The following is a 57,671-nucleotide window of genomic DNA, read 5'->3' as shown; positions in this document are numbered from 1 at the left end:
CTGCGCGGCGACGGCTCGCACTACGTGTCGCTCGACTCGGTGATCAAGACGATGCGCGAGACGGGCGCCGACATGAAGACGAAGTACAAGGAAACGTCGCGCGGCGGGCTTGCGGTGAATATCGTCGAGTGTTGATGCGGTAACGGCGGCGCGCGCTCGCTGCGGCGCGCCGTCAACCTGTTCGTTCCGACACTATTCAGCGCCCCGCCGACAGGCGTAAGCTGTACGTCCCGCTACCCAGGGAGACGGCAGCCCATGTCGCATTCCAAGGATCTCGAGCCGCGCGCCACCACCGGTGCGCGACTGCTCGTCGATGCGTTGCTCGCCAATCACGTCGAACGCGTGTTCTGCGTGCCGGGCGAGAGTTTCCTCGCCGTACTCGATGCGCTGGCGGACGACACCGCGCGCATCCAGACGGTCGTCTGCCGCCACGAGGCGGCCGCCGCGAACATGGCCGAGGCCGTCGGCAAGCTGACCGGCCGCCCCGGCATCGCGTTCGTCACGCGCGGGCCCGGCGCGACGCATGCGTCGATCGGCGTGCACACCGCGTTCCAGGATTCGACGCCGATGATCCTGTTCGTCGGCCAGTGCGCGCGCGAGCACCTCGACCGCGAAGCCTTCCAGGAAATCGACTACCGCCGGATGTTCGGCCAGATGGCGAAATGGGTCGCGCAGATCGACGATCCGCGCCGCATCCCCGAATACCTGAGCCACGCGTTCCACGTCGCGATGTCGGGCCGGCCGGGCCCGGTCGTGCTCGCGCTGCCGGAAGACGTGCTGTCCGAAGCGTGCGCGCCGCAGCCCGTCGTGCCGGCCGCGAAACGCGTCGCCGCCGCGCCGTCGGCCGCGCAGATCGACGAGCTGCGCGAGCGGCTCGCGCGCGCGGAACGGCCGTTCGCGATCGTCGGCGGCAGCGGCTGGACGCCCGACGCGTGCGCGAACCTGCGCACCTTCGTCGAACGCTGGCAACTGCCGGTCGCGTGCGCGTTCCGCTACCAGGACACGATCGACAACGCGCACCCGAACTACGCGGGCGACGTCGGGCTCGGGATCAATCCCGCGCTTGCGAAGCGCATCCGCGACGCCGACCTGCTGCTCGTGATCGGGCCGCGCCTCGGCGAAGCGACGACCGGCGGCTACACGCTGCTCGACATCCCGAAGACGCGCCAGACGCTGATCCACGTGCACCAGGGCGCGGACGAGCTTGGTCGCGTGTATGCGGCCGACCTGCCGATCGTGTCGGGGATGCCCGAGATCGCCGCGCCGCTCGCCGCGCTCGAACCGCCCGAGCGCCCCGCGTGGGCTGGCGCGGCCGCCGACGCGCATCGCGCGTACCGCGAATGGCACGCGCCGCTGCCGATGCCCGGCGACGTCCAGCTCGGCGACGTGATGGTGCAGTTGCGCGAGCGCCTGCCGCACGACGCGATCCTGACCAACGGCGCCGGCAACTATGCGATCTGGCTGCATCGCCACTTCGCGTACCGGCACTTCCGCTCGCAGCTCGCGCCGACGAGCGGCGCGATGGGCTACGGCATCCCGGCCGCGCTCGCCGCGAAATCGCTGTACCCGTCGCGAGCCGTCGTCGCGCTCGCCGGCGACGGCTGCTTCATGATGGCCGGCAACGAACTCGCGACCGCGATGCAGTACGGGCTGAACATCGTCGCGATCGTCGTCAACAACGGGCATTTCGGCACGATCCGCATGCATCAGGAGCGCAACTACCCGGGCCGCGTGCACGGCACGGGGCTCACGAATCCCGATTTCGCCGCGTATGCGCGCGCGTTCGGCGCGCATGGCGAGACGGTCGAGCGCACCGCCGATTTCGCCCCCGCGCTCGAGCGCGCGTTGACCTGCGGGTTGCCCGCGCTGATCGAAATCCGCATCCCGCAGGACGCCAGCACGCCGGCCGCGACGCTCGAACAGATCCGCGAGCAGGGCCGCCGCGCGCGCGGCGGATGACGATGGAAATGCGCACCGCGCCGCCCGGCGCCGCGCTGTCGCACGACGACGCGCTCGTGCTCCCCGGCACGCTGCTCGCGCCCGACGGCACGCTCGTCGCGCCGTACGACGTCGAACACGGCGATACCCGCGCCGTCGGCCACGTGCCGGCCGCGGCCGCGCTCGGCCTGCTGCACGCCGCGCACAGGCCGTTTCGGCTCGACTACGACGGTGTGCGGCATGTGCACGTGATCAACGGGATGGGCGTCACGCTCGGCGATTCGGTGATCGGGCTGACCGCGCTCGCCGCGCTGCGCGCCGCGCACGCGGGCCTGCGCTTCACGGTGTACCGGCCGGCCCGCGCGCCGCGCTATGTCGATGCGCTGTATGCGCTCGCGGCCGATATCGTCGCGCCGTCGCGCGCGCTGCCGTGCCCTGTCGACGCGCTGCCCGCGGACGCACCGTGCATCGACGTCGGCAATCACCTGTACTGGCCCGCGTTCGCGCGGTTGCCGATGATCGATTTCTTCCTCGACGCGCTCGGTGTCGACCCGGCCGCCGTGCCGGCCGCCGCGAAGCGCAACCGCTGGCTCGCGCGGCTGCCGCTGCCCGCGCTGCCGGCCGCATGGCAGCGGCCGTACGTGCTGTTCTGCCCGAGCGCGAGCACCGCGGTGCGCAGCGTGCCGCCCGCGCTGCGCGCGGCGTTCGTGGAGCAACTCGCGCAACGCTACGGGCTGCCGGTAGCCGGGTACGGGCCCGTCGCGCATCCGGCGTACACCGACGTGAGCGGCGACGCGACCGACACCGCGCGCTTCATCGCTTGGGTCAAGGGTGCAAGCCTGCTGTTCGCGCCGGACACGGCCGCGCTGCATCTCGCCGACGGCTTCGACGTGCCGACGCTCGCGTGTTTCACGACGATCGGGCCGGCGCTGCGGGTGCGCGACTATCCGCATTGCGTGCCGGTCGAACTCGACGTGCCGGCCGAATTGCGCGGGCTGCATCGCAGCGAGCGGCCGGACGATCTCGCGGCGGTCGAAGCCGCGTATCGCGCGATCGACTGGGATGCGCTCGCGTGGCCGGCGCCGCGCGAAGCGGCGGTGGCAACCGGATAAGGAAGCAAGCGCGCGGCAGCCAACCGGAAAACCGGCCGCGCCGCCGTCACCCCGCCGTGACCCTCACCGCGCGATCACGCAGCGTCTCCGACGGCCGCTTGCCGAACAGCCGCCGGTAATCGGTCGCGAACTGGCTGAGATGCCAGAAGCCCCACGCCTCCGCGACGTCCTGCACCGAGCCGGCCGCGCGGCCGCACAGATCGCGCCGCGCGCCGTTCAGCCGCAGCGTGCGCAGATAGGTCGCGGGCGCCATCCCGAGCACATCCTGGAAGCAGTACTGCAGCGTGCGCCGGCTCACGTGCAGCTGCTCGCACAGCTCGGGCACGCCGACCGGGCGCGTGCGGTGCGCGAGCACGTAGTCGCGCGCCTGTTCGACGATCCAGCGGCGCGACGACGGCGCACGGCCGGCGCCGTCGTCGCCCGGTTGCGCGCAGGCATCGAACAACGCCGCCAGCACCTCGGCCTGCAGGTCGTCGCGCTGCGCATCGGGCAGCGGGCCGGTCACGGCCACCGCGCCGTCGAGCCGGCGGCCGAGCAGCGCGCACAGGCGCGCGAGCCGCGCATCGCCGACCTGCATCACGCACTGCGCGAACACCCGCTCGTCGAGCGCGCAGCGCTCGACCTCCTCCGCGTAGCGACGCAGCACATCACCGCGCACGACGACGCCGTAGATCGAGAACTGCGCGGGCGTCAGCAATTCGAATTCGACATTGCCGGGCCGGAACGCAAGCGCGCCGGGCCCGATGCGGCATGCGTCGACACGCGCCGTGCCGTCGCACACGAGCGGAATGCCGAACCAGTACGCATCGCCGCGCACCTCGCATGCCTGGCGCAGCAGGTGGCTCGTCGATTCGCGAAACAGCTTCATCGTGTCGAGCGGCAGCTCGGTCAGCGTGCCGACGAAGCGGCCGGCCGCGAGCTGGTCGTAGGTCTGCCGCCAGCCGATCAGGTTGCGCGCCTGCTCGTCGGCGTCGTGCGCGACGCTGACGACGGCCTGCCCGGCCGGCGCGTCGTCGCCCTGCGCGTTGCGACGCGTGTCTTCGGCCGTCGGTTCTTCGATACTCGCCACGTGTTGGTCCATCGTGTTCTCCCTCACCTGCCCGGAACCGCGTCGGTCACGCAATTCCCGTGCCGAACCGCGCGGCCCGGCGAACAACCCGTCATTTCACGCTGTCCGGCCGATGTGCGCGATACGGGCGCACCCGAAGGCGGCGTGTCGCGCACGCCGCCGGTGCGATCCGCGCTGCGACCGCGCATATCTACCGCCGCCGGCTACCCGCCTACCCGACTACCCGCTACCCGGCCGGCTTCAGCCGCACGACCCGCGTGCCGCAGTTGCCATAGGCCTGCGCGACCGCCAGCTCGACGATCGCGCTGCCTGCCGGCCAGGGCGCCGCATCCGCTTCGGGCAAATCGGCACGCAGCGTCGCGCGGCCGTTGATCCGGTAGCGGATGCCGCGCACGAAATCGACGAACAGCAGCCCGACGCCGCTGCCGTCGCACGCTGCCGCATCGATCCGGCTGCCGTCGCCGTGTGCGGGCAACGCGAACCGCAGCGTCTTCGTGTCGATCACGCGGACGACGGGCAGCAGGTCGCCGTTCGCGTCGCGCAGGCTCTGCACGATGTCGCACGTCACGGATGCGCGTCCGCCGCATGCGGTGCCGACGAACATGAACGGCTGCGATTCGACGAACTGCCGCACGCCGATGCTTACGCGCGTCGTGACGACGTCGCTCATCCGCTCGGCTTCGTCGGCCACGCCGAAGCGGTGCTGCGCATCGAGTTCCCCCGCGTGGAATACGGGGTGGCGCGGAAAGGATCGGGGCGGTTCTGCCATGGCGGTTTTCGTTACACGCATCGGCGCACCGTGCTGCCGCGAACGCGCGGCTGACGGTATCGTTTCCGGCGCGGGTCGCGACGATGCGCGGCCAGCGCCGGGGGGCGGATGTCGAAGTCGAACATGGCGAAGTGCCGGGTGACCGGTAGTCGACGCATCGCAACCGCGTGTGCGCCGCTCGACGGTCGGGAAATCGTCACCCGGCCGTCGAACGTTGTGCGCAGCCCCGCGCATCACGCGTGTCATCGCCGAACACCGGCAACCGTACGGCCGGCGCTGCTTTGCCGACCGGCCGGCCCCGGCGCTCCGCCACTGCGTTGACGACCCGGTCAGAAGAACCCGAGCGCCTCGGCCTGGTAGCTGACCAGCAGGCACTTCGTCTGCTGATAGTTCGACAGCGCCATCTTGTGCGTCTCGCGGCCGATCCCCGACTGCTTGTAGCCGCCGAACGCCGCGTGCGCGGGGTACAGGTGGTAGCAGTTGGTCCACACGCGGCCGGCCTCGACCTCGCGGCCCATCCGGTACGCACGCGTGCCGTTGCGCGTCCACACGCCCGCGCCGAGCCCGTAGAACGTGTCGTTCGCGAGTTCGATCGCGTCCGCCTCGTCCTTGAACGTCATCACCGACGCGACCGGCCCGAAGATCTCTTCCTGGAACACGCGCATCTTGTTGTTGCCGAGCAGCATCGTCGGCTTCACGTAGTAGCCCGTGTCGAGGCCGGCGGCCGGCGCCGTGCGTTCGCCGCCCGTCAGGCATTGCGCGCCTTCGCCACGGCCGATGTCGATGTACGACAGGATCTTGTCGAGCTGCTGCTGCGACGCCTGCGCGCCGATCATCGTCTGCAGGTCGAGCGGGTGGCCGGACTTGATGCGCTCGACGCGCGCGACGGCCTTCTCGATGAAGCGTTCGTAGATCGATTCCTGGATCAGGATGCGCGACGGGCACGTGCACACTTCGCCCTGGTTCAGCGCGAACATCGCGAGCCCTTCGAGCGCCTTGTCGAGGAACGCGTCGTCCTGGTCGAGCACGTCGGCGAAGAAGATGTTCGGGCTCTTGCCGCCCAGTTCGACCGTCGACGGGATCAGGCTGTCGGCCGCCGCGCGCAGGATGTGCTTGCCGACAGGCGTCGAGCCCGTGAACGCGATCTTCGCGATCCGCTTGCTGGTCGCCAGTGCTTCGCCGGCTTCCTTGCCGAAGCCGTTGACGATGTTGATCGTGCCGGCCGGGAACAGGTCGCCGATCAGTTCCATCAGCACGAGCACCGACGCGGGCGTCTGCTCGGCCGGCTTCATCACGACGCAGCAGCCGGCCGCGAGCGCCGGCGCGAGCTTCCACGCGGCCATCAGCAGCGGGAAGTTCCACGGGATGATCTGGCCGACGACGCCGAGCGGCTCGTGGAAGTGGTACGCGACGGTGTTGTCGTCGATTTCGGAAATGCCGCCTTCCTGCGCGCGGATGCAGCCCGCGAAGTAGCGGAAGTGGTCGATCGCGAGCGGCAGGTCGGCCGCCATCGTCTCGCGCAGCGGCTTGCCGTTGTCGATCGTCTCGGCCACGGCCAGCAGCTTCAGGTTCTTTTCCATCCGGTCGGCGGCGGCGAGCAGCAGGTTCGCGCGCTCGGCCACGGACGTCTTGCCCCACTTGCGGCGCGCGGCATGCGCGGCGTCCAGCGCCAGCTCGATATCGTCGGCGCCCGAGCGCGGGATGCGGCAGAACGGCTGGCCATTGATCGGCGACACGTTCTCGAAATACTCGCCCTTCACCGGCGCCACCCACTTGCCGCCGATGTAGTTGTCGTACTGCTGACGGTACGGGTATTCGACGTCGAGGCCCAGTTGTTTCAGGTCAAACGGGTTCATACATGTCTCCTGTTCATCGTGCTTGTGTCAGTACAGCGCCGGTTGGATCGCGCTGCACCCGTTTACGCAACATGCGTGCCAAACGGACGGGAGCGGAACGAAAACACGACGACCACGGCCGGCCCGGGTGCGCACCGTGCCGTGTTCACGCATGCAGCACGGCGGGTGTGCCGATTCGGAACACCGCGATTGCGCAGCGGCTTGGCCGGTGTTCGGATTTTCCACAGTGGCTGTGCCGGACGGCACCGGCGTGCGGGGAGCGACGCGTGGCATGTCGCTTGCGTGCGAATCGCGCATCCACACGCAGCGGCATTCACGCCGACCGACACCATGAGCGACTCCGGCCCCCTGATCGACGATGCCGTCGCGTTCATCCGCGAGCAGGCGTTCCTGATCGTCGCGACCGCCGATGCGGCAGGCAACAGCGACTGCTCGTACCGCGGCCGCCAGCCGCGCGCCGACGGCTCGTTCGAGCCGCTCGTCGATGTCCCCGACCGCCGCACGCTCGTGCTGCCCGACTTCGCGGGCAACAACCTGTTCAACACGATCGGCAACCTGCTCGCGAATCCGGCCATCGCGCTGCTGTTCGTCGATTTCGTGAGCCAGACGACCTGGCTCGTGCAGGGCCGCGCGACGATCGACGAGGACGCGGGAAGCCGCGCGCATCTGTGGCCCGATGCGCGGCGCTATGTGGTGATCGAGGTGGAGCACGCGCAGGCGCGGGCGGATGCGGCGCTGCCGCCGCTCGTGCTGGCGTGATGTGACGCGTTTGGCGGATCGTCAGCATGCGGATGCGGTGGTGTAGCGTTGCACGGGCGCTCCGGCAGCCATCGCCAAAGTCCCATGCGCTACGACGCGACGCTCAACGCGCAGATGCGGTGATGCAGCGCGGCACGGGCACTCCGGCTGCCATCGCCAAAGCGCCCATGCGCGACGACACGACGCTCAACGCCCGTGCGTCTCCGCACAGACCGGTTCGATCCGGCTGCGCGTGGGCACGTCGGCTGGCGCATGCCCGTCCGCGTCGTCGCCCGCTTCAGCCGCCGGCCTCCCGCCGAGAAACACGAACACCACCCCCGCGCACAGCACCGTGACGACGGCCAGTCCGGTCAGCAACCGATCAAACGCGTGCGTATAGCTCGCAAGCAGCGCCGCATGACCGACGCCCGGCAACGCAGCAGCCGCGCCCGCGAGATCGCCGGTCGCGAGCCGCGCGGCCGCACGCAGTGTCGCGTCGGACGTGCCGGCGGCACCAGCCGCCTGCCGCAGCCCCGTCTGCGCGAGCGCGGCCAGCACCGCGCCGACGATCGCGAGCGCGATCCCCTCGCCGGCCACGCGCGTCGTGCTGAAGATCCCGGTCGCCATCCCCGCGCGCTCCTTCGGCACGACGCTCACCGACAACCCGTCCATCAGCCCCCACGGCATCCCGGCGCCGACGCCGATCGCAAGCATCGGCGCGATCGCCGCCGGCCCCGCGCCGCCGCGCAACGCGACGCCCAGCCACACGAGCCCGCCCGCCGCGACCACCAGCCCGAGCGCCGAGATCACGCCGGCCGACAGCCAGCGCGTGAGCGTCGCCGCGACGAACGGCACGACGAGCATCGGCGCGGAGATCGCGAGCATCAGCCAGCCGGCGTCGATCTCGCTGAAGCCGTCGATGCCGATGAAGCGCAGCGGCAGCACGACGAGCAGCACGATGTAGCAGCAGCAGGTCGACACCGGCAGCACCTGCACGCCGACGAAGCGCGCGATGCGGAACAGCGACAGGTCGAGCATCGGCCGCGCGACGCGCGTCTCGATCATCACGAACGCGCATGCGCCGAGCGCCGCGCCGGCCAGCAGCACGATCACGAGCGCGCTCGTCCAGCCGCGCGCGGGCGCCTCGATCACGCCGAACGTGAACAGCGTCAGCGCGGCGGTGAACGCGGCCGTGCCCGGCCAGTCGAGCCCCGTCGCGTGCGGGTCGCGCGACTCGCGCATGCGCGGCAGCCCGAACCCGAGCGACAGCACGCCGGCCACCGCGCTCGTGACGAAGATCGCGCGCCAGCCGTAATGCCCGATCAGGCCGCCGGCGAGCACGGGCCCGAACGCGAGCCCGATGCCGAAGGTCGTGCCGAGCAGGCTGAACGCACGCGTACGCGCCGCGCCGTCGAATTCCTGCGCGAGCGCGGCCGTGCCGCCCGCGAGCGCCGCGGCCGCCGCGAGCCCTTGCGCGGCGCGCAGCAGGTCGACCGCGAGCATCGACGGTGCGAACGCGAGTGCAACCGACATCAGCGTGAAACCGCCGACGCCGATCGCGAACAGCCGCTTGCGGCCGAACTGGTCGGCCAGCGCGCCGGCCGCCATCAGGCAACTGCCGAACGCGAGCATGAACGCGTTGGTGATCCAGTTCATCGCGACCGTGCCGCCGTGCAGGTCGCGGCCGATCGCCGGCGTCGCGACCGCGCCGCCGGAAAACGACAGCGGCAGCGCGACGGCGGCCATGCAGACGGCGGCCAGCACCCACGCGCGCCGCCGCGCCGAAACCGCCGATACGGCTGAAAACGGGTGATCCATCATCGCTCCTCGAAACGCCGGCGCGAATGCGCCGCCAGAGCGACAGAAGATAAATCCGATTCAATCCGCGAAAAACCACGCGAAGTTCCGTATATAACGGACTAAAATTCCGCAATTCACTCGGCTGCGCCCGTCGGCGCATGCATCTTGATTCGATGGAAAACCTGACCGGCATCGTCGCCTTCGTCCGCACCGCCGAAGCATTGAGCTTCGTCGCGGCCGGCCGCGCGCTCGGCATCTCGGCGTCGGCGGTCGGCAAGACGATCGCGAAACTCGAACAGTCGCTCGGCGTGCGCCTGTTCAACCGCACGACGCGGCGCGTCACGCTCACTGAAGAGGGGCGGCATTTCTACGAACGCTGCCAGCGGATCCTCGAGGATTTCCGCGATGCGGAAGCGACCGTGACGGCATCGGCGCAGCGCCCGCGCGGCAAGCTGCGCGTGAGCCTGCCGGTGATCGGCTACCGCTTCCTGCTGCCCGTGCTGCCCGAGTTCCGGCAGCGCTATCCGGACGTCGAGCTCGATCTCGATTTCAACGACCGGATGGTCGACGTCGTCGAAGGCGGCTTCGATGCGGTGATCCGCAGCGGCCCGCTGTCGGATTCGAGCCTGATGTCGCGGCGGCTCGGCCCGTTCGCGTTCGTGCTGTGCGCGACGTCCGCGTATCTCGCGCGGGCCGGCACGCCGCGCACGCCGCGCGATCTCGAAGCGCACGACTGCGTGCGCTACTGCTTTCCGACCACCGGCAGGCTGCAGGACTGGGCGCTCTCGGCCGACGACGGCACGCCGCTGAAGCTGCGCACCGCGATGACCTGCAACAACATGGAAGCGCTGCGCGGCACCGTGCTCGCGGGGCTCGGCATCGGCTACATGCCCGACTTCCTCGCGCGCGACGCGCTCGAACACGGCGCGCTCGTCACCGTGCTCGACGACTACCGGATCGCACCGGGGCAATTCTCGATCGTGTGGCCGTCGAGCCGGCAGTTGTCGCCGAAGCTGCGCGTGTTCGTCGATTTCCTGTGCGAGCGGCTGTTCAGGTAGCCGCCCCGCACGCAGTCGCACACCGCGCTGTCACGCCGCGCCGATCCGCTCCGCTTCAGCCGGCGGCAGCAGCGCATCGCTGTCGTCCTTCAGACCGACACCCGTCAGCCCGAGCCTGCGCGCATGCGTCATCAGGTAATGCAGCTTGTGCGCGGCGGCCGCGTGCGGCAGCCCTTCGGGCCGCACGTTCGAGATGCAGTTGCGCAACGCGTCGTGGCAGCCGACCTTCGGCGCCCACGTCAGGTACACGCCGAGGCTGTCCGGCGAGCTGAGCCCCGGCCGCTCGCCGATCAGCATCGCGACGACCTTCGCGCGCAGCAGCTCGCCGATCTCGTCGCCGAGCGCGACGCGCGCCTGCTTCGCGACCACCACCGGGCCGATCCGCCAGCCGTCCGCGTCGAGCCTCGGGCGCACGGCCTGCAGCAGCGGCAGCGCCTGCTTCGCGGCCGCGAATGCCGACAGCCCGTCGCCGACCACGAACACGACGTCGGGCGCCTCGTCGAGCGCCGCGCCGTAACCGGCGAGCAGCCCGCGGCTGTCGTCCGACAGCTTGCGGCCGAGATCGGGCCGGCGCAGATAGTGGTCGCGGTCCGGCGCCGCGCTCTGCACGCCGAGCGTCGGCAGCAGGCCGGCCGCCTCGATCTCGCGCCGCAGCGCGTCCGCATCGAGCGGCTGGTGCACGGCATCGCGCGCCTGCGCGTGCGACAGGTTGAAGGCCAGCAGCGGCGCGGTCGGCAGGCTGTTGCCCGCGCGGCCGAGCGCGATCCGCGCGTTCGTGAACGACTTCAGCTGGCCCCACGGATTCTTTTCGACGGCATCGCTCATGCTGACAACCCCATCCAGTCGTTCGCGCCGGCCAGAAGCGGCACGCGGGCCGACGCGGCGCGCAGCGCGCCGTGCGCATCGGCGATCTCCATCGTCTCCAGCCACTCCTCGAACTCCGGCGCGCGGCGCAGGCCGAGCACCTCGCGCACATAAAGCTGGTCGTGAAACGACGTGCTCTGGTAGTTCAGCATCACGTCGTCCGCACCCGGAATCCCCATGATGAAGTTGATGCCGGCCGCACCGAGCAGCGTCAGCAGCGTGTCCATGTCGTCCTGGTCGGCTTCCGCGTGGTTCGTGTAGCAGATGTCGCAGCCCATCGGCACGCCGAGCAGCTTGCCGCAGAAGTGATCCTCGAGCCCCGCGCGGATGATCTGCTTGCCGTCGTACAGGTATTCGGGCCCGATGAAACCGACCACCGTGTTCACGAGGAACGGCTCGAACTTGCGCGCGACCGCATACGCGCGCACTTCGCAGGTCTGCTGGTCGACGCCGTGATGCGCATTCGCCGACAACGCGCTGCCCTGGCCCGTCTCGAAGTACATGAGATTGTTGCCGACGGTGCCGCGCTTCAGCGACAACGCGGCCTCGCGCGCCTCGCCGAGCAGCGCGAGCGAGATCCCGAAGCTCGCGTTCGCCTTCTCGGTGCCCGCGATCGACTGGAACACGAGATCGACCGGCGCGCCCTTCTCGATCGCCGCGATCGTGTTGGTCACGTGCGTGAGCACGCACGACTGCGTCGGCACGCCGTAGCGTTCGCGGAACCCGTCGATCATCGCGAGCAGCTTCACGATCGCCGCGAGGCTGTCGGTCGCCGGGTTGATGCCGATCATCGCGTCGCCGCAGCCATACATCAGCCCGTCGAGCATCGACGCGGCGATCCCCTTCACGTCGTCGGTCGGGTGGTTCGGCTGCAACCGCACCGACATCCGGCCGGCCAGCCCGACCGTGTTGCGAAAGCGCGTGACCACGCGGCGCTTGCGCGCGGCCGCGATCAGGTCCTGGTTGCGCATCAGCTTCGACACGGCCGCGACCATCTCCGGCGTGAGGCCCGGTGCGATCCGTTCGAGCGCCGCGCCGTCGGCCGCGGGCGACAGCAGCCAGTTGCGGAAATCGCCGACGGTGAGATGCGAGATTTCCGCGAATGCGGCAGCGTCGTGATCGTCGACGATCAGGCGCGTGACCTCGTCGTCTTCGTACGGGATCACCGCTTCGTTCAGGAACGCCTTCAGCGGCACGCCCGCGAGCGCGATCTTCGCGGCGACGCGCTCCTCCTCGCTCGCCGCCGCGACGCCGGCGAGCTGGTCGCCGGAACGCAGCGGGCTCGCCTTCGCGAGCAGCGTCTTCAGGTCCGCGAAGCGGTACGTGCGCGGACCGATCGTCTCCGTATAGGACATCGTGCGAGTCTCCTTGCCAAAAGCCGACGGCGCGCCCGTTCGACGGGGCGCGCCGGATGCCGTCAGGAACGGCCGTTCACGTTCGCCCTGCTCATTCCTCCAGCAGCGCGTCGCCCGGCGCGCTCTCGCGCTGCGAACGGGTCGCGAGGAAGTACGCGTAGCCGATCGCGAGAAAGCCCAGGAACACCAGCGCGACCAGCCCGTTGAAGACCACCATCGTACCGAGACAGATCACCGCCGCAAGAATCGCGAATGCCGGGAAGATCGGGTACATCGGTGCGCGGAACGGCCGCGCCATGTTCGGCTGCGAGCGGCGCAGCTTGAACAGCGACGCCATGCTCACGATATACATCACGATCGCACCGAACACCGACATCGTCACGATGTTCGCGGTCAGCGTCTGCCCGCCGAACTGGATCAGCTCGTCGCTGTAGATCGCCGCGATGCCGACCACGCCGCCCGCGAGGATCGCGCGATGCGGGGTCTTGAAGCGCGGATGCACCTTACCGAGCCACTCCGGCAGGTAGCCTTCGCGGGCCAGCGCGAAGATCTGGCGCGAATAGCCGAGGATGATCCCGTGGAACGACGCGACGAGCCCGAACAGCCCCAGCCACACGAGCATGTGCATCCAGCCGCTGTTCGCGCCGACGATGTACTTCATCGCCTGCGGCAACGGATCGTTGATGTTCGCGAGCTTGGTCCAGTCGCCCGCGCCGCCGGCGAACACCATCACGCCGATCGCGAGTGCAACGAGGGTCAGGATCCCGGCCACGTAGGCGATCGGAATCGAGCGCTTCGGATTCTTCGCTTCCTCGGCGGCCATCGCGACGCCCTCGATCGCGAGGAAGAACCAGATCGCGAACGGGATCGCCGCGAACATGCCGTGGAATGCGCCGACGCTGAAATGATCGGCGCCCGACCAGCCGCCCTTCATGAAGTTGCTCCACGCGAAGCCCGGCGACACGACGCCCATGAACACCAGCAGCTCGAAGATCGCGAGCAGCGTGACGACGAGCTCGAACGTCGCGGCGATCTGCACGCCGACGATGTTCAGCGCCATGAACACGAGATACGCGCCCATCGCCGCGTGTTTCGGTTCGAGCCCCGGGAACTGCACGTGCAGGTACGCACCGATCGCGAGCGCGATCGCGGGCGGCGCGAACACGAACTCGACGAGCGTCGCCGCACCGGCGAGATAACCGCCGGTCGGGCCGAATGCGCGGCGTGCATACGCGAACGGGCCGCCCGCGTGCGGGATCGACGTCGTCAGTTCGGTGAAGCTGAAAATGAAGGTCGTGTACATCGCCGCGACGAACAGCGCGGTGACGACGAAGCCCAGCGTACCGGCGCTCGCCCAGCCGTAGCTCCAGCCGAAGTATTCGCCGGAAATCACGAGGCCGACTGCGATGCCCCACAGTTGCCAGGTCCCGAGCGTCTGCTGCAGCGCGGGCTGGCCGGACGACTTGGCGCCGGCGGCGGGCCGGCCATTCGACTCTGCTTTCATCGGACTCTCTCCTCAAAGGCGCCGGGGCCTGCCGGCCTGCGCGACTGAGAATCGATGCTAGAGAGTCATTAAACGACGTGTTATCGAAATTCGGCAAAGATCGCGGGTTACGTTTCGCTGACGGAAACGCCGGCCGCGATCATCGCAACCGCCGTCCGGCCGCACGAAGCGGCCGGATCGCCGCCGCTTACTGGCCGCCGCTGCGCTGGTTGAACCAGCGGTCGAGCAGCTTGCCGGCCGCCTCGCGGCCGCCGAGGCCGAACGACAGCGCGACGGCCACCGCGATCGCGCCGAGCACGAGGCCGAACGCGAGCTGGACGATCTCGTTCGCGATGCCCATCGCGCGCAGCCCCATCGCGAACACGAGGCCGAGGATCGCGAATTGCGCGATGCGCGCGAACAGCACACTGTGCTCGCGATCGGCCTGCTCGATCACGCGGCGCGCGAGGCCCGCGAGCCACACGCCGATCACGAGGATCACGCCGCCCATCAGCACGTGACCGCCGAATTCGATGAACAGCGTGACGACGTCGCGCACCTGCGAGAAGCCGAGCCGGTTCGCGGCTTCGACCGACGCGAACAGCATCGCGAAGAACACGATCAGCCGCGCCACCAGCACCGACGGCTGCAGGATCCCCGAGAACACGCGCTCGACCCCGAGCACGGCCGGCAGCCCGTCGGCGCCGGCGGCTTCCAGCAGCTTCTGCGCGAGCGACGCGACGAAGCGCGCGAAGTAGAACGTGACGAGCACGATCACGATCGCCGCGACGATGTCCGGCACCGCGCCGAGGAACTGGTTCAGCATGTTGGTCGCCGGGCCCGAGATCGCGTCGATCTTCAGCGCGTCGAGCGCGGAGATCAGCGTCGGCACGAACACGAACACGTAGACGATCGTGCCGATCAGGCTCGACACGCGCACGGGCGTCGGGCTGTCGAGACGCTGCGTGAGGCGGTCGGCGCCGGCGGCGACCAGCAGGTTCGTCACGAGGCCGCGCAGCACGCGCGCGACGACCCAGCCGACGAAGCCGATCACCGCGGCCGCGAACAGGTTCGGCACGATCGCGAGCAGCTTGTCGACCATCCCCTGCACCGGCGACAGCAGGCCCGACAGCGCGAACGACGCGAGGATCGCCGGCAGGAACATCAGGATCACGAGCCAGAACAGCACGTCGCCGAGATAGCCGCTCATCGGCTGCATGCCCGCGCCTTCGGACAGTTTGTCGTCGATCTTGCTGGCCTTCAGCGCGCGGTTCGCGAGGCTGCGCAGCAGCGACGCGATGAGCCACGCGATCAGCGTCAGCGCCGCGCCGCCGATCAGGTTCGGCAGATAGTTGACGATGTGCGTGACGAGCAGCGAGAACGGATTGGAGACTGCGTACAGGTTGAGCACGTTGAAGATGCCCACCGCGGTGACGAGCAGCACGAGCCAGAACAGGCCGCCGGCGATGATCCGCTCGACGTACGCGCCCTGGCCGGTGCTTTCGTTGATCCGCCGATCGACCTTCAGCGCACTGAGCAGGCGCAGCGCGCCGGCCCGCACCACCACCGCGATCAGCCAGCCGATCACCAGGATGCCGATCGCGCCGGCGATCTTTGGCAGATATCCGCCTAGCGTGGTCTGCAGCGACGTGATGAAGCTGGAAGCATCCATTTCTTGTTCTCCCGAAAAGCGTGGCGTTGCGATTGAACATCGACGAACTACCTGCGTACTCCGAAAAACATATGTTGCTGCTTGTGCAACTTACCCGAGAAAAATGACGCGTTCACCCGATTTCACCGTCTTTAACTTTAGTTGTTGATCGCAGGGGGGCAAGACCCCATTTCGGCAAAATAAAAAGGGCCCGATTTATCGGCCGCTACGCATTTCCGCAAGATTTATCCATTCGGCCCGTGCTACCGTGGCGTCGGTTCTTGCCCGGACACGTCGATGACTACCGAAACGAAAACCGACAAACCCGCATGGATCCGCTATGCGGCCAGCGTGGCACGCGTTCACGAGTACATCCGCGCGCACCTCGACGGCCCGCTCGACCTGAACCGGCTCGCCGAAGTCGCGTGCCTGTCGCCGTATCACTGGCAGCGCGTCTACCGTGCGCTGTACGGCGAGTCGATCGTGCTGACGGTGCGGCGGATGCGGATCGTTCGCGCGTCCGAGGATCTCGTGTGCACGGCGCGGCCGATCGACGAGATCGCGCGGCGCGCGGGCTACGGTTCGGCGCACGCGTTCGCCCGGGCGTTTCGCGACACATACGGCGTACCTCCCGCGCAGCACCGGCTTACGGGCGTTCACCGGCCCATCTACCCGCTACAGAGAGGAGAGGAAGACATGTTCAAGCATGAAGTCGAGATCCGGCGCCTGCCGGAACTGCGCGGCTACGCGGTGGCGCACACCGGCGCGTACATGAAGGTCGGCGACGCGTTCGCGCGGATCGGCGCGTGGGTCGGGCAACACGGGCTGATCGGCCCGGGTGCGAAGATGATCGGCATTTTCTACGACGATCCGGACACGACGCCGGAAGCGCAGTTGCGCGCGAAGGCCTGCTTCACGCCGGCCGACGGTGCGCCGGACGTCGAGCCCGTGCCGCCCGTCGAACGCGCGACGGTAGCGGGCGGCGAATACGCGGTGCTGCTGCATACGGGGCCGTATGCCGACCTGAAGACGGCCTACCAGTGGCTCTACGGCGACTGGTTGCGTCACTCGGGCCGCGAAGCCGCCGACGCGCCGCCGTTCGAGCTGTACCTCAACACGCCGATGGATGCGGCGCCGGCCGATCTGCGCACCGAGATTTACCTGCCGCTGCGCTGATCGAAGGGCCGGTGCGCCGGTGCGACGGCGTCGCAGTGCCGGCGCCAACCGCTTCCGGCCAGGCCGGCACCCGTCGCGGGCGCCATGACGTCGTTGGCCCGTTCCTACGCCGGCAACGGCCCGGCGATCATACCCGGCCGGCCTGCGTGCCGCACCCCGGACAAAAACGCGCGTCGGCGGGCAGCGCCGCGCGGCAGCGGCTGCAGGCCTTGGCGCGCTGCGACACGCCGCACTGCGCACAGAAACGCGCATCCGCCGCGTTGAGCGCGCCGCAGCCCGCGCAGGCGAGCTGGCTCAGTGGCACGTTGCCGCCTTGGCCACCATCAGCATCGGCCGGCGCCTGCCAGCCCCAGCCATAGCGATCGCGGCCGCGCGCATCGTGGCCGCCATGCCCTTCACGCTTCTGCCCGCCATGATGCCCGCCACCGTGACCGCTATTGCCATGCCCGCTGCCGTGCCCGCTGCCATGGCCACCACCGTGCCCACCCAGGATCCGTTTCAGGAAACTCATCGCACGCTCCTCAACGCGCGGCCTGCGCGCCGCCGAACGCCCCGGAGGACGACAGCAGCCGCAAACCGTTGGCGACGACGATCAGGCTCGCGCCCGCGTCCGCGAATACCGCCATCCACATCGTGCCGAGCCCCGCGACCGTGAGGCCGAGGAAGACGATCTTCACGCCCAGCGCGAAGCCGATGTTCTGCACCAGCACGCGGTGCGTCGCGCGCGACAGTCGCACGAACGCGGGAATCTTGCGCAGGTCGTCGTCCATCAGCGCGACGTCGGCCGTCTCGATCGCCGTGTCGGTACCCATCGCGCCCATCGCGAAGCCGATGTCGGCGCGCGCGAGCGCCGGGGCGTCGTTGATCCCGTCGCCGACCATCCCGACCGCGCCCGCGCCGCCCGCCGACAGTTCCTCGACCGCCGCGAGCTTGTCTTCGGGCAACTGGTTGCCGCGCGCGTCGTCGATGCCGGCCTGCTGCGCGATGGCTTGCGCGGTGTGCGGGTTGTCGCCCGTCAGCATCGCGGTGCGGATGCCGAGCGCATGCAGATCGGCGATCGCGTCGCGGCTCGTGTCCTTGATCGTGTCGGCCACCGCGAAGATGCCGAGCACGCGCGCGTCGTCGATCAGCACCACGACGCTCTTGCCCTGCCGCTCGAGCGCATCGAGCTTCGTTTCGAGGGCCGGCGAGCAGCGCTCGAGCTCCTCGACGAGCCGGTGGTTGCCGAGCCAGTAGCGCGCGCCGTCGATCGTGCCGCGCACACCGCGCCCGACCAGCGCTTCGAAGTCCTGCACATCGGCGAACGCGGCCGTTCCGGCGTCGCGCGCCGCGGCCGCGATCGCCTGCGACACCGGGTGATCCGAGCGCGCGGCAAGGCTCGCGCCGAGGTGCCGGATACGCTCGGCATCGACGTCGGTCGCATCCGCGTCGAAGTCGGTCTGCACCGGCTTGCCGTGCGTGATCGTGCCGGTCTTGTCGAGCGCGAGCCACGCGAGCTTGCGCCCTTCTTCCAGATAGACGCCGCCCTTCACGAGAATCCCGCGCCGCGCGGCGGCCGCGAGCCCCGACACGATCGTCACCGGCGTCGAGATCACCAGTGCGCACGGGCACGCGATCACGAGCAGCACCAGCGCGCGGTAGATCCAGTCGTGCCACGCGCCGCCCATCGCGAGCGGCGGCACCACGGCGACCAGCAGCGCGACCGCGAACACGATCGGCGTATAGACGCGCGCGAACTGGTCGACGAAGCGCTGCGTCGGCGCCTTCGCGCCCTGCGCCTCCTCGACCGCGTGGATGATCCGCGCGAGCGTCGAGTTGGCCGCGACGGCCGTCACGCGGTATTCGAACGAACCCGCTTCGTTGATCGTGCCCGCGTACACGGCATCGCCGGCCGTCTTTTCGACAGGCAGGCTCTCGCCGGTGATCGGCGCCTGGTTGACCGTCGAACGGCCCGCGACGACTTCGCCGTCCAGCCCGATCCGCTCGCCCGGCTTCACGCGCACGACCGCGCCGAGCGCGACCTGCGCGGCCTCGATCGTGCGCCACGAACCGTCGGCGTCCTGCACGGTCGCGGTGTCCGGCGCGAGCTGCATCAGGCCCTGGATCGCATTGCGCGCGCGGTCGAGCGACTTCGCCTCGATCAGCTCGGCGATCGTGAACAGCACCATCACCATCGCGGCTTCCGGCCACTGGCCGATCGCCATCGCGCCCGTCACCGCGATGCTCATCAGCGCGTTGATGTTCAGGTTGCCGTTGCGAATCGCGATCCAGCCCTTCTTGTACGTGGTGAGCCCGCACGCGAGCACCGCGGCGAGCGCGAGCGCCGCCGACAGCCACACGGGCAGGCCGGCCCAGGTTGCCCCCTCGGACGCGATCGCGGCGACGCCCGCCAGCGCCAGCGGCCACCACGGCTTCGCGGGCGCGTCGGCGACGCGCGCCGCCGGTGCGCCGGCCGATGCGGCCTCGGGCGTCATCCCGAGCGTGCGGATCGCGCTTTCGATCGCCGGCTGGGCGCCTGCTACGTGCTCGACGGTCAGCATCCGCTGCATCAGGTTGAATTCGAGCGCCGACACCTCGCTCATCCCGCCGAGCTTCTTGCGGATCAGCGTTTCCTCGGTCGGGCAGTCCATCTGCATGATCCGGAACGCGGAGCGCACGTGGCCCGAGGCGGTCGCCTGCGCGACCGGCAGCGGCGCAAGCGTCAGCGCGGCCGGCGCGCAGCAGTCGCCGGCGGTGTGGTCGTGGTCGTGGTCGTGGTCGTGGTCGTGGTCGTGGTCGTGGTCGTGACCGGCATGGTCGTGCGCGGCGTGGTCGTGCGAGCACGCCGCGCCGTGCCGATGCTCATCGCCGTGCGCATGATCGTGATCGTGGCCCGCATCGCCGCGCGCAGCATCGTCGTGCGAGCACGCCGCGCCGTGCCGATGCTCATCGCCGTGCGCATGATCGTGGTCTTGGCCCGCATCGCCGCGCGCAGCATCGTCGTGCGAGCACGCCGCGCCGTGCCGATGCTCATCGCCGTGCGCACGATCGTGGTCGTGGCCGGCATCGCCGCGCGCAGCATCGTCGTGCGAACACCGGGCACCGTGCCGATGTGCGTCGTCGTGTGCATGTTCGTGATCGTGCCCCTCACCGCCGCCGTGGTCGTGATCATGGTCGTGGCCGCGCGATGCGGCGTCGCCGTGCGCGTGCTCGCCGGCCGCCGGCGCCGCGTCGGCAACGGTCGCCGCATGCGTGTCGCGCGCGTCGGCGCAGCACGTATCGGCGCCGCCGGCATGACGGTGTCGTGGGTCGTGGGTACGCTGGGCGTCGGTCATGACAACCTCCTTTATGGCTTGACGGTGTAGAGTTAACACCCTGAAGCCACTACAAGGTCAACCCTTGCACGGGAGAAAGGCATGAAGATTGGCGAACTGGCCAAAGCGGCCCGCTGCACCCCCGAGACGATCCGTTTCTACGAGAAAGAGGGGCTGATGCCGGACGCGGAGCGCACCGACTCGAACTACCGCAACTACACCGACGTGCACGTCGAACGGCTGCGCTTCATCCGCAACTGCCGCGCGCTCGACATGGCGCACGACGAGATCCGCGCGCTGCTGCAGCTCACCGACACGCCGGCCGACCGCTGCGATTCGATCAATTCGCTGCTCGACGATCACATCGGACACGTCGACGCGCGCCTCGCGGAACTCACGCATCTGCGCGACCAGCTCACCGAATTGCGCCGCCAATGCGTCGGCGAGCATTCGGTCGAGGATTGCGGAATCGTGCACGGTCTCGCGACGATGGAAACCGTCGCGCCGGCCGCGAAGCGCTCGCACCTCGGCTGAAACCCTTGTGAAATAAGATAGTCTGGTTGAGAATAGTTATATTCTTACTAGATATGTCATAACTATTCATGTCAACGAGCCGCCCATCCCCGCTCGCACTGGCCGTCCTCGCGACGCTCACCGAAACACCGATGCATCCGTACGGGATGCTGCAGCAACTGAAGGCCCGCGGGTACGACGAAGTCGTCAACGTGCGGCAGCGCACGAGCCTCTACCAGACGATCGACCGGCTGCTGCGCGACGGGCTGATCGCCGTGCACGACACCGAGCGCGACGGCGCCTTTCCGGAGCGCACGCTGTATGCGCTGACCGAGGCCGGGCACACGGCGGGCCAGGCGTGGCTGCATACGCTGCTCGCGGAGCCCGCGCGTGAATTTCCGGTGTTCGGCGCCGGCCTCGCGTTCCTGCCGCTGCTCGATGCCGACGATGCGCGGCACCAGCTCGAACTCCGGATTGCCCGCCTCGATGCCGAGCGCGAGCGCCTGGAAGCGCTGCGCAATGCCGCGCAGGCCGACCAGGTGCCGCGCCTGTTTCTGCTGCAAAACGAACATGCGCTCGTGCTGCTCAATGCGGAGCTCGACTGGGCGCGCAGCGTCGTCGAACACCTGAAGATCGGCGCGCTGCGCTGGGTGGACGGCTGACAGGCAACGAAGGCCGATTCCCGCCAGCAACGGGAATCGCCCAAGTCAAAGTACCTTGCCGGGATTCAGGATGCCGCGCGGGTCCAGCGCGGCCTTCAGGCGCCGCATCAGCCCGATTTCAGCGTCGCTGCGCGTGTGCGCGAGATAGGGACGCTTGAGCACGCCGATCCCGTGCTCGGCCGACACCGAGCCGCCCATGTCCCGCACCACCGCGTAAACGCAGTGATCGATCGCGTCGGCGTCCGCGTCGGTCATCCCGGCCAGCGACACGCCGATATGCACGTTGCCGTCGCCGACATGGCCGAAGAACAGGCACGCGACGTCCGGCCAGCGCGCCCGCAGCGCCGCCTCGCAGCGCTCCGCGAACGCGCCGAGTTCGCCCGTCGGCAAACTCACGTCGAAGTTGACGAGCTGCGGCAGCGCATCGATCGCGAGGCCTTCGCGCAACGCCCACAGGTCGCGCGCCTGCCGCTCCGACGTCGCGAGCACCGCATCGTCCACGAGCCCTGCATCGATCCCCGCCGCGAGGCCGGTTTCCAGCACCTCGTGCGCATCGCCGCCCGGCGCGCTCGTCGCGCACTCGATCAGCACCGCGAAACCGCCGTCGCCCGCGAACGGCGCGGTGACGCCCGGCGTGTGACGCGCGACGTAGTCGTAGAACGCCGGCCACATCGCCTCGAAGCTGACGACCTCAGGCAGCGTGCGCACGCGATTCCACAATCCGACCACCGCGTCGTAGTCGCGCACGCGGCAGAGCGCGGTGGCCGGCGCGGCGAGCAACGGGTGCAGCCGCAGCACGGCGCGCGTGACGACGCCGAGCGTCCCCTCGCTGCCGATGAACAGCTGCTTCAGGTCGTAGCCCGCGTTGTTCTTCAGCATCCGGTTCATCGACGACACGACCGTGCCGTCCGCGAGCACGGCCTCGAGCCCGAGCACCTGCTCGCGCATCATCCCGTAGCGGATCGCGCGCGTGCCGCCCGCATTGGTCGCAAGCATGCCGCCGATCTGGCACGAGCCGCGCGCGCCGAGATCGACGCCGAACGTGAAGCCCGCCGCTTCCGCGGCTTCCTGCACCGTCTGCAGCGGCGTCCCGGCGCGCACGGTCATCGTGCCGGCCGCCGCGTCGAGCGCTTCGATGCCCGCGAAGCGTTCCATCGACAGCACAACCTCGCCGCCGAGCGCGACCGCGCCGCGTGCGAGCCCCGTCAGTCCGCCTTGCGGCACGACCGGCTGGCCGAGCCGCGCGCACAGCGCGAGCGTGCGCGACACGTCGTCGACGCTGCGCGGGCGCACCAGCGCACGCGGCCGCACGCCGGCCGGCTCGTTGTACGCGGTGAAGTAACGCGGATCGATGTCGGCCGCGCACGTGACGAGCGCGTCGCCCAGTTCGGCGACGAGCACGGCATCGAGCGCATCGCCTGACAGCGGCACGCCGTCCTGTTCGCCGCCCGTGGCGGCCGGGTTCGGGTTCGGCATCGCGCGCGGCCCCGCTTATTTCGTCGAGATGTCGATATCGCCGAAATACTTCAGGCCGAGCGACTTCACCGTGCCGTCCGCCTTCAGCTTGTCGATCGCCGCGTCGAGCTTCGCCTTCAGCGCGTCGTCGCCCTTGCGCAGGCCGAATGCAATGCCGCTGCCGAGGATCCGGTCGTCGTGCACCGGCTGGCCGACGAACGAGAAGCCCTTGCCGTCCGGGCGCGACAGGAAGCCGCGCTGGCCGGACGGTGCGAGCACGAGCGTCGCGTCGAGGCGGCCCGCCACGAGGTCCGCATACGCCTGGTTCTGGTCCTGGTACGCGACGACCGCGACGCCGGCCGGTTCCCAGTGCGCCTTCGCGAAGGTTTCCTGGATCGACGCCTGCAGCACGCCGACGCGCTTGCCCTTCAGCGATTCGGGCGTCGGCAGCAGGCCGCTGCCGCTGCGCGCGATCAACTGGGTCGGCACGCGATAGATGATCGTCGTGAAGTCGATCGCCTGGCGCCGCTGCTCGGTCGCGTTCATCGCCGAGTTGATCGCGTCGAACTTGCGGCCCTTCAGCGCGGGAATCAGGCCGTCGAACGACGTCTCGACCCATTTGCACGACAGCTTCGCCGTCTGGCAGACGGCATTGCCGACGTCGATGTCGAAGCCCTGCAGGTCGCCGTTCGGCGCTTTCGATTCGAACGGCGGGTATTGCGCCTCGAGGCCGAAGCGCAGCGTCTGCGCGTCGGCGAGCGCCGCGCCGGAGCCGATTGCGCACGCGAGTGCGAATGCGAGTTTCAGGGTTGCCGTGTGCTTCATCGTGATCTCCTGGGTCGGGTCGATGCGACGTCCTCGTCGCCGGAGGCCCGTCGCCGGTTTCCATACGGTTACAGCGAACGCAGCCGCCGCGCGCCTTCGACCAGCGTCGCGTCGTCCTTCGAAAAACTGAGCCGGATCACGCCGGCGTCGGTGCCGTCGGTATAGAACGCCGACAGCGGAATCGTCGCGACGCGCGCGTCGCGGATCAGGCGCAGCACGAAATCGCTGTCGCTTTCGTCCGAGAAGTGCCGGAAGCGCGCGAGCATGAAGAACGAGCCTTCGCTCGGCAGCAGCTCGAAACGCGAATCGGCCAGCTCGCGCGCGAGCAGGTCGCGCTTGGCCTGGTAGAACGCCGACAGGCCGAGATAACTGTCCGGCCGCGCGAGGATTTCCGCGAACGCGACCTGCATCGGCGTGTCGGCCGCGAACACCATGAACTGGTGCACCTTGCGGATCTCGTCCATCAGCTCGGCCGGCGCAAGACAATGACCGACCCGCCAGCCGGTCACGTGGAACGACTTGCCGAACGACGACACGATCACGCTGCGCTCGGCCAGCTCGCGGTGGCGCGCCATGCTCTGGTGCTGCGCGCCGTCGAACACGACGTGCTCGTAGACCTCGTCGGACAGGATCACGATGCCGGTGTCGCGCGTGAGTTGCGCGAGCCGCTCGAGATCGTCGGCGGAAAACACGGTCGCGGTCGGGTTGTGCGGCGTGTTCACGATGATCATCCGCGTGCGGGGCGTGATCGCGGCAGCCACCTCGTCCCAGTTCACGCGGAAATGCTCGGGCGACAGCTTGATCGCGACCGGCGTCGCGCCCTGCAACCGCACGATCGGCGCATAACTGTCGAACGACGGCTCGAAATAGATCACCTCGTCGCCCGGATGCACGAGCGCGCTGATCGCCGCGTACAGCCCTTCGCTCGCGCTCGCGATCACGGTGATCTCGGTCGCCGGGTCGTAGCGTGCGCCGTACAGCGCCTCGGTCTTCTCGGCGAGCCGCTCGCGCAGCGCCATCACGCCGGCCATCGGCGAGTACTGGTTGTGCCCGTCGCGCATCGCGCGCGCGACGCCTTCGACAAGCGCCGGATCGGGCGCGAAATTCGGCGCGCCCTGCGACAGGTTCAACGCATCGTGTTGCGCGGCCAGCTGGCCGATCACCGTGAAGATCGTCGTGCCGACGTCGGGCAGTTTCGAACGGGGCGCGGTGGCGCTTCGCATGACTCCTCCTTCTGATGTCCTTCGGGCCGGCCCGCGCGACACGCGCGACCCTGCACCTGCCGCATGATTTAGCCCCAGCCAATATCGGCAGACAATCGAAAGTTCGTCATGGCGGCCATGCATTTTTCTCATGGCCAAAGGTATGAAGCACGCCGCGGCAAGGCCGGCCTGCCGGCCTGACATGCGAGTCGGGCATTACCCGTAGGGGATGCTACGCGCCCGCCGCCGCCAGATACGCGAGCAGCACGGCCCGCAGCTCGCTGCGCAACGCGGCGAAGTCGAGCGCAGGCCCGAGCGTCAGCAGCGCCTGCGAGAGGCCGCCGTAGCAGACCGTGTGCGCCATCCGCGCGAGCCCGTCGAGCCGCGCGGCCGGCGGCGGATCGGCCGCGTGCGAGAGTGCGTCGCGCCACAGCGCGACATACGCGTCGTAATGCCGGCGGTATGCGGCGAGCGGCGACACCTGCCGCTCCAGCGCGAAAAGCGCGCTCCACAGCGCCGCGTCGGCGCCGATCGCGTCGACCTGCAGGTCGACGAGCGCCACGGCGAGTTCGGCCCGCGGCGCGCCGCGCAGCCGCGCTGCCGCGTCGCGCAGCCGGTCGGCCATCGCCAGCACATACCGGTGGATGCAGAGCGCCGCGAGGCTCTGCTTGTCGCCGAAATACTCGTAGAAGGTGCCGACGCTCACGCCCGCGACGGCCGCGATCTCGCGGATCGTCGCCTTCGCGTAGCCGCGTTCGAGCAAAAGCTGAACGAACGCCTGCTGCAGCGCGTCGGAGCTCGCCTGCGCGCGCGACTGGCGCGGCCGGCGGCGCAATGCGGGCGCGGGTTGCGCCGCCGGCTGGCCGGGCGGCGCCGGAACCTGAACATGTCGCGGCGGCATATTTGCTACTCTGGAATTCAGCAGGGAATGCGTTTTACCGGGAGCCGGAAGCAGCGCCGAAGCGCCACCCGTGTTGCCTGACGCAGGCCGCCCGCGAAGCATGAGACCGGAGACAACTTCGATGACCGAATCGACTCACGCCGTCACGAACCAGTTCGACGAACTCGTCGACTATAACCTCTTCGCGACGGATATCGCGCTGCGCGACGCACTCGCCCGAGCGGGCGCCGACTGGGCCGTGCCGCGGCTCGACGCGTACGGCGCGCGGCTCGGCAGCGCCGACACCGCGCAACTCGCCGACGAAGCGAACCAGCACACGCCCGAACTGAACGCGTTCGACCGGCGCGGCCGGCGCATCGACCGCGTCGACTTCCATCCGGCGTGGCACACGCTGCTCGGCCAGTACCGCCACGAAGGCTTCGTGTCGCTCGCGTTCCGCGATACACGCCGCGGCCGCTGGGCCGCGACCGCGGCCGGCTTCTACCTGCACGGCCAGATCGAGGCCGGCACGCTGTGCCCGGCGACGATGACGCAGGCCGCGATTCCCGTGCTGCAGAAGGAGCCCGCGCTGTGGAACCTGCTGCGCGACAAGCTCTACAGCGACGACTACGATCCGCGCGACGTGCCGGTCGCCGACAAGCGCTCGATCTGGTTCGGCATGGGGATGACCGAGAAACAGGGCGGCTCCGACGTGCGCGCGAACACGACGCTCGCGACCGCCGCCGGCGCGGGCGGGCGCGGTGGCGAATACCTGCTGCGCGGCCACAAGTGGTTCTTCTCCGCGCCGATGTGCGATGCGCACCTCGTCGTCGCGCACACCGAAGGCGGCAGCCCGTCGTGCTTCTACGTGCCGCGCTGGCGGCCGGACGGCACGAAGAACGCGGTCGAGATCCAGCGGCTGAAGAACAAGGTCGGCAACCGCAGCAATTCGAGCAGCGAAATCGAGCTGAACGACGCGTGGGGGATCATGCTCGGCGACGAAGGCCGCGGCATTCCGACCATCATCGAGATGGCCACCTACACGCGGCTGAACTGCGTGCTCGGCAGCGCGGCGATGCTGCGCCAGGGCGTCGTGCAGGCGATCGCGTATACGCGCCAGCGCCACGCGTTCGGCCGCGCGCTCGCCGAACAGCCGCTGATGCGCACCGTGCTCGCCGATCTCGCGCTCGAAAGCGAAGCGGCGCTCGCACTCGCGATGCGCGTCGCCGACGCGTTCGAGCGCGACGACTCGCCGCGCGAACGCGCGTGGAAGCGCATCGTCACGCCCGCCGCGAAATTCTGGGTCTGCAAGCGCGCGGTCGAGCTGACCGGCGAGGTGATGGAAGTGTTCGGCGGCAACGGTTATGTCGACGACGGCCCGATCGCGCGGCTGTTCCGCGAGGCGCCCGTGAACTCGATCTGGGAAGGCTCGGGCAACGTGATGTGCCTCGACGTGCTGCGCGCGGTGTCGCGCGAGCCCGACTCGGCCGCCGCGCTGTTCGCCGAACTCGCCGACCTCGGCGCGGGCGAACCGCGCATCCGTGCGGCGCTCGACGCGCTGCGCGCGATGCTCGCCGCGCAGGCCGACACGCTCGAAGCGTCGGGCCGCGTGTTCGCGCAGCGGCTCGCGCTCGTCGCGCAGGCCTGCCTGCTGCGCCGCGATGCGCCGGCGGCCGTCGCCGACGCGTTCGTCGCGACGCGGCTCGCCGCGCCCGACTGGGGGCGCATCGCGGGCGGCTTCGATCCGCACGCGATCGACGTCGCCGCGCTGCTGCAGCGCGCGTACCCGGCCTGACGCCTGTTCGCTCGCCTGAGTTCGCCGTCGTTCGCCCCGCCCGGAGCCCTGATGAACCTCGTCGCCGCCCTCGACCGCGCCGCCCGCGCGACGCCCGACAAGCCGTTCCTCGTCAGCGAATCGGCGACGATCACCTATGCCGCCGCGCGCGAGCGCTCGCATCGCGCGGCGGCCGTGCTGAGCGCGCTCGGCATCGCGGCCGGCGACTGCGTCGCCGCGATGTGCTTCAACACGCCGGCCTTCGTCGACCTGATGTTCGGCGTGTGGCGGCTCGGCGCGACGTTCGTGCCGGTCAACCACAAGCTGCAGGCGCCGGAAGTCGACTACGTGCTCGAACACAGCCGCAGCAAGGCGCTCCTGTTCGACGTGGCGCTCGCGCCGGTGGTCGAACGCATCGTTCATCCGGCGCGGCGGCTCGTGACCGAAGGCGAACTCGACGGCGTGCCGTGCTTCGACACGATGTGCGCGAGCATGGACGGCGTCGCCGGCATCGAACCGGCCGACGGCGACATCGCGCAAATCCTCTATACGTCCGGCACGACCGGCCGCCCGAAAGGCTGCGTGCACAGCCACCGCACCGTGACGCTCGCCGCGATGTCGGCGGCGCTCGCGACCGGCATCGGCCGCAACGAGCGCACGCTGATGGCGATGCCGATCTGGCATTCGTCGCCGCTCAACAACTGGTTCGGCGGCACGTTGTACGCGGGCGGCACCGTCGTGCTGCTGCGCGAATACCATCCGCTGCGCTTCCTGCAGACCGTCGAGCGCGAGCGCGTGACGCTGTATTTCGGCGCGCCGGTGTCGTACACGCTGCCGCTCGACACGATCGACGGCTTCGCGGCGTTCGACCTGTCGAGCGTGCGCGCATGGCTGTACGGCGGCGGCCCGATCGGCGCCGCGCAGGCCGAACGGCTTGCACGCGCGTATCGCAGCAACGCGTTCTTCCACGTGTACGGGATGACGGAAACGGGGCCGGCCGGCACGACGCTGTATCCGGACGAACAGCTCGCGAAGGCCGGTTCGATCGGCCGCCACGGCGGCCCGGGCGTCGACCTGCGCGTCGTGCGGATGGACGGCATCGATGCGCGGCCGGGCGAGACCGGCGAGATCTGGCTGAAGGCCGACAGCATGATGCTCGGTTATCTCGACGACGCGGCCGCGACGCGCGCCGCATTCGCGCCAGGTGGCTGGTATCGCAGCGGCGACGTCGCGCGAATCGATCAGGATGGCTACCTGTTCATCGTCGACCGGCTGAAGGACATGATCGTGACCGGCGGCGAGAACGTCTATTCGAAGGAAGTGGAGGACGTGCTCGGCGCGCATCCGGACATCGTCGAGGCGGCCGTCGTCGGCGTCCCGCATCCCGACTGGGGCGAGACGGTCGTCGCGCACGTCGTGATGCGTGCGGGCACGGTGCCCGATGCGGACGCGCTGCGCACGTTCTGCGGCGAGCGGCTCGCCGCGTACAAGATCCCGCGCGAGTTCGCGTTCGCGCAGGCGCTGCCGCGCACGCCAACCGGCAAGCTGCAGAAGTTCCTGCTGCGCGTGCGCAAGGACGACTAGCTCCCGCTCGCGCAGATGAAAAAAGCCACCGGGCCGTCGAGCCCGGTGGCTTTTTCGCATGATCGGCCTGGCAGCGACCTGCGCCGCCGCCCGCGACTCACGACAGGCTGCTTACTTGCCGCCGATGCTCTTCAGCGGTTTCCACTCGCCCTTCTCGACCTTGTACATCGTGATGCCGCCGTTCTTCAGGTCGCCCTTCGTGTCATACGCGACGTGCGTCGACGTGACACCCGCCATGTCGCTCTTCGCGAGCACCGGCAGGTACTTCGCCGGATCGGTCGAATCGGCCTTCTTCATCGCGTTGAGCATCGCCATCGCGCCGTCGTAGGCGTACGGCGAGTAGGTCTGCACTTCTTCGCCGAAGCGCTTCTTGTACTTGTCGGCGTATGCCTTGCCGCCCGGCATCTCTTCGAGCGGGAGACCTGCCAGCGAAGCGATCGTGCCTTCCGACGCGTTGCCCGCGATCTTCAGGAACGTCGGCGTCTTCACCATTTCGCCGCTCATCAGCGGTGCCGCGATGCCGAGCGCCTTCATCTGCTTGACCATCGGCGCTGCCTGCGAATCCGCGCCGCCGTAGTAGACGAGATCCGGCTTCGCCGACTTCAGCTTGGTCAGGATCGCCTTGAAGTCGACTGCCTTGTCGTTCGTGAACTCGCGGTCGACGATCGTCGCGCCGCCGGCCTTCGCGGCCTTCTCGAACTGGTCGGCGAGACCCTGGCCGTAGGCCGTGCGGTCGTCGACGATCGCGATCTTCTTCATGCCGAGATCCTTCGACGCGAACGTGCCGGCCACCGAGCCCTGCTGCGTGTCGGACGTCATCATGCGGAAGGTCGTCTTGTAGCCTTGCTGCGTGTATTCCGGTGCCGTCGCCATCGCGATTTCCGGAATGCCCGCGTTCGCGTAGATGCGCGAAGCCGGGATCGTCGTGCCCGAGTTGAAGTGGCCGAGCATGCCCTTGATGCCGTCGTCGACGAGCTTCTGCGCCACCGTCGTGCCCGTGCGCGGGTCAGCCTGGTCGTCCTGCGTGTTGAGCACGAACTTCACGGCCTTGCCGCCGATCTTCGGGTTCGTCGCGTTGAAGTCTTCCAGCGCGAGCACGATCCCGTTCTGCATATCCTTGCCGTAGTGCGCCTGCGCGCCCGTCATCGGCCCTGCGTAACCGATCTTCACGTCATCCGCATGGGCCGTCCCCGCCAGCGACATGACCGCGACGAACGTCGCGCCTGCCACCTTTTTCATCGTGTGTTGCATAGCATCTCCTTGGTACCAGGGTAAATGGAGCGGCTTCGGGATCGCCTTGCCGCTTCCTTTGTTTGATCCGAACGGCAAGGATGGTCAGCCGATCGTCATCAAATTCGCATTGCCGCCCGCCGCGGCCGTATTCACGCTGACCGAGCGCTCGGTCAGCAGCCGCTCGAGCGCGTAGTCTTCCGCATCGCCGTTCTCGAACGCGCCGACCGACACGCCCTGCACCGACACGATCGGGCCCGGCCGCTGCGCGACGTCCTTCACGAGCGTCTGCAGTTCGTCGCTGTCGCCTTCGAACAGCACGGCGTCGAACGCCACGTCCGCCTGCTTGCGCACGGCCGCGTGCGCTTTCAGCGACGCCGGCAGCGCGGCGACGAGCGCCTCGCCGGCCGCGCCGGCGAACAATGCGCGGTTGGCCGTAGCCAGCACCGCCGCGAACTGCGCGCGCGCACCGCCCGGCGTCGCCGCGACACACAGCACCGTGCCGCGCGGGCCGAGTGTATACGTGTTTCGCTCGCCCGTCGGGCCGGTCAGCACCGCGGTCGCGCCGGCCGGCACCTGCGCGAGGTAGCCGTCGCAACGCGCGGCCAGCACCGGCTCGCGCTGCTCGATCAGCCAGTCGCGCAGCGTCGTGAGCGCCGCCGCCGGATTGCCGCGCGCGTCGCCTTCGACCGCGCCGTCCGCCATCAGCGTCTGCGCGAGCGAGCGCGGCAGGCCCGACGGACGCGTCGCGAGCAGGCGCTGCAGGTACAGCGCGCCGCCGGCCTTCGGGCCCGTGCCCGACAGCCCTTCGCCGCCGAACGGCTGCACGCCGACCACCGCGCCGATCACGTTGCGGTTCACGTAGATGTTGCCGACGTGCGCGTTCGAGATCACGTGCGCGATCGTCTCGTCGATCCGCGTGTGGATGCCGAGCGTCAGGCCGTAACCCGTCGCGCGGATCTGCTCGAGCAGCTTGTCGAGCTGGCTGCGGCGATAGCGCACGACGTGCAGCACGGGGCCGAACACTTCACGCTTCAGCTCGTCGATGCTGCCGATCTCGATCAGCGTCGGCGGCACGAACGTGCCGTGCGCGCATGCATCCGGCGCCGGCAGTTGCGTGACCGCGTGGCCCTTGTCCTTCATCGCCGCGACGTGCGTGTCGATCGTCTGCTTCGCTTCGCCGTCGATCACCGGGCCGACGTCCGTCGACAGCCGGTCGGGGTTGCCGAGCGCGAGTTCGTGCATCGCGCCCTTGAGCATCGTCAGCGTGCGGTCCGCGACATCGTCCTGCAGACACAGAACGCGCAGCGCCGAACACCGTTGACCGGCCGAGTCGAACGACGACTGCATCACGTCCGCGACGACCTGCTCCGCGAGCGCCGACGAATCGACGATCATCGCGTTCTGGCCGCCCGTTTCCGCGATCAGCGGGATCGGCTTGCCGTCCGGGTCGAGGCGTGCGGACAGCGTCTTGTTGATCAGGCGTGCGACTTCGGTCGAGCCCGTGAACATCACGGCGCGCGTGCGCGGATCGGCGACCAGCGCCGCGCCGACGGTCTCGCCGTCGCCCGGCAGCAGTTGCACCGCACCGGCCGGCACGCCGGCCTCGCGCAGCAGGCGCACGGCTTGCGCGGCGATCAGCGGCGTCTGTTCGGCCGGCTTCGCGAGCACCGTGTTGCCGGCTGCGAGCGCCGCCGCCACCTGGCCCATGAAGATCGCGAGCGGGAAGTTCCACGGGCTGATGCAGACCACGGGGCCGAGCGGGCGGTGCGTGTCGTTCGAGAATTCATCGCGGATCTGCGCGGCGTAGTAGCGCAGGAAGTCGACCGCTTCGCGGATCTCGGCGATCGCGTTCGGCAGCGACTTGCCGGCTTCGCGCACGATCAGGCCCATCAGCGTGTGCATCTGCGCTTCGAGCAGGTCGGCTGCACGCACCAGGCAATCGGCGCGCGCGTCGACCGGCGTGGCCTGCCAGATCGGCGCGGCGGCCACCGCGTGCGCGAGCGCCGCGCTCACGTGTTCGGCCGTCGCTTCGCTGACCGTGCCGACCGTGTCGCGCTGGTCGGCCGGGTTGCGCACGTCGCGTGCCGGTGCGTCGGCGAGCGCTTCGTCGGCGAGCATCGGCGCCGCGCGCCACGGGAAATGCGCGCTCGCGAGCAGCGCGGACGACAGCGATGCGAGACGATGTTCGTTCGACAGGTCGAGGCCCATCGAGTTGGGACGCTCATCGCCGTACAGGTTGCGCGGCAGCGGGATCTTCGCGTGCGGCGCGCCGAGCGGCACGACCTTCATCGCTTCGTCGACCGGATCGGCGACCAGCTCCTTCACCGGCACGGTCTTGTCGGCGATGCGGTTCACGAACGACGTGTTCGCGCCGTTTTCGAGCAGGCGGCGCACCAGGTACGCGAGCAGCGTCTCGTGCGTGCCGACCGGCGCGTAGACGCGGCACGGACGGTTCAGCTTGTCGCGGCCCGTGACTTCCTCGTACAGCGGCTCGCCCATCCCGTGCAGGCACTGGAATTCGTACTGGCCCGGGTAGTAGTTCTGGCCCGCGAGCTGGTAGATCGCGGCCAGCGTGTGTGCGTTGTGCGTCGCGAACTGCGGATAGACGGCGTCGGGCGCCGCGAGCAGCTTCTTCGCGCACGCGAGGTACGACACGTCGGTGTAGATCTTGCGCGTGTAGACCGGATAACCTTCGAGGCCGTCGACCTGTGCACGCTTGATCTCGGTATCCCAGTACGCGCCCTTCACGAGGCGGATCATCAGGCGGTGACGGCTGCGGCGCGCGAGATCGATCAGGTAGTCGATCACGAACGGGCAGCGCTTCTGGTAGCCCTGCACGACGAAGCCGATGCCGTTCCAGCCCGCGAGATCCGGATCGAAGCACAGCGCCTCGAGCAGGTCGAGCGACAGTTCGAGACGGTCGGCTTCTTCCGCGTCGATGTTCAGGCCGATGTCGTAGCGGCGCGCCAGCAGCGCGAGCGCGCGCACGCGCGGCAGCAGCTCGCTCATCGTGCGGTCCTGCTGCGAGCGCGCATAGCGCGCGTGCAGCGCCGACAGCTTGATCGAGATGCCCGGGCCTTCGTAGATGCCGCGGCCGCCGGCCGCCTTGCCGATCGCGTGGATCGCCTGTTCGTACGACGCGTAGTAGCGCTGCGCGTCCTCTTCGGTCGTCGCCGCTTCGCCGAGCATGTCGTACGAGTAGCGGAAGCCGCGCGCTTCATATTTGCGGCTGTTGGCCAGCGCTTCGGAGATCGTCTCGCCGGTGACGAACTGCTCGCCCATCAGGCGCATCGCCATGTCGACGCCCTTGCGGATCAGCGGCTCGCCGCCGCGGCCGATCAGGCGCGTGAGCGCCGACGACAGCCCCGCTTCGCTGTTGGTCGTCACGAGCTTGCCGGTGATCATCAGCCCCCAGGTCGCCGCGTTCACGAACAGCGACGGCGCGTGGCCGACGTGCGAGCGCCAGTCGCCCTTGCTGATCTTGTCGCGGATCAGCGCATCGCGCGTCGCGCGATCGGGAATGCGCAGCAGCGCTTCGGCGAGGCACATCAGCGCGACGCCTTCCTGGCTCGACAGCGAGAACTCGTGGATCAGCCCTTCGACGCCGCCGCCCGAACTCTTTTCGCGCAGCGCCTCGACGAGCTTCGTCGCGAGCGCCTGCACGTCTGCCTGCAGGTTCGCGGGCAGGCGCGCCTGGCCGAGCAGGAACGGCACGCATTCCGGCTCGGGGCGGCGATACGCGGCCGTGATCGCTGCGCGCAGCACCGATTGCGGCTGCACGTTCTGCGCGAACTCGAGGAACGGATGCGGCGAGTTGTCGTCGTCGCTGTCCGCGGCCTGACCGTCGGCGAGCTCCGTGACGCCGCTGTGGCCCGACAGCTCGGGCGGCAGCTGGCCGTGCTCGATCCGCTCGAGATACGCGAAGATCGCCTGCTTGATCAGCCAGTGAGGAGTGCGCTCGAGACGCGCGGCTGCGTCCTTGAGGCGCGAGCGGAGGAGGTCGTCGACTTTGACGCCGAGAGTCGTGCTTGCCATGGTGGGTTCGTGCGCCGGTGCGAGCCCGGCAATGTGGTGTGAGAGGATGCGCGAAATCCTACGGCACGCAATAAAAAGGTGCAACCAAATTGAGAGATGGGTTGCACCCTTAGGTTAGTCAATATAATCAGCCACTTAGAAGGTTGCAACCTAGGGGTTGCCCGTGGTCGAAGGATCGGTGTTTTCCCTGATCGTGCCGTTTCGACATGCGCGTGCAACCGCCGGCGCATAGGGAAGCGGACGAAAACGGGTTGCACTGGGTGCGGCGGCGAGCATGCCGCCGGGGTATGAGCGCGCGACGAGAGACAGTTCGGAGGGTCCCGGCGCCCCGGGCTTCAACGCAACAGCGCGCCGCGCGACGATTGCGCAGGCGCCGCTCAGATATCCAGCGGATCGACCTCGACGCTCCACCGCAGCACGCCCTTCAGCGCGCGCAGCTCCGGCTGCCATGCGCGCAGCGCATGCTGCAGCGCCGCCCGCGACGCGCTTTCGAGCAGCAGCTGCGCGCGATGGACGTTCGCGACCTTGACGATCGTCATCGGCACGGCGTCGTACACGGTCACGCGATCGGCGCCCGGCAGCCCCGGCAACGCGGCAGCGGCCTGCAGCAGGAACGCAAGCGCCGCGTCGAGCGTGCGCCCTTCGGCGCGCAGCAGCGCCTGATAGACGAACGGCGGCAGGTGCGCATCGCGGCGCTCGCCGAGCGTCGAATTCGCGAAGCCGACGTAATCCTGCCGCCCGAGCGCGTGGTACAGCGCATGACGCGGGTAGCGCGTCTGCACCATCACCTCGCCCGGCAGCCCGGCGCGGCCTGCACGGCCGCTCACCTGCATCAGCTGTGCGAACAGCCGCTCGCTCGCGCGGAAGTCGTGCGAGAACAGCGCGGTGTCGGCATTGAGCACGCCGACGAGCGACACGCGCTGGAAGTCGTGCCCCTTCGCGATCATCTGCGTGCCGACGAGGATGTCGACCTCGCCCGCGTGCACGTCGGAAAAGAGCGCCTGCGCGCTGCCCTTGCGGCGCGTGCTGTCCGCGTCGATCCGCAGCACGCGCGCCCCCGGCACGGCCTCGGCGAGCGCCTCCTCGATGCGCTGCGTGCCACGCCCGAGCGGCGCGATGTCGACGTTTCCGCACTCGGGGCACGACCGCGGAATGCGCGCCTCCCAGCCGCAGTGATGGCAGCGCAGCGCATGCTCGGGCTTGTGCAGCACGACATACGCGCTGCAGCGCGGGCAGCCCGCGACCCAGCCGCAGGCGTCGCACGCGAGTTGCGGCGCGTAGCCGCGCCGGTTCAGGAACACGAGGCTCTGTTCGCCGCGCTCGAGCCGCGCCTTCAGCGCCGCGACGAGCGGCCCCGACAGCCCGCCCATCGACGCGCGCCCGCGCCGCCGCTCCTCTTCGAGATCGATCAGCCGCACGGTCGGCAGCGTCGCGTCTGCCACCGCGCGGCGCGACAGCGTGAGCCGCGTGTAGCGGCCCTGCTCGGCCTGCCACCAGGTTTCGAGCGACGGCGTCGCCGAGCCGAGCACGACCGTGATGCCGAGCTGCTTCGCACGCCATACGGCGAGATCGCGCGCCGAATAGCGCAGCCCTTCCTGCTGCTTGTACGCGGGCTCGTGCTCCTCGTCGACGACGACCAGCGCGAGCGTCGGCATCGACGCGAGCACCGCGAGGCGCGTGCCGAGCACGATCCGCGCGCGGCCCGTGTGCGCGGCGAGCCAGTTGCGCGCGCGCTCGCCCTCGGCGAGCCCGCTGTGCAGCGTGACAATCGCGTCGTTGGCGAGTGCGCCCGCGAAGCGCGCGCGAAACGCGGCCTCGAACTGCGGCGTCAGGTTGATTTCGGGGACGAGCACGAGCGCCTGCGCGTCCGGCCGCGCGTCGAGCAGCGACGCGAGCGCATGCAGATAGACCTCGGTCTTGCCGCTGCCCGTCACGCCGTGCAGCAGGAACGGCGCGAAGCCCTGCGCGGCGCGGATCGCGTCGAGCGCCTCGGCCTGCTGGTCCGCGAGCGCCGGCGGCACAGCTCGTCCACCGGTTGTCGACAGGTTATCCACAGCTTTGGGCACAGGCGCGTCGGCCCAGCCGATCGCCTCGACGTCGACCCAGCCGCGCGCCGCCCAGTCGTCGAGCGTCGCGGCCGCCTTCGGATGCAGCGCGCGCGCATCGGGCAACCCCAACGAGCCGGTGTCGACGAGCGCCTGCGCGAGCCGCCGCAGCGCGGCCCCGCGTGCGGGCAACGCATCGGGCAGTGCCGCGCGGCCGGCTTCCGTCGGCCGGTAGCGCACCTCGGGCGCCAGCAGCCGCCCCCAGCGCCCGGCGTCGCGCAGTGCCTGCGGCAGCGCCGGCAGCGCGACCTCGCCGCGCCCGCGCTGATAGTAGTCGGCGGCAAACGACACGAGCGCGAGCCAGTCCGCCGACAGCGGCGGCAGGTCGGCACAGATCGCGTCGATCGCGCGCAGCCGGGACGGCGGCACATCGGTGTGAGTCGTCACTTCGCAGACGAGCCCGACGGCCTGCCGCTTGCCGAACGGCACCTGCACGAGCGTGCCGGGCACCGGTGCCGGTTGCGCATCGCAGCGGTAATCGAACAGGGTCGCGAGCGGATGGTCGAGCGCGACGCGCAGGTAGGTGCCGTCCATCACGGCGCTCCGGCAGCGGTACGCGCCGCGTGGACGGCTTGCATCCGCGCCCGCATCGCGGCAGCGCACTTAAAGTAAAACTTCAGATTCGGCGCTAAGTTTTGGATTCGCATTAGGAATCGCCGTATACCCTGCCCAGCCTGTGGATAACTTTGTTGAGAACTCGCCGCTCAATGGCCGCAACGCGCGCGGGGCCGTGCTTTCCGCTGTTTTCCGCCGCTTGTATCGGTGCCCCGCGGAGCCTTATTCCATAAGGCTGCTATTCAAATTACGAAACCATAGCGAGACAATTTGACCGATACGGGGCTCTACCGCGCTGCAACGTGGAAAATGTGTATAAGTCAAGTCTTGACAAGCAACGAATCGGCAACCCGTGGGCGGTTGCGCCCTGTTTAGTGCCGACAGCGAAACGCTGTCACCCCGCAGTGCAGCATGACAGCGCTTGCGTTCAGCCGGCGGCTCCGCTACGGATTGCGCGGCTGTGGTTGTGCACCTCGTCGACGAGTTCGGCGACGTGATCGGGCGACGTAAATTGCGAGATGCCGTGCCCGAGGTTGAACACGTGGCCCGGGTGGTTGCCGTAGCTGTCGAGCACCGCGCGCGCCTGTTCGCGCACCGCGGCCGGCGGCGCAAACAGGATCGTCGGGTCGAGGTTGCCCTGCAGCGCGACGCGCCCCGCGACGCGCTCGCGCGCGGCGCCGAGGTTGACCGTCCAGTCGAGCCCGACCGCATCGACGCCGATCGACGCGATCTCCTCGAGCCACAGCCCGCCGCCCTTCGTGAACGTGATCACCGGTACGCGCTCGCCATCGTGCTCGCGCTTGAGCTGCGCGACCACGCGACGGATGTAGTCGAGCGAAAAGCGCTGGTATGCGCCGTCCGCGAGCGCGCCGCCCCACGTATCGAAAATCATCACGGCCTGCGCGCCCGCTTCGATCTGCGCGTTCAGGTACGCGGCCACCGCCTGCGCGTTCACGTCGAGGATCCGGTGCATCAGGTCGGGGCGCGAATACGCCATCGACTTCACCGTGCGGAAATCGTCCGACCCGCCGCCTTCGACCATGTAGCACGCGAGCGTCCACGGGCTGCCCGAGAAGCCGATCAGCGGCACGCGCTGCCGGCCCTGGCCATCGGTGAGCGCGCGGCGGATCTCGCGCACGGCGCCGGTCACGTAGCCGAGCGTGGCTTCGATGTCCGGCACCGCGAGCTTCGCGACGTCGGCCTCGGTGCGCACCGGATGCGCGAACTTCGGGCCTTCGCCGACCTGGAAGTCGAGGCCGAGCCCCATTGCGTCCGGGATCGTCAGGATGTCCGAGAACAGGATCGCGGCGTCGAGCGGGAAGCGCTCGAGCGGCTGCAGCGTCACCTCGGTCGCATAGTCGGGATTCTTCGCGAGACCGAGGAAGCTGCCGGCGCGCGCGCGCGTCGCGTTGTATTCGGGCAGGTAGCGGCCGGCCTGGCGCATCAGCCAGATCGGCGTGTAGTCGGTCGGCTCGCGCAGAAGCGCACGCAGGAAGGTGTCGTTGAGCAGGTTATGGGCCACGGTAGGAGCGACGATGCGAAGGCAAAGCAGCATTTTACCGGACAGCCGGCGCCACGCAGGCATGCCGACACGATGGCGGCCATATGACGCGCGCGATGGCTCCGTTATGATCGGACGCTCATATCGAACCAAACGAAGGAGGAGACCGATGAAGACATTCGCCACGCTCGCCGCGGCCGCATTGCTCTGCTGCGCCGCCGCGCACGCGCAGACCGGCGCGGGCACCGCTGCGACCGCCCCAGGCGCCGGCTCGCGGCTCGACGACGTGCTCGCGCGCGGCGCGCTGCGCGTCTGCACGACGGGCGACTACAAGCCGTATTCGTACTACCGCGCGGACGGCCGCTTCGAGGGCATCGACATCGACATGGCCGAATCGCTCGCGAAGTCGCTCGGTGTGAAGACCGACTACGTGAAGACGAGCTGGTCGAACCTGACCGGCGATTTCGTCGCGAAATGCGACATCGCGGTGGGCGGCGTATCGACGACGCTCGAGCGCCAGAAGCGCGTGTTCTTCACGCAGCCGTACGTCGTCGACGGCAAGGCGCCGATCGTGCGCTGCGCGGACGCCGACAAATACCAGACCGTCGCGCAGATCGACCGCCCCGAAACCCGCGTGATCGTGAACCCGGGCGGCACCAACGAACGTTTCGCGAAGCAGTACTTCACGCACGCGAACCTGAGCGTCTATCCGGACAACGTGACGATCTTCAAGCAGATCCTCGCGGGCAAGGCTGACGTGATGGTGACGGATGCGTCCGAGACGCTGCTGCAGCAAAAGCTGAATCCGGGGCTGTGCTCGGTGCATCCGGACAAGCCGTTCCAGTTCGGCGAGAAGGCGTACATGGTGCCGCGCGGCGATGTCGCGTTCCAGCAGTACGTCGACCAGTGGCTGCATCTCGCGCTGTCGACCGGCGAATACCAGGCGATTTCGGACAAGTGGCTGAAGTAAGCGGGCACGCGCGCGGCGGCCGATAACGGGCAGCGACCCCGTGGCCGCTGCGCGCCACAGTCGCGGCGCGACGGCGGGCGGCCTGCCGCAGTTACATATTGCCGCCGCACCCTGGCGACCCGCTGCCGGCGCGAAATCCCCGGAATTGGCCGAACGGCCGACTTCCGCGCATTCCGATCACGTTTCAAAATCTTTCCGACGAATGAATCGTCATGCGCGGGTTCTGCCGCGCGGCGCACTTTCTCGCGTGTAATTCGGCAATTCATCGCGCCCGATACGCATGAAAAACGCGTCGTGCGCATGCGATGAAAACGCTGCGGAAAATATGGGTAAAAATGACCTTTTTCAGGACCCCGAAAACAGCAAAAAATCCCGGAAAGCCTTATCTGGCGGGCGTTACAACCTGAAACACTTTGTTACCGCGACGGGTCATTAATTCGCCCACAATGGCCTCAACGGTTTCAACACGGATGCGGTCTCGTGTGCCAAGTGTGAGCGGACGCGAAGCGCTGCGAGCCAGTCGGTCACGTACCGAAGCCCTTCCCAGGGGCATCCCTGTTGGAGTCGTTTCCGGCCCCCCGCCGGATTCGGTTTCATCTTTGGTCTCCTCGCGCTAACCCCGTAGCGTGTGGTTTTTAGCGGGCTAATAAGCCCGCTTTTTTTCGTCCATCGAAAGCGCAACGGCCCGCAGGCCGCCGCGTTTTTCCCGCCGCCAGGCCGCCAGGCCAATTTACGCGGTCTTCTGCACGTCGAGCTTCAGTTCCTCGATCATCCGGTCGCGCATCACGAACTTCTGCACCTTGCCCGTCACCGTCATCGGCAGCTCGTCGACGAAGCGGATATAGCGCGGAATCTTGTAGTGCGCGATCTGCCCGTTGCAGAACGCGCGCACGTCGTCCTCGGTCATCTGCTCGTCCGCGCGCAGCACGATCCATGCGCACAGCTCCTCGCCGTATTTCGCATCGGGCACGCCGAACACCTGCGCGCTCTGGATCTTCGGATGCCGAAACAGGAATTCCTCGATCTCGCGCGGATAGACGTTCTCGCCGCCGCGAATCACCATGTCCTTCAGGCGCCCGACGATGTTGCAGTAGCCGTCCGCGTCGAGCGTCGCGAGGTCGCCCGTATGCATCCAGCCGTCGACCAGCACCTCGCGCGTCTTCGTGTCGTCGTCCCAATAGCCGAGCATCACCGAATAACCCTTCGTGCACAGCTCGCCCGTCGCGCCGACCGGCACGATGGCGCCGTTCGGATCGACGATCTTCACTTCGAGATGCGGCTGGATGCGCCCGACCGTCGTCGTGCGCTTCTCGAGCGGATCGTCGGTCGAGCTCTGGAACGACACGGGGCTCGTCTCCGTCATCCCGTACGCGATCGTGATTTCCGACAGGTGCATCTGCGACACGACGCGCTTCATCGTCTCGATCGGGCACGGCGAGCCGGCCATGATCCCCGTGCGCAGCGTCGACAGGTCGAATGTCGGGAACTCGGGATGATCGAGCTCCGCGATGAACATCGTCGGCACGCCGTGCAGCGCGGTGCAGCGTTCGTCGGCGACAGCCGCGAGCGTCGCGACCGGGTCGAAGGCTTCGCCCGGAAACACCATCGCCGCGCCCTTCGATACGCACGCGAGTACCGCGAGCACCATCCCGAAGCAGTGATACAGCGGCACCGGGATGCAAAGCGAATCCTGCTCGGTGAAGCGCATCGCCATCGCGATCGAACGCGCGTTGTTGACGACGTTGCGGTGCGTGAGCGTCGCGCCCTTCGGGTTGCCCGTCGTGCCGCTCGTGAACTGGATGTTGATCGCGTCGGTGGACTCGAGCGTCGCACCGATCGCATCGAGCAGCGCGGGGTCGACGGCCAGGCGGCCGCGCGTCATCACGTCGGCGAAGCGGAACATGCCGGCCGGCGCGACGTCGCCCATCGACACGACCGTGCGCAGGCTCGGCACACGGGCTGCATGCAGGTCGCCCGGCGTCGCGGTCGCGAGCTCCGGCGCGATGGTCTGCAGCATCTCGACATACGCCGACGACTTGAAGCGCTCGGCCGCGATCACGGCCTTGCAGCCGACCTTGTTCAGCGCGTATTCGAGTTCCGACAGCCGGTAGGCCGGATTGATGTTGACGAGCACCGCGCCGATCCGCGCGGTCGCGAACTGCGTGAGCAGCCATTCGCTGCGGTTCGGCGACCAGATGCCGACGCAGTCGCCCTTCACGATCCCGAGCGCGGCGAGGCCGGCCGCGAGCACGTCGACCTCGTTCGCGAATTCGCGCCAGGTCCAGCGCACCTGCTGCTCGCGGAACACGACGGCCGGACGGTCGGGAAAACGGCCGGCGGTATCGCGCAGGAACCGGCCGATCGTCGCTTCGGATAGCGGCACGTCGGTCGCGCCGCGCACGTACGACAGTCCGTTTTCGGGCGCGATCAGCGCCCCCACGCCAAGGTCTGCTGCCATGAATGTCTCCGTCCTTTTTGTCTGATCGGCGCGCGTGCGCTTGTTGCGCCCGCCTCCGTCGCCGCACTCGCGACGGGCGGCCTCAGCGCAGATGATGACGCGCTCTGCTGACGACACTCTGACATTAATTCGCGGCGGACGGATGAAATAGCACGACCGGACGAAACACTACGGCACGCAAAGGACAGACGAAAAAAAAGCAGCCCGAAGGCTGCTTTCTTTCGCGGGATACGCGGCGCGGCTCAGTGCCGGCTGCGGATCTTCGCCAGACGCTGGATCGCCTCGAGCTGCGCCATCGCGGTCGCGAGCTCGGATTGCGCCTTTGCGAGGTCGAGATCCGACTTCGCGTTCTGCAGCGTTTCCTCGGCACGCTTGCGCGCTTCCTCGGCTTTCGCCGCGTCGAGGTCCTTGCCGCGGATTGCGGTATCGGCGAGCACCGTCACGGCGCCCGGCTGCACTTCGAGAATGCCGCCTGCGACGAACACGAATTCGTCGTTGCCGCCCTCGACTTCGATGCGCACCGCACCCGGACGAATCCGAGTGATCAGCGGCGTGTGGCCCGGCAGAATACCCAGCTCACCCGTTTCGCCCGGCAGCGCGACGAATTTCGCCTCGCCCGAGAAGATCTGCTCTTCCGCGCTGACGACGTCTACTTTGATGGTTGCCATATCGACTCCTGTCGGCGGGAGTTGGTGCTTTAGCACTTACTCCCGCCCCATGCCGCGGTTGGCAAGAGTAAGCGCTTCAGCGCTTACTCTTGCCCTGCGGCGGTCGACGGGAGTAAGCGCTTCAGCGCTTACTCCGATCACATGACCCTTACTGGATCTTCTTGGCCTTTTCGAAGGCTTCGTCGATCGTGCCGACCATGTAGAACGCCTGTTCCGGCAGGTGGTCGCACTCGCCGTCGACGATCATCTTGAAGCCGCGGATCGTTTCCTTCAGCGGCACGTACTTGCCCGGCGAGCCCGTGAACACTTCAGCAACGTGGAACGGCTGCGACAGGAAACGCTGGATCTTACGTGCGCGCGCGACCGACAGCTTGTCTTCCGGCGACAGTTCGTCCATGCCCAGAATCGCGATGATGTCGCGCAGTTCCTTGTAGCGCTGCAGCGTCTGCTGAACGCGACGGGTGATCGAGTAGTGCTCTTCACCGATCACGTTCGGGTCGATCTGGCGCGACGTCGAGTCGAGCGGGTCGACCGCCGGGTAGATACCCAGCGAAGCGATGTCACGCGACAGAACGACGGTTGCGTCCAAGTGGCCGAAGGTCGTAGCCGGCGACGGGTCGGTCAAGTCATCCGCAGGGACGTACACGGCCTGGACCGACGTAATCGAGCCCTTCTTGGTCGACGTGATGCGCTCTTGCAGCTTGCCCATTTCTTCAGCCAGCGTCGGCTGATAGCCCACTGCCGACGGCATACGGCCGAGCAGTGCCGACACTTCGGTACCGGCCAGCGTGAAACGGTAGATGTTGTCGACGAAGAACAGCACGTCGAGGCCTTCGTCACGGAAGTGCTCGGCCATCGTCAGGCCGGTCAGCGCGACGCGCAGACGGTTGCCCGGCGGCTCGTTCATCTGGCCGTACACCAGCGCGACCTTGTCGAGAACGTTCGAGTCCTTCATTTCGTGGTAGAAGTCGTTCCCTTCACGGGTACGCTCGCCCACGCCCGCGAACACGGAGTAACCGCCGTGTTCCTTCGCGATGTTGTTGATGAGCTCCATCATGTTGACGGTCTTGCCCACGCCAGCACCGCCGAACAGGCCAACCTTGCCGCCCTTTGCGAACGGGCAGATCAGGTCGATGACCTTGATACCCGTTTCGAGCAGTTCGGTCGACGGCGACAGTTCGTCGAACGCCGGGGCCTTCTGGTGGATCGAACGCGTCGTTTCGCTCACGATCGGGCCAGCCTCGTCGATCGGACGGCCGAGCACGTCCATGATCCGGCCGAGGGTCGGCTTGCCGACCGGCACCGAGATCGGATTTGCCGTGTTCTTCACGGTCAGACCGCGGCGCAGGCCGTCGGATGCACCCAGACAAATGGTACGGACCACGCCGTCGCCCAGCTGTTGCTGGACTTCGAGCGTCAGTTCCGAGCCATCGAGAATGAGCGCGTCGTAGATCTTCGGCATGCTGTCGCGCGGGAATTCCACGTCGATAACGGCGCCGATGCACTGTACGATCTTGCCTTCTACCAAAGCAGCAGTACTCATCGCTTTTCCTTTAAATACCTGATTCTTTACTCGCGCAAAGGCGCAGTTGTCGTCCGGGCGCGCGCTTAAACAGCGGCTGCGCCGCCGACGATCTCCGACAGTTCTTTCGTAATCGCGGCCTGACGGCTCTTGTTGTACACGAGCTGCAGTTCGCTGATCACCGTCTTCGCGTTGTCGGACGCGGCCTTCATCGCGACCATCCGCGCCGATTGCTCGGACGCCATGTTCTCGGCGACGGCCTGGTACACCAGCGCCTCGACGTAACGCACGAGCAGTTCGTCGACGACTGCCTGCGCGTCCGGCTCGTAGATGTAGTCCCACGACGTGGCCGGCGTACCGTCATCGGCTTCGAAGTGTTCCGACGACAGCGGCAGCAGTTGCTCGATCACGGCTTCCTGCTTCATCGTGTTGACGAAGCGCGTGTAAGCGATATAAACCGCCGACAGCTTGCCTTCCGAGTACAGGTCGAGCTGCGTCTTCACCGCGCCGATCAGCTTGTCCAGATGCGGGGTGTCGCCGAGGTGCACGACCTGCGACAGCACCTTCGCGCCGAAGCGGTTCAGGAAACCGAGGCCCTTGCTGCCGATCGCCGTGGCTTCGACCTTCTGGCCCTTCTCTTCCAGCTCCTTGAACTTCTGCACCGTCGCACGCAGCACGTTGGTGTTCAGCCCGCCGCACAGACCCTTGTCCGTCGTGACGAGGATGATGCCGGCCGTGTTCGCGCCGTCGTTCGCCACCATGAACGGGTGGCGGTACTCCGGGTTCGCGCGGCTCATGTGCGCGGCGATGGCACGGACCTTGTCCGCATACGGACGAGCGGCGCGCATGCGTTCCTGCGCGCGGCGCATCTTCGATGCGGCCACCATCTCCATCGCCTTCGTGATCTTGCGCGTGTTCTGCACGCTCTTGATCTTGCCGCGAATTTCCTTCATTCCAGCCATAGCTTGCTCCTTGACCGAAGCGGCGCGGGCGCATCAGCACCCGCGCGGCCTCAGTGTGTCACTCGCGGATCAATAGGCACCGGACTTCTTGAAGGATTCGATCGCCGAGCGCAGTGCGCCTTCGTCGTCCTTCGCGAGATCCTTGGTGTCTTCGATGCGCTTGATGAGGTCAGCGTTGCTGGTCTTCAGGCTTTCGCGCAGGCCCTTCTCGAACGACAGCACTTGCTTCACGTCGAGGTCGTCGAGGTAGCCGTTGTTCGCGGCATACAGCGACACGGCCAGTTCCCACACCTGCAGCGGCTGGTACTGCGGCTGCTTCAGCAGTTCCGTCACGCGGCGGCCACGCTCGAGCTGCTTGCGGGTCGCTTCGTCGAGGTCCGATGCGAACTGCGCGAATGCGGCCAGTTCACGGTACTGCGCGAGGTCGGTACGGATACCGCCCGACAGCTTCTTCACGACCTTCGTCTGAGCAGCGCCACCGACTCGCGACACCGACACGCCGGCGTTGATTGCCGGGCGGATGCCTGCGTTGAACAGGTCGGTTTCCAGGAAGATCTGGCCGTCGGTAATCGAGATCACGTTCGTCGGAACGAACGCGGTCACGTCGCCTGCCTGCGTTTCGATGACCGGCAGTGCCGTCAGCGAACCGCTCTTGCCCTTCACTTCGCCGTTCGTGAACTTCTCGACGTACTCTTCCGACACGCGAGCTGCACGCTCCAGCAGACGCGAGTGCAGATAGAACACGTCGCCCGGGTACGCTTCACGGCCCGGCGGGCGGCGCAGCAGCAGCGAGATCTGACGGTATGCCCAAGCCTGCTTGGTCAAGTCGTCATAAATGATCAGCGCGTCCTGGCCGCGGTCGCGGAAGTATTCGCCCATCGTGCAGCCGGCGTACGGTGCCAGGTACTGCATCGCGGCGGAATCCGATGCCGTCGCGGCGACGACGATCGTGTATTCCATCGCGCCCGTTTCTTCGAGCTTGCGAACCACGTTCATGATCGACGAAGCCTTCTGGCCGATCGCGACGTAGATACAGATCAGGTCCTTGCCCTTCTGGTTGATGATCGCGTCGAGCGCCACCGCGGTCTTGCCGCACTGACGGTCGCCGATGATCAGCTCACGCTGGCCACGGCCGATCGGCACCATCGCGTCGATCGACTTGATGCCCGTCTGCACCGGCTGCGACACCGACTTACGCCAGATCACGCCCGGGGCGATCTTTTCGATCGCGTCGGTCAGCTTCGCGTTGACCGGGCCCTTGCCGTCGATCGGGTTGCCGAGCGCATCGACCACGCGGCCGACGAGTTCCGGACCAACCGGGACTTCCAGAATACGACCCGTCGTCTTGACGACGTCGCCTTCCGAGATGTGTTCGTATTCGCCGAGAATCACCGCGCCGACCGAGTCGCGCTCGAGGTTCAGCGCGAGGCCGAACGTGTTGCCCGGAAACTCGAGCATTTCGCCCTGCATCACGTCCGACAGGCCGTGGATACGCACGATACCGTCGGTCACGGAGATCACGGTGCCCTGGTTGCGAACGTCTGCGCTCGCTTCAAGGCCCTGGATCCGGCTCTTGATCAGCTCGCTGATCTCAGAGGGATTGAGTTGCATTATTCGCTCCTGATAGTCAATTCTGTTGCGTGCCGGCGTGGCGCTCAGGCGGTCAAGGCAGCCTGCATCGATGCGAGGCGCGCGCGAACCGAGGTGTCGAGCACTTCGTCGCCGACCGTCACGCGCACGCCGCCGATCAGCGACGAATCGACTTCGACCGTCGGTTTCAGCTTGCGCTTGAACTTGCGTTCGAGGCCCGAGACGAGACTTTCGAGATCCGCGCCGTTCAGCGGGAACGCGCTCACGATCTCGGCGTCGGCAGCACCTTCACGTTCGTTCTTGAGCGCCTCGAACTGCTCGGCAATTTCCGGCAGCAGCGCGATGCGATGATTGTCGACCAGCATCTGTACGAAGTTCTTCGCTTCGGCGCCGGCCGCGAGCGGCGACTTCACCGCAGCAAGCAGCAACTCGGCTACTTGCGTGCGCGTCACCTTCGGGCTCGACGCGACCGACAGCACTTCCGGCAGATGCGCAACCTGGGCCAGCTCTTGCACGAGCGTGGACCAGGCGGCGATGTCACCGCCCTCGGCCACGCGGAACAGCGCTTCTGCGTAAGGGCGGGCGATGGTTGCAAGTTCGGCCATGATCAGAGCTCGGCTTTCAGTTGATTCAGCAGTTGGGCGTGGGCCGTTTGATCGACTTCGCGCTTCAGGATCTGCTCGGCGCCCTTCACGGCCAGCGAGGCGACTTCGCCACGCAGCGCTTCGCGCGCCTTCACGATTTGCTGTTCTGCTTCCGCCTTCGCCTGGGCGACGATGCGGGCGGCTTCAGCCTGGGCGTTGGCCTTGATTTCCTCGGCGACCGCCTGTGCACGCTTTTCAGCGTCGGCGATGCGCTGCTGGCCGTCGTTGCGGGCCTGCGCGAGTTCCTGGTCCACGCGCTTGTGCGCTGCGTCGAGTTCCGCCTTGCCCTTTTCCGCGGCGGCGAGGCCGTCGGCGATCTTCTTCGAACGTTCGTCGAGGGCGTTGATCAACGGCGGCCACACGAACTTCATCGTGAACCACGCGAGGACCAGGAACACGACCATTTGCGCAAACAGAGTTGCGTTGAGATTCACGGTGTTTCCTTATCTGCTATTCCGGAAAAATGAAACGGTAAGGCGCTCATCGAGTTGCATTCGATCAGCGCCCCAAGTCTCCGTTCCGCCCTGCGCCGGCTTGCGCCGGACGCAAATTTCCGAGGAACCTTAGCCTGCGAGCTTCGACAGGAGCGGGTTCGCGAACGCGAACAGCATTGCGACACCAACGCCGATCAGGAATGCAGCGTCGATCAGACCAGCCAGCAGGAACATCTTCGTTTGCAGCGGGTTGATGAGTTCCGGCTGACGTGCGCAGGCTTCGATGTACTTGCCACCCATCAGCGCGATACCGATACAGGCGCCGATTGCACCCAGGCCGATGATGATGCCGATACCGATGGCGGTCAGACCCTGGATGTTGGCGATGTAAGCTTGCATGATCACTCCTTTGTGAAAAGACTTGGAACTGAGATTTAAAAAATTAAAACGAAGACTCTTTCTTGCACGCCGCGCTTAGTGCGTGTCGTGCGCCTGGCCGAGATACACCAGCGTCAGCATCATGAAAATGAATGCCTGCAACAGAACAATCAGGATGTGGAAGATTGCCCAGACGCTACCCGCGATCACGTGACCAACGAAGCCGAGGAACGTTGCGTCGCCACCGAAGCTCCACATGCTGCCGAGCAGGGCGATCAACAGGAACAACAGCTCACCCGCGTACATGTTGCCGAACAGCCGCATACCGAGGGAGACGGTTTTCGCGAGATATTCGACGATGTTGAGCGCGAGGTTCGGGATCCACAGCAGCGGGTGGGCGCCAAACGGGGCCGACAGCAGCTCATGCACAAAGCCGCCCGCGCCCTTGATCTTGATGCTGTAGTAGATCATCAGGACGAACACGCCGAGCGCGATGCCGAGCGTGCCGTTCAGGTCGGCCGTCGGGACGATGCGATGGTGGGAAATCACGTCCGACAGACCGAGCAGGCCGATCACGCGGCCCGGCAGGTCGACCGGGAGGAAGTCGAGGGAGTTCATCAGCGCGACCCACACGAACACCGTGAGGGCGAGCGGAGCGATGAAGGTGCGATTGCCGTGGACGATAGCCTTCGACTGGTCTTCGACCATTTCGACGAGCATCTCGATTGCGCACTGGAAACGGCCCGGCACGCCCGACGTCGCCTTGCGGGCGGCCAGACGCAGCAGGAGGACCGTGACGACGCCGCATACGATCGACCAGAACAGCGTGTCGAGATTCCAGACGTGGATGTCGAAAATCGACGTCTGATGCGAGGTGGAGAAATTCTGCAAGTGGTGCGCAATGTACTCGGACGGATCCGGACCGCGCGTGCCTTCGCTAGCTGCCATATCGTTAATGCCACCCAAATTGTCGAAAATCGTTTTGCCTGTTCCGCAACACGCTATTGCGGGAACGGGCCGGTGCGGTTCGTTGTCGAAACCGCACGCTGCTTGTTGCTTACCGCCAGGCCAGCGCGATCCAGTACGTCTTCAGCACGACGAGGTACGTGACGAGGAACGGCACCCAGTGCACGCCGGACCAGCCGAACGCCACTGCTGCGAACATCCCGACCGTCAGGCCGAGCTTCAGGGCTTCGCCCATCACCCAGCTCATCACGGTGGCCGAACCACCTGCCTTCAGTCGTGCCACGAACAACGCACTTGGCACCCAGCCAATCGCTCCGCCCAGAAACGCGGATTGCGCAGCGGCGCCCGGCGACTTCGAAAACAGCCACCACGCCAGCGTTGCAACCAGGGACAAGACCACTTGCGCGATCACCACCTTGGAGGGGGTCACGCGCGAGGGCTTGCTCACGTCCGGACCGAACAGCCTCTCGGCTTCTGCCCGTGTGAGCGGAACGATGTTGTTATCTTGCTGCTCGGCATCCCAGTCATCGTCGGATTCGCGCCGCTCGCCAGCCGCCGAAGCGGTGCGTTGCGTGCGCTGATCATCGTGCCTGTCGTCCGGCGCCTGACCCGCCATCGCAATCTTCCGCAAAATCCTTGAACCGGCCCCAAGCTTTCTGAAAGCTTTCAGGGGTGCCTAGCTAACAAATCCGGGCGATTGTAAGCGATAGTTGCAAGTGATTCAAGGCTTTAGACGCGACAAAAACCTGCCTAAAACGACGCCTCATCATGTGAAAAACACGCGATTCAACGACGTACGACGACAGTTGTAAGGTCGATTTTTTGCACCGGTATTTCTTGCCCGAAAAATGTCCGGCGATGGCGGATGGCGTGGAAACGACGCCCGACGCGGGCTCGAACGGAGCGGCACGATCGCCGCCGGGAATTCGCCGTGATGCAGTCGCCCGGAACGACCCGGCGCGACACCCCGGGACAAGCAAAACACTGTGGCCGATCAGCCGCACCCGATGCACGAAATTCGATCGGATGCTGGCGCGTCGAATCATCCAATCAGTTGTCGCGCCACCACAGGCGATCGACTGTGAATCGCCGCACTTATCAACAGCCTCGCAACGATCGCGAACACTGTGCACCCTCCCCGTCGCTCGAGCCGCACACCTGTGCCGCACGCACCCGTATCGCTCAACCGTGCACGAGCAGCCATGCGCCGAGTACCGCGCTCACGAGCGCGAACGGAATCGAGACCAGGTGGAACGGCAGCCACATGCGCGGCTCCTTCGCGAGACGCACCGCGATCAGGTTCGCGAGCGAACCGATCGCGAAACCGAAGCCGCCGACCGATACGCCGAACGCGAGCGCGCGCCAGTCGTGCGTGAATTCCGACAGCAGGATCGCGGCCGGCACGTTGCTGATCCCCTGCGACAGTACGGCGCCGGCCGCAAATACGCGCAGCGGTGAATCGAGATGGGCGCGCGCGATCGCGTCGTGCACGACGGGCAGCGCAGCCGCGCTGCGCAATACGACGAACATCAGCACGAAGATCAGCAGCAGCAACCAATCGATCTTCAGGACTGCATCACGTTTTACGACGAACAGCACGATCGCGACAGCAACCAGACCCGGCAGCGGATGGTGCGCATCGGCGAGCAGCACGAATGCCGCGAACAGCACCGCTGCAATCAGTGCGTGCATGCGCTGCACGGGAAGTGCGACGACGTCGCCGGACAGGTCCAGCGGTTTCGCACGAAACGTGCACGCGGTCAGCGCGAGCAGCAGCACCATCAGCGCGATCGCGAGCGGCCCGAGCGTGACCACGAAGCGGCCGAACGACACGCCGCTCAATTGCCACAGGAAAAGATTCTGGGGATTGCCGAGCGGTGTTGCGACGGACCCCGCGTTGACGGCCAGCGCGACGACGATCACGAGCCGCCGGAACGGCAGCGGCGTCAGCGCACGCAGCGATACCATCAACGGCACGACGACGAACAGCGCGACGTCGTTGGTCAGCCACATCGACAGCACCGCCGCGAACACGACGAGCAGCATCGCGAGCCCGCGTTCGGAATGCACATGATGCACGATGCGGTGCGCAAGCCACATCAGGCAGCCGGACAACTCGAGTGCCTTGGTCAGCATCAGCAGGCCCGCGAGCGTCGCGACCGTCTGCCAGTCGACGCGACCGGCCAGTACGGAAAATGGTTGCGGACGCACCCATTCCAGCACGATCAGGCCAAGCGCAAGCACCGACAGTACGGGTTCCTGCACAAGCCATCCGAGCCACCGGTGCGGCGCCGGTGCGCCCGTCTTCTCCATCGTCAACTCGTCACTCTTCGGTCGCTACGTTGCCGCGCAGCCGCACGAGAATGCCCTCGAGTGCATCGAGGTTGCCGAAGTCGATCATGACCTGCCCTCGCCCGCGGCGGCCGAGCTTGATCTTCACCGTCGACGCGAGCAGGTCAGACAACTCCTCCTCGAGACGGCGCGTGTCGCGGCCGCCGTCGTCTTTCGCGCGCGCCTTCACCGCCGGCACTTCCTTCGTCGTGTGCGCGACGAGCTTCTCGGTCTCGCGCACCGACATGCGCTTGTTGACGACCTGATGGGCGAGCGTGATCTGCGTTGCCGCATCGACGGCGAGCAGCGCGCGCGCGTGCCCCATGTCGAGATCGCCGGCCAGCAGCATCGTCTGCACCGGCGATGCCAGGTTCAGCAAGCGCAGCAGGTTCGACACCGCGCTGCGCGAACGGCCGACCGATTCGGCCGCCTGTTCGTGCGTGAAACCGAACTCGTCGAGCAGGCGCTGGATGCCGTGCGCTTCTTCGAGCGGGTTCAGATCCTCGCGCTGGATGTTCTCGATCAGCGCCATCGCGGCGGCAGCCTGATCGGACACGTCCTTCACGAGCACCGGCACTTCGTCGAGGCCGGCCAGGCGCGCCGCGCGGAAACGCCGCTCGCCCGCGATGATCTCGTATTTGTCTGACGAAATAGGCCGTACCAGGATCGGCTGCATCACGCCCTGCGCGCGGATGCTTGCCGCAAGCTCCTGCAGGCTGCCTTCGTCCATCCGCGTCCGCGGCTGGTACTTGCCGGCCTGCAGCTTGCCAAGCGCGAGCGTGTTCGGTGCGCCTTCGATCTTCACCGCTTCGGTGATATCGGCGCTGCCGCCGAGCAGCGCTTCGAGGCCACGTCCCAAGCCCTTCTTCTTTGGTACCGCGTTCATGTCTTTCTTCCTCGCTTCGCTCATGTCCGGATCACGACACCTCGAACGCGCGGACGCGTTCGATCATCTCGGCACCGAACTGGAGATACGCCTGCGCACCGCGCGAGCTGCGGTCGAACACGACGCCCGGCAGCCCGTAACTCGGCGCTTCCGCCAGGCGCACGTTACGCGGAATCACCACGTCGAACACCTTGTCGCCGAAGTGCGCTTTCAGTTGATCGGAGACTTGCTGCTGCAGCGTGATGCGCGGATCGAACATCACGCGCAACAAGCCGATGATCTTCAGGTCGCGGTTCATGTTCGCGTGAACCTGCTTGATCGTGTTGACGAGGTCCGACAACCCCTCCAGCGCGAAGTACTCGCACTGCATCGGGATCACGACGCCGTGCGCCGCACACAGCCCGTTCAGCGTCAGCAGCGACAGCGTCGGCGGGCAATCGATCAGCACGAAGTCGTAGTCGTCGGCCACGTGCTCGAGCGCGGCCTTCAGCCGGCGCTCGCGGTTGTCGATGCTGATCAGTTCGATCTCGGCACCGGACAACTCACGGTTCGCGGGCAGCACGTCGTAGGTGACGCCTTCCGGACGCACGCGTGCATCGGCCACCGACACGCCGTCGACCAGCACCTCGTACACGGTCGATTCGCACGCGGCCTTGTCGATCCCGCTGCCCATCGTCGCGTTGCCCTGCGGGTCGAGATCGATCAACAGGACTCGTTGCTCCTGCGCTGCAAGGCTTGCGGCGAGATTGACCGATGTCGTCGTCTTGCCGACGCCCCCCTTCTGGTTCGCAACGCAGAAGATCTTTGCCATCGTTGGTGTGTTCCCTTTACCTTCAAACAAACGGCGCGCTACTGCGCGCCTTCAATTCGCCGCGTCGACGACCACTTCGATCAGATGCCGTTCGGCATCGAGCATCGGCACCGTCAGCCGCATCGTCTGCTTCACGCGACTGCCTTCCGGCAACCGTGCAATCTCGTTGTCCGGATGTACACCCTTCATTGCCCAGATCGATCCGCCCGGCGCGACCAGATGTCGAGCAAGTTTAACGAAGTCGGACAGATCAGCGAAGGCGCGGGATACGATCATGTCGAATTTTTCCGGCACCTCGACACCCGGCTGCAGCGATTCGACCCGCCCGGTGACCACCGACAGGTTCGCGAGCTTCAGCTCCGCGCGCATCTGCGTCTGGAATGCAGACTTCTTCTGCACGATATCGTTCAGCGTAACCTGCCAGTCCGGCTCGACGATCGCCAGCACGATGCCGGGCAAGCCACCGCCCGAGCCGACGTCGAGCACGCGGGCCGACGCACGGCCACGCAGATGCGGGACGATGGAAAGTGAATCGAGGATGTGCTGAATCAGCATCTGCTTCGGGTCACGGATCGCGGTCAGGTTGTAGACCGCATTCCACTTGCCGAGCAGCGCGACATAGTCGAGCAACTGGTTGCGTTGTGCATCCGTCAGTGTGAGGTCGAGCGCCGTCGTGCCGTCGACGAGCATCTCTTCCAGTACGTCCCGATTAACCGCCGGCGCGCGACGCGCCGTCATTGTTGCGTCGGGACGGCGCCGTCCCCCTGCTCCGTTGCCTCTGCGGCAGTGCCATTACGGCGGCCCAGGCCGCGGCGCTTCAGGTGCACCATCAGCAGCGAGATCGCCGCCGGCGTGACGCCCGAAATGCGCGACGCCTGCCCGATCGTTTCCGGCCGGAACTCGTTGAGCTTCTGGCTCACCTCGAACGACAGGCCGCGAACTTCGCGGTAATCGATACCGTCCGGCAGGCGCGTGTTCTCGTTCGCGTCGTTGCGCTCGATCTCGGATGCCTGGCGCTCGATATAACCCTGATACTTGATGCCGATCTCGACCTGCTCCTTGATCTGTTCGAGCAGCACCGGATCGTCAGCCAGCGGCTCGGCCGGGCCGCATTCGCCGCCCTTCAGGCCGCACACGCCGTCGTAGCTGATGCCCGGACGGCGCAGCAGATCGGCGAGACTGTATTCGTGATCGATCGCCTTGCCGAGCAGCGCGGTCGCCTCTTCCGGCGGCAGCGTCTTCGGCGTGACCCACGTCGACTTCAGGCGTTCGGTTTCACGTGAAACAGCGTCGCGCTTCCGGCTGAATGCGTCCCAGCGCACGTCGTCGACGAGGCCCAGTTCGCGGCCGATCTCGGTCAGTCGCATGTCGGCGTTGTCTTCACGCAGGCTCAGCCGATATTCGGCGCGGCTCGTGAACATCCGGTACGGCTCGGCCACACCGCGCGTCACGAGATCGTCGACCAGCACGCCAAGGTATGCCTGGTCGCGGCGCGGGCACCATGCGTCCTTCTCCTGCACATAGCGGCCCGCATTGAGGCCGGCCAGCAGGCCTTGCGCAGCCGCTTCTTCATAGCCGGTCGTGCCGTTGATCTGGCCCGCAAAGAACAGCCCGTTGATTGCCTTCGTCTCGAGCGACGCCTTCAGCGCGCGCGGGTCGAAGTAGTCGTACTCGATCGCGTAGCCTGGGCGCAGGATATGCGCGTTCTCGAGGCCGCGCATCGAATGCACGAGCTCGAGCTGGACGTCGAACGGCAGGCTCGTCGAGATCCCGTTCGGGTAGAACTCGTTGGTCGTCAGCCCTTCCGGTTCAAGGAAGATCTGGTGCGATTCCTTCGATGCGAACCGGTGGATCTTGTCCTCGATCGACGGGCAATAACGCGGCCCGACGCCTTCGATCACGCCTGTATACATAGGCGAACGGTCGAGGCCGCCGCGAATGATGTCGTGCGTGCGCTCGTTCGTGTGCGTGACCCAGCACGGCAACTGCTGCGGATGCTGCTCCGCGCGGCCCAGGAACGAGAACACGGGGATCGGATCGAGGTCGCCCGGCTGCTCGTCCAGCTTCGAGAAGTCGATCGTACGGCCGTCGATACGCGGCGGCGTACCGGTCTTCAGGCGACCCTGCGGCAGCTTCAGTTCCTTCAGGCGCGACGACAGCGACACGGCCGCCGGATCGCCCGCGCGACCGCCCGTGTAGTTGTTCAGGCCGACGTGGATCTTGCCGTCGAGGAACGTACCGGCGGTCAGCACGACTGCGCGGGCGCGGAAGCGGATGCCGATCTGCGTGACGGCGCCCACCACGCGATCGCCTTCGACCATCAGATCGTCGACGGCCTGCTGGAACAGCCACAGGTTCGGCTGGTTCTCGAGCCGGTGGCGGATCGCGGCCTTGTACAGGATGCGGTCGGCCTGCGCACGCGTCGCACGCACGGCCGGGCCCTTCGATGAATTGAGGATCCGGAACTGAATACCGCTCTCGTCCGTCGCGGCGGCCATCACGCCGCCCAGCGCGTCGACTTCCTTGACCAGATGGCCTTTGCCAATGCCGCCGATCGACGGATTGCAGCTCATCTGCCCGAGCGTTTCGATGTTGTGGGTCAGCAGCAGCGTCTTCGCGCCCATTCGGGCGGACGCCAGCGCGGCTTCCGTGCCGGCGTGGCCGCCACCGACGACGATGACGTCAAATTCTGTGGGAAAAAGCATGGTGGATTCCGTACGCAGGGCTGCGCACGAACCTATCAGAGAAATGTATGGGCCGAATTATAGCGGGTTCGCTTTTCACTCGAAGGCCGTCCGAACGGTAGGGTCGGTTCATTTCGTCGTTTTTTCGGCTGCGGATGGATGAATTCGTGGCGTCGAGCCTGCTCCAGCAATGCTCCCGGCCGGGTCGCCGCACATCGATTATCTGTGCAAAAAAATCGAGTGCCAGGAAAGTGGCCTGCCGGGGACAGACCGGCATCGATTTCTGTGGTCGGCACGACAACCTGGGCGCCACACCCTGTGCCCCGTCCTCACCGACTTTCCTGCTGTTGGTCCGGCACTTATCCCCCGAGATTCGACACATCATCAGCCTGTGCAGAGATCCACGCGCCAGGAATCCAGCCTGTGGAGCAAGCCACTATCAACTGCCGAGCGAGACGAGTGATCGTCACCCGCGCTGTGGACAGCTTATCCCCCGCCGCCACACAGAACTTCCGACTATTCCCCAGGCACTTATCCCCTGACCACGAACCATCGGGCCATCGCGACATTGCTCCAGCCCCACAAACAAAAACGGCGTGTTTCACGTGAAACACGCCGTTCGTTTCCCGCCAACCGCCCCAACTATCAAGCCGTCTTCTTCGCCAACCCGAGGTACGTTTCGATCACGCGCGGATTCTGCGCAAGCTCGGCCGCCGGCCCTTCCAGCGCAAACTCGCCCGTCTCCAGCACATAGCCGTAGTCGGAGATCTGCAATGCGGCCCGTGCGTTCTGCTCGATCAGCAGCGTCGCGACGCCCGTACCACGCAACGCGCTGATGATATGAAAGATCTCCTTCACGATCAGCGGCGCGAGCCCGAGGCTCGGCTCGTCGAGCATCAGCAGGTCGGGCTTGCCCATCAGCGCGCGGCCGACCGCGAGCATCTGGCGCTCGCCGCCCGACAGCGTGCCGGCCGCCTGCTTGCGGCGCTCCTTCAGCCGCGGAAACAGCGCGAACACGTGGTCGAGCTGGTCGAGGAAATTCGATTCACCGGCTTGCTTGCGCCGATACGCGCCCAGCACGAGGTTGTCCTCGACCGTCATCGTGCTGAACAGCTCGCGCTTTTCCGGTACGAGGCACATCCCGCGCGCGACACGCTGCTCGACCCGCAACGCGCCGACGTCGTTGCCGCGATACACGACCGCGCCCGACGCATGCCCGGTCACCGGCAGCGCGCCCATGATCGCGTTCAGCAGCGTCGATTTGCCTGCCCCGTTCGGACCGATCACGCTGACAATCTGCCCCGCACCGACCTTGATCGCCGCGCCATGCAGCGCCTCCACCTTCCCGTACCGGACCGCCAGCCCGCGCACTTCGAGAATCGGCATCGTCGTGTCCGTCATCACTCCACCCCGCCCAGATACGCTTCGAGCACGGCCGGATCCTGCTGCACGTCCTGCGGCAGCCCTTCCGCGATCCGCGTGCCGAATTCCATCACCACCAGCCGGTCGGTGAGGTTCATCACGAAGTCCATGTCATGTTCCACGAGCAACACGCTCATGCCTTCCGCCTTCAACCGCCGCAGCAGGTCGGCGAGTTGCTGCTTCTCCTTGTAACGCAGCCCGGCGGCCGGCTCGTCGAGCAACAGCAGCGTCGGGTCGCAGCACAGCGCACGCGCGATTTCGAGAATCCGTTGCTGGCCGAGCGCGAGGCTGCCCGCTTCGTCGTACATGTGCTGTTCGAGCCCGACGCGACGGATCTGCCGTGCGGCTTCGGCCAGCAACTTCGCTTCCTCGTGTGCATTGAGCCGCGCGACGCTGCGCCAGACACCGGTATGGCCGCGCAGATGCGCGCCGATCGCGACGTTCTCGAGCACCGTCATC

46 protein-coding genes (2 of these 46 running past the window's edge) are annotated in these 57,671 nt (G+C 67.4%); 11 read left to right on the top strand and 35 right to left on the bottom strand.

The genetic code is table 11. The features are described 5' to 3' along the window. From R9B84_RS00720 to R9B84_RS00710, 3 genes are all read left to right on the top strand, one after another. On the top strand, positions 1-135 hold the 3' end of the coding sequence (locus R9B84_RS00720) for an L-serine ammonia-lyase (protein ID WP_423758886.1). Its footprint begins 1,254 nt before the window's first position; 135 of the gene's 1,389 nt are visible here — the last part of the coding sequence; its start codon lies beyond the left edge, outside the window; it ends in the stop codon at positions 133-135. A gap of 120 nt (positions 136-255) precedes the next feature. Further along, positions 256-1,959, top strand: a complete 1,704-nt coding sequence (locus tag R9B84_RS00715) for a thiamine pyrophosphate-binding protein (protein ID WP_423758885.1) — start codon at positions 256-258, stop codon at positions 1,957-1,959. Beyond that, on the top strand, positions 1,956-3,050 hold the full coding sequence (locus R9B84_RS00710) for an ADP-heptose--LPS heptosyltransferase (RefSeq protein ID WP_423758884.1): 1,095 nt from the start codon (positions 1,956-1,958) through the stop codon (positions 3,048-3,050). Before R9B84_RS00715 ends, R9B84_RS00710 begins: the two co-directional genes overlap by 4 nt. Positions 3,051-3,096: 46 nt before the next feature. On the opposite strand, the gene R9B84_RS00705 is transcribed toward R9B84_RS00710, so the two are convergent. The 3 genes from R9B84_RS00705 to R9B84_RS00695 all read right to left on the bottom strand — a co-directional run bounded on the left by R9B84_RS00705 (position 3,097) and on the right by R9B84_RS00695 (position 6,744). Then, positions 3,097-4,131 carry a helix-turn-helix domain-containing protein gene (locus tag R9B84_RS00705; protein WP_423758883.1) on the bottom strand — a complete coding sequence of 345 codons (1,035 nt, stop codon included), beginning with the start codon at positions 4,129-4,131 and terminating at the stop codon, positions 3,097-3,099. Positions 4,132-4,345: 214 nt separating this feature from the next. Next, positions 4,346-4,888: a hypothetical protein gene (locus tag R9B84_RS00700; RefSeq protein WP_423758882.1), complete on the bottom strand. Its 543-nt coding sequence runs from the start codon at positions 4,886-4,888 to the stop codon at positions 4,346-4,348. A 329-nt stretch (positions 4,889-5,217) separates the two neighbouring features. Further along, positions 5,218-6,744: an aldehyde dehydrogenase family protein gene (locus tag R9B84_RS00695; RefSeq protein ID WP_423758881.1), complete on the bottom strand. Its 1,527-nt coding sequence runs from the start codon at positions 6,742-6,744 to the stop codon at positions 5,218-5,220. Between the two features lie 330 nt (positions 6,745-7,074). Here R9B84_RS00695 and R9B84_RS00690 point away from each other — a divergent pair, with 330 nt between their 5' ends. Further along, the gene (locus R9B84_RS00690) at positions 7,075-7,503 is read left to right on the top strand and encodes a pyridoxamine 5'-phosphate oxidase family protein (protein ID WP_423758880.1); all 429 of its coding nucleotides are present in this window, start codon (positions 7,075-7,077) and stop codon (positions 7,501-7,503) included. A gap of 186 nt (positions 7,504-7,689) precedes the next feature. Here the strand turns inward: R9B84_RS00690 and R9B84_RS00685 are convergent, their stop codons facing one another. After that, positions 7,690-9,300: an MFS transporter gene (locus R9B84_RS00685; RefSeq protein WP_423758879.1), complete on the bottom strand. Its 1,611-nt coding sequence runs from the start codon at positions 9,298-9,300 to the stop codon at positions 7,690-7,692. A 155-nt stretch (positions 9,301-9,455) separates the two neighbouring features. Between R9B84_RS00685 and R9B84_RS00680 the strand changes: the two genes are divergently transcribed. Further along, positions 9,456-10,340, top strand: coding sequence for a LysR family transcriptional regulator (locus R9B84_RS00680; RefSeq protein ID WP_423758878.1), 885 nt, complete (start codon positions 9,456-9,458; stop codon positions 10,338-10,340). 30 nt (positions 10,341-10,370) lie between these two features. Here R9B84_RS00680 and eutC read toward each other — a convergent pair whose 3' ends face one another. The 4 genes from eutC to R9B84_RS00660 form a co-directional block, all read right to left on the bottom strand. Next, on the bottom strand, positions 10,371-11,165 hold the full coding sequence (eutC, locus tag R9B84_RS00675) for an ethanolamine ammonia-lyase subunit EutC (protein WP_423758877.1): 795 nt from the start codon (positions 11,163-11,165) through the stop codon (positions 10,371-10,373). Further along, on the bottom strand, positions 11,162-12,559 hold the full coding sequence (locus R9B84_RS00670; protein ID WP_034183858.1) for an ethanolamine ammonia-lyase subunit EutB: 1,398 nt from the start codon (positions 12,557-12,559) through the stop codon (positions 11,162-11,164). Before R9B84_RS00670 ends, eutC begins: the two co-directional genes overlap by 4 nt. 91 nt (positions 12,560-12,650) lie before the next feature. After that, a complete protein-coding gene (gene eat, locus R9B84_RS00665) occupies positions 12,651-14,063 on the bottom strand; it encodes an ethanolamine permease (RefSeq protein WP_423758876.1) in 1,413 nt (470 codons plus the stop codon). 187 nt (positions 14,064-14,250) lie between these two features. Beyond that, positions 14,251-15,714 carry a mechanosensitive ion channel gene (locus tag R9B84_RS00660; protein ID WP_423758875.1) on the bottom strand — a complete coding sequence of 488 codons (1,464 nt, stop codon included), beginning with the start codon at positions 15,712-15,714 and terminating at the stop codon, positions 14,251-14,253. Between the two features lie 276 nt (positions 15,715-15,990). On the opposite strand from R9B84_RS00660, the gene R9B84_RS00655 reads away from it, so the two are divergent. Further along, complete coding sequence (locus R9B84_RS00655; RefSeq protein WP_423758874.1) at positions 15,991-16,869, top strand: AraC family transcriptional regulator; 879 nt, start codon at positions 15,991-15,993, stop codon at positions 16,867-16,869. A gap of 127 nt (positions 16,870-16,996) precedes the next feature. Here the strand turns inward: R9B84_RS00655 and R9B84_RS00650 are convergent, their stop codons facing one another. Continuing rightward, complete coding sequence (locus R9B84_RS00650; protein ID WP_423758873.1) at positions 16,997-17,380, bottom strand: zinc ribbon domain-containing protein; 384 nt, start codon at positions 17,378-17,380, stop codon at positions 16,997-16,999. A 10-nt stretch (positions 17,381-17,390) separates the two neighbouring features. Beyond that, positions 17,391-20,183: a heavy metal translocating P-type ATPase gene (locus R9B84_RS00645; protein WP_423758872.1), complete on the bottom strand. Its 2,793-nt coding sequence runs from the start codon at positions 20,181-20,183 to the stop codon at positions 17,391-17,393. Between the two features lie 81 nt (positions 20,184-20,264). On the opposite strand from R9B84_RS00645, the gene cadR reads away from it, so the two are divergent. Both cadR and R9B84_RS00635 read left to right on the top strand, forming a co-directional pair. Beyond that, positions 20,265-20,696 (top strand): Cd(II)/Pb(II)-responsive transcriptional regulator, encoded by a 432-nt coding sequence (cadR, locus tag R9B84_RS00640; protein WP_011546785.1) that lies wholly within the window; start codon positions 20,265-20,267, stop codon positions 20,694-20,696. Between the two features lie 68 nt (positions 20,697-20,764). Beyond that, positions 20,765-21,337, top strand: coding sequence for a PadR family transcriptional regulator (locus tag R9B84_RS00635; RefSeq protein ID WP_423758871.1), 573 nt, complete (start codon positions 20,765-20,767; stop codon positions 21,335-21,337). A 45-nt stretch (positions 21,338-21,382) separates the two neighbouring features. On the opposite strand, the gene R9B84_RS00630 is transcribed toward R9B84_RS00635, so the two are convergent. From R9B84_RS00630 to R9B84_RS00615, 4 genes are all read right to left on the bottom strand, one after another. Further along, positions 21,383-22,813: an FAD-binding oxidoreductase gene (locus R9B84_RS00630; RefSeq protein ID WP_423758870.1), complete on the bottom strand. Its 1,431-nt coding sequence runs from the start codon at positions 22,811-22,813 to the stop codon at positions 21,383-21,385. A 15-nt stretch (positions 22,814-22,828) separates the two neighbouring features. Beyond that, entirely contained in the window at positions 22,829-23,617 is a 789-nt protein-coding gene (locus R9B84_RS00625; RefSeq protein WP_423758869.1) for an ABC transporter substrate-binding protein, read from the bottom strand. 68 nt (positions 23,618-23,685) lie between these two features. Then, positions 23,686-24,840, bottom strand: coding sequence for a pyridoxal phosphate-dependent aminotransferase (locus R9B84_RS00620; protein WP_423758868.1), 1,155 nt, complete (start codon positions 24,838-24,840; stop codon positions 23,686-23,688). Between the two features lie 211 nt (positions 24,841-25,051). Continuing rightward, positions 25,052-25,720: a TetR/AcrR family transcriptional regulator gene (locus R9B84_RS00615; protein ID WP_423758867.1), complete on the bottom strand. Its 669-nt coding sequence runs from the start codon at positions 25,718-25,720 to the stop codon at positions 25,052-25,054. A gap of 121 nt (positions 25,721-25,841) precedes the next feature. Between R9B84_RS00615 and R9B84_RS00610 the strand changes: the two genes are divergently transcribed. Then, positions 25,842-27,494 carry an acyl-CoA dehydrogenase family protein gene (locus R9B84_RS00610; protein WP_423758866.1) on the top strand — a complete coding sequence of 551 codons (1,653 nt, stop codon included), beginning with the start codon at positions 25,842-25,844 and terminating at the stop codon, positions 27,492-27,494. Positions 27,495-27,545: 51 nt separating this feature from the next. Continuing rightward, positions 27,546-29,057, top strand: coding sequence for a class I adenylate-forming enzyme family protein (locus R9B84_RS00605; RefSeq protein ID WP_423758865.1), 1,512 nt, complete (start codon positions 27,546-27,548; stop codon positions 29,055-29,057). Between the two features lie 111 nt (positions 29,058-29,168). Here the strand turns inward: R9B84_RS00605 and R9B84_RS00600 are convergent, their stop codons facing one another. From R9B84_RS00600 to hemE, 4 genes are all read right to left on the bottom strand, one after another. Beyond that, the gene (locus R9B84_RS00600) at positions 29,169-30,308 is read right to left on the bottom strand and encodes a branched-chain amino acid ABC transporter substrate-binding protein (protein WP_423758864.1); all 1,140 of its coding nucleotides are present in this window, start codon (positions 30,306-30,308) and stop codon (positions 29,169-29,171) included. A gap of 84 nt (positions 30,309-30,392) precedes the next feature. Continuing rightward, complete coding sequence (putA, locus tag R9B84_RS00595) at positions 30,393-34,325, bottom strand: trifunctional transcriptional regulator/proline dehydrogenase/L-glutamate gamma-semialdehyde dehydrogenase (protein ID WP_423758863.1); 3,933 nt, start codon at positions 34,323-34,325, stop codon at positions 30,393-30,395. A 377-nt stretch (positions 34,326-34,702) separates the two neighbouring features. Further along, positions 34,703-36,964, bottom strand: coding sequence for a primosomal protein N' (locus R9B84_RS00590; RefSeq protein WP_423758862.1), 2,262 nt, complete (start codon positions 36,962-36,964; stop codon positions 34,703-34,705). A gap of 448 nt (positions 36,965-37,412) precedes the next feature. After that, positions 37,413-38,507: a uroporphyrinogen decarboxylase gene (gene hemE, locus R9B84_RS00585; protein ID WP_423758861.1), complete on the bottom strand. Its 1,095-nt coding sequence runs from the start codon at positions 38,505-38,507 to the stop codon at positions 37,413-37,415. Between the two features lie 148 nt (positions 38,508-38,655). Between hemE and R9B84_RS00580 the strand changes: the two genes are divergently transcribed. Then, positions 38,656-39,456 (top strand): transporter substrate-binding domain-containing protein, encoded by an 801-nt coding sequence (locus tag R9B84_RS00580; RefSeq protein ID WP_423758860.1) that lies wholly within the window; start codon positions 38,656-38,658, stop codon positions 39,454-39,456. Between the two features lie 730 nt (positions 39,457-40,186). On the opposite strand, the gene R9B84_RS00575 is transcribed toward R9B84_RS00580, so the two are convergent. The 17 genes from R9B84_RS00575 to R9B84_RS00495 form a co-directional block, all read right to left on the bottom strand. Next, entirely contained in the window at positions 40,187-41,914 is a 1,728-nt protein-coding gene (locus R9B84_RS00575) for an AMP-binding protein (protein WP_423758859.1), read from the bottom strand. A gap of 242 nt (positions 41,915-42,156) precedes the next feature. Then, positions 42,157-42,582 carry a F0F1 ATP synthase subunit epsilon gene (locus R9B84_RS00570; RefSeq protein ID WP_006477288.1) on the bottom strand — a complete coding sequence of 142 codons (426 nt, stop codon included), beginning with the start codon at positions 42,580-42,582 and terminating at the stop codon, positions 42,157-42,159. A 148-nt stretch (positions 42,583-42,730) separates the two neighbouring features. Then, positions 42,731-44,125 (bottom strand): F0F1 ATP synthase subunit beta, encoded by a 1,395-nt coding sequence (gene atpD / locus R9B84_RS00565; RefSeq protein WP_047899458.1) that lies wholly within the window; start codon positions 44,123-44,125, stop codon positions 42,731-42,733. Positions 44,126-44,190: 65 nt separating this feature from the next. After that, positions 44,191-45,066 (bottom strand): F0F1 ATP synthase subunit gamma, encoded by an 876-nt coding sequence (atpG, locus tag R9B84_RS00560; RefSeq protein ID WP_047899457.1) that lies wholly within the window; start codon positions 45,064-45,066, stop codon positions 44,191-44,193. Between the two features lie 69 nt (positions 45,067-45,135). Further along, a complete protein-coding gene (gene atpA / locus R9B84_RS00555; RefSeq protein ID WP_423758858.1) occupies positions 45,136-46,677 on the bottom strand; it encodes a F0F1 ATP synthase subunit alpha in 1,542 nt (513 codons plus the stop codon). A gap of 44 nt (positions 46,678-46,721) precedes the next feature. Continuing rightward, the gene (locus R9B84_RS00550; protein ID WP_152860548.1) at positions 46,722-47,261 is read right to left on the bottom strand and encodes a F0F1 ATP synthase subunit delta; all 540 of its coding nucleotides are present in this window, start codon (positions 47,259-47,261) and stop codon (positions 46,722-46,724) included. Positions 47,262-47,263: 2 nt separating this feature from the next. After that, positions 47,264-47,734 carry a F0F1 ATP synthase subunit B gene (locus R9B84_RS00545; RefSeq protein ID WP_006751767.1) on the bottom strand — a complete coding sequence of 157 codons (471 nt, stop codon included), beginning with the start codon at positions 47,732-47,734 and terminating at the stop codon, positions 47,264-47,266. 129 nt (positions 47,735-47,863) lie between these two features. Next, entirely contained in the window at positions 47,864-48,133 is a 270-nt protein-coding gene (gene atpE, locus R9B84_RS00540) for a F0F1 ATP synthase subunit C (protein ID WP_006482730.1), read from the bottom strand. A 75-nt stretch (positions 48,134-48,208) separates the two neighbouring features. Continuing rightward, a complete protein-coding gene (gene atpB, locus R9B84_RS00535) occupies positions 48,209-49,060 on the bottom strand; it encodes a F0F1 ATP synthase subunit A (protein ID WP_047899456.1) in 852 nt (283 codons plus the stop codon). 109 nt (positions 49,061-49,169) lie between these two features. Further along, positions 49,170-49,694, bottom strand: coding sequence for an ATP synthase subunit I (locus R9B84_RS00530; protein ID WP_423758857.1), 525 nt, complete (start codon positions 49,692-49,694; stop codon positions 49,170-49,172). 566 nt (positions 49,695-50,260) lie between these two features. Further along, the gene (locus tag R9B84_RS00525; protein WP_423758856.1) at positions 50,261-51,391 is read right to left on the bottom strand and encodes an SLC13 family permease; all 1,131 of its coding nucleotides are present in this window, start codon (positions 51,389-51,391) and stop codon (positions 50,261-50,263) included. A gap of 10 nt (positions 51,392-51,401) precedes the next feature. Further along, positions 51,402-52,295, bottom strand: a complete 894-nt coding sequence (locus R9B84_RS00520) for a ParB/RepB/Spo0J family partition protein (RefSeq protein WP_069747658.1) — start codon at positions 52,293-52,295, stop codon at positions 51,402-51,404. 31 nt (positions 52,296-52,326) lie between these two features. Further along, the gene (locus R9B84_RS00515) at positions 52,327-53,106 is read right to left on the bottom strand and encodes a ParA family protein (protein WP_423758855.1); all 780 of its coding nucleotides are present in this window, start codon (positions 53,104-53,106) and stop codon (positions 52,327-52,329) included. A gap of 51 nt (positions 53,107-53,157) precedes the next feature. Further along, positions 53,158-53,844 (bottom strand): 16S rRNA (guanine(527)-N(7))-methyltransferase RsmG, encoded by a 687-nt coding sequence (rsmG, locus tag R9B84_RS00510; protein WP_423758854.1) that lies wholly within the window; start codon positions 53,842-53,844, stop codon positions 53,158-53,160. Continuing rightward, positions 53,841-55,811 (bottom strand): tRNA uridine-5-carboxymethylaminomethyl(34) synthesis enzyme MnmG, encoded by a 1,971-nt coding sequence (mnmG, locus tag R9B84_RS00505; RefSeq protein ID WP_423758853.1) that lies wholly within the window; start codon positions 55,809-55,811, stop codon positions 53,841-53,843. Before mnmG ends, rsmG begins: the two co-directional genes overlap by 4 nt. A gap of 624 nt (positions 55,812-56,435) precedes the next feature. Continuing rightward, the gene (locus tag R9B84_RS00500) at positions 56,436-57,191 is read right to left on the bottom strand and encodes an ABC transporter ATP-binding protein (RefSeq protein ID WP_423758852.1); all 756 of its coding nucleotides are present in this window, start codon (positions 57,189-57,191) and stop codon (positions 56,436-56,438) included. After that, positions 57,191-57,671, bottom strand: the 3' end of a protein-coding gene (locus R9B84_RS00495) for an ABC transporter permease subunit (RefSeq protein WP_423758851.1). Its footprint extends 1,304 nt past the window's final position; only the last 481 of its 1,785 coding nucleotides appear in the window; the start codon falls outside the window, past its right edge — the gene reads right to left on this strand; the stop codon is at positions 57,191-57,193. The genes R9B84_RS00500 and R9B84_RS00495 overlap by 1 nt, the downstream gene beginning before the upstream one ends.

This window comes from Burkholderia sp. NLJ2, from assembly GCF_049487195.1.
Taxonomy (GTDB): Bacteria; Pseudomonadota; Gammaproteobacteria; order Burkholderiales; family Burkholderiaceae; genus Burkholderia; species Burkholderia pyrrocinia.
Note: the sequence above shows the minus strand (reverse complement) of the source record. Positions and strands in the feature narration are given on the sequence as shown.

What these genes read in the sequence shown, in the direction of transcription:
- R9B84_RS00710 (WP_423758884.1), top strand. Translation starts at nt 1,956, where the DNA reads ATGACGATGGAAATGCGCACCGCGCCGCCCGGCGCCGCGCTGTCGCAC.
- R9B84_RS00610 (WP_423758866.1), top strand. Translation starts at nt 25,842, where the DNA reads ATGACCGAATCGACTCACGCCGTCACGAACCAGTTCGACGAACTCGTC.
- atpE (WP_006482730.1), bottom strand. Translation starts at nt 48,133, where the DNA reads ATGCAAGCTTACATCGCCAACATCCAGGGTCTGACCGCCATCGGTATC.
- putA (WP_423758863.1), bottom strand. Translation starts at nt 34,325, where the DNA reads ATGGCAAGCACGACTCTCGGCGTCAAAGTCGACGACCTCCTCCGCTCG.
- R9B84_RS00615 (WP_423758867.1), bottom strand. Translation starts at nt 25,720, where the DNA reads ATGCCGCCGCGACATGTTCAGGTTCCGGCGCCGCCCGGCCAGCCGGCG.
- R9B84_RS00630 (WP_423758870.1), bottom strand. Translation starts at nt 22,813, where the DNA reads ATGCCGAACCCGAACCCGGCCGCCACGGGCGGCGAACAGGACGGCGTG.
- R9B84_RS00580 (WP_423758860.1), top strand. Translation starts at nt 38,656, where the DNA reads ATGAAGACATTCGCCACGCTCGCCGCGGCCGCATTGCTCTGCTGCGCC.
- R9B84_RS00650 (WP_423758873.1), bottom strand. Translation starts at nt 17,380, where the DNA reads ATGAGTTTCCTGAAACGGATCCTGGGTGGGCACGGTGGTGGCCATGGC.
- atpA (WP_423758858.1), bottom strand. Translation starts at nt 46,677, where the DNA reads ATGCAACTCAATCCCTCTGAGATCAGCGAGCTGATCAAGAGCCGGATC.
- eutC (WP_423758877.1), bottom strand. Translation starts at nt 11,165, where the DNA reads ATGAGCGATGCCGTCGAAAAGAATCCGTGGGGCCAGCTGAAGTCGTTC.
- eat (WP_423758876.1), bottom strand. Translation starts at nt 14,063, where the DNA reads ATGAAAGCAGAGTCGAATGGCCGGCCCGCCGCCGGCGCCAAGTCGTCC.
- R9B84_RS00620 (WP_423758868.1), bottom strand. Translation starts at nt 24,840, where the DNA reads ATGCGAAGCGCCACCGCGCCCCGTTCGAAACTGCCCGACGTCGGCACG.
- cadR (WP_011546785.1), top strand. Translation starts at nt 20,265, where the DNA reads ATGAAGATTGGCGAACTGGCCAAAGCGGCCCGCTGCACCCCCGAGACG.
- R9B84_RS00690 (WP_423758880.1), top strand. Translation starts at nt 7,075, where the DNA reads ATGAGCGACTCCGGCCCCCTGATCGACGATGCCGTCGCGTTCATCCGC.
- R9B84_RS00515 (WP_423758855.1), bottom strand. Translation starts at nt 53,106, where the DNA reads ATGGCAAAGATCTTCTGCGTTGCGAACCAGAAGGGGGGCGTCGGCAAG.
- R9B84_RS00625 (WP_423758869.1), bottom strand. Translation starts at nt 23,617, where the DNA reads ATGAAGCACACGGCAACCCTGAAACTCGCATTCGCACTCGCGTGCGCA.
- R9B84_RS00670 (WP_034183858.1), bottom strand. Translation starts at nt 12,559, where the DNA reads ATGTCCTATACGGAGACGATCGGTCCGCGCACGTACCGCTTCGCGGAC.
- rsmG (WP_423758854.1), bottom strand. Translation starts at nt 53,844, where the DNA reads ATGACGGCGCGTCGCGCGCCGGCGGTTAATCGGGACGTACTGGAAGAG.
- R9B84_RS00570 (WP_006477288.1), bottom strand. Translation starts at nt 42,582, where the DNA reads ATGGCAACCATCAAAGTAGACGTCGTCAGCGCGGAAGAGCAGATCTTC.
- R9B84_RS00715 (WP_423758885.1), top strand. Translation starts at nt 256, where the DNA reads ATGTCGCATTCCAAGGATCTCGAGCCGCGCGCCACCACCGGTGCGCGA.
- R9B84_RS00590 (WP_423758862.1), bottom strand. Translation starts at nt 36,964, where the DNA reads ATGGACGGCACCTACCTGCGCGTCGCGCTCGACCATCCGCTCGCGACC.
- R9B84_RS00550 (WP_152860548.1), bottom strand. Translation starts at nt 47,261, where the DNA reads ATGGCCGAACTTGCAACCATCGCCCGCCCTTACGCAGAAGCGCTGTTC.
- R9B84_RS00635 (WP_423758871.1), top strand. Translation starts at nt 20,765, where the DNA reads ATGTCAACGAGCCGCCCATCCCCGCTCGCACTGGCCGTCCTCGCGACG.
- mnmG (WP_423758853.1), bottom strand. Translation starts at nt 55,811, where the DNA reads ATGCTTTTTCCCACAGAATTTGACGTCATCGTCGTCGGTGGCGGCCAC.
- R9B84_RS00680 (WP_423758878.1), top strand. Translation starts at nt 9,456, where the DNA reads ATGGAAAACCTGACCGGCATCGTCGCCTTCGTCCGCACCGCCGAAGCA.
- R9B84_RS00600 (WP_423758864.1), bottom strand. Translation starts at nt 30,308, where the DNA reads ATGCAACACACGATGAAAAAGGTGGCAGGCGCGACGTTCGTCGCGGTC.
- R9B84_RS00645 (WP_423758872.1), bottom strand. Translation starts at nt 20,183, where the DNA reads ATGACCGACGCCCAGCGTACCCACGACCCACGACACCGTCATGCCGGC.
- R9B84_RS00530 (WP_423758857.1), bottom strand. Translation starts at nt 49,694, where the DNA reads ATGGCGGGTCAGGCGCCGGACGACAGGCACGATGATCAGCGCACGCAA.
- R9B84_RS00655 (WP_423758874.1), top strand. Translation starts at nt 15,991, where the DNA reads ATGACTACCGAAACGAAAACCGACAAACCCGCATGGATCCGCTATGCG.
- R9B84_RS00685 (WP_423758879.1), bottom strand. Translation starts at nt 9,300, where the DNA reads ATGGATCACCCGTTTTCAGCCGTATCGGCGGTTTCGGCGCGGCGGCGC.
- R9B84_RS00695 (WP_423758881.1), bottom strand. Translation starts at nt 6,744, where the DNA reads ATGAACCCGTTTGACCTGAAACAACTGGGCCTCGACGTCGAATACCCG.
- R9B84_RS00575 (WP_423758859.1), bottom strand. Translation starts at nt 41,914, where the DNA reads ATGGCAGCAGACCTTGGCGTGGGGGCGCTGATCGCGCCCGAAAACGGA.
- R9B84_RS00700 (WP_423758882.1), bottom strand. Translation starts at nt 4,888, where the DNA reads ATGGCAGAACCGCCCCGATCCTTTCCGCGCCACCCCGTATTCCACGCG.
- atpB (WP_047899456.1), bottom strand. Translation starts at nt 49,060, where the DNA reads ATGGCAGCTAGCGAAGGCACGCGCGGTCCGGATCCGTCCGAGTACATT.
- atpG (WP_047899457.1), bottom strand. Translation starts at nt 45,066, where the DNA reads ATGGCTGGAATGAAGGAAATTCGCGGCAAGATCAAGAGCGTGCAGAAC.
- R9B84_RS00525 (WP_423758856.1), bottom strand. Translation starts at nt 51,391, where the DNA reads ATGGAGAAGACGGGCGCACCGGCGCCGCACCGGTGGCTCGGATGGCTT.
- R9B84_RS00605 (WP_423758865.1), top strand. Translation starts at nt 27,546, where the DNA reads ATGAACCTCGTCGCCGCCCTCGACCGCGCCGCCCGCGCGACGCCCGAC.
- R9B84_RS00520 (WP_069747658.1), bottom strand. Translation starts at nt 52,295, where the DNA reads ATGAACGCGGTACCAAAGAAGAAGGGCTTGGGACGTGGCCTCGAAGCG.
- R9B84_RS00705 (WP_423758883.1), bottom strand. Translation starts at nt 4,131, where the DNA reads ATGGACCAACACGTGGCGAGTATCGAAGAACCGACGGCCGAAGACACG.
- R9B84_RS00500 (WP_423758852.1), bottom strand. Translation starts at nt 57,191, where the DNA reads ATGACGGACACGACGATGCCGATTCTCGAAGTGCGCGGGCTGGCGGTC.
- atpD (WP_047899458.1), bottom strand. Translation starts at nt 44,125, where the DNA reads ATGAGTACTGCTGCTTTGGTAGAAGGCAAGATCGTACAGTGCATCGGC.
- R9B84_RS00660 (WP_423758875.1), bottom strand. Translation starts at nt 15,714, where the DNA reads ATGGATGCTTCCAGCTTCATCACGTCGCTGCAGACCACGCTAGGCGGA.